58 protein-coding genes and 1 tRNA gene (2 of these 59 running past the window's edge) are annotated in these 57,671 nt (G+C 38.9%); 34 read left to right on the top strand and 25 right to left on the bottom strand.

Translation table 11 applies throughout. From position 1 onward, the window contains the following. From PL9214_RS28600 to PL9214_RS28615, 4 genes are all read left to right on the top strand, one after another. A protein-coding gene (locus PL9214_RS28600) for an Eco57I restriction-modification methylase domain-containing protein (RefSeq protein ID WP_245824390.1) crosses the window boundary here: on the top strand, positions 1 to 2,291 show its 3' portion. It extends 1,699 nt beyond the left edge of the window; only the last 2,291 of its 3,990 coding nucleotides appear in the window; its start codon lies off the left edge, out of view; it ends in the stop codon at positions 2,289 to 2,291. A gap of 190 nt (positions 2,292 to 2,481) precedes the next feature. Next, positions 2,482 to 3,075: a Uma2 family endonuclease gene (locus PL9214_RS28605; RefSeq protein WP_072722700.1), complete on the top strand. Its 594-nt coding sequence runs from the start codon at positions 2,482 to 2,484 to the stop codon at positions 3,073 to 3,075. Positions 3,076 to 3,498: 423 nt separating this feature from the next. After that, positions 3,499 to 4,680 (top strand): HetZ-related protein, encoded by a 1,182-nt coding sequence (locus PL9214_RS28610; RefSeq protein WP_072722701.1) that lies wholly within the window; start codon positions 3,499 to 3,501, stop codon positions 4,678 to 4,680. Between the two features lie 174 nt (positions 4,681 to 4,854). Then, positions 4,855 to 5,622, top strand: a complete 768-nt coding sequence (locus tag PL9214_RS28615) for a PHP domain-containing protein (protein WP_139295195.1) — start codon at positions 4,855 to 4,857, stop codon at positions 5,620 to 5,622. Positions 5,623 to 6,014: 392 nt separating this feature from the next. On the opposite strand, the gene PL9214_RS28620 is transcribed toward PL9214_RS28615, so the two are convergent. The 4 genes from PL9214_RS28620 to PL9214_RS28635 all read right to left on the bottom strand — a co-directional run bounded on the left by PL9214_RS28620 (position 6,015) and on the right by PL9214_RS28635 (position 10,474). Next, the gene (locus PL9214_RS28620) at positions 6,015 to 6,752 is read right to left on the bottom strand and encodes a response regulator transcription factor (protein WP_072722702.1); all 738 of its coding nucleotides are present in this window, start codon (positions 6,750 to 6,752) and stop codon (positions 6,015 to 6,017) included. 183 nt (positions 6,753 to 6,935) lie between these two features. Then, entirely contained in the window at positions 6,936 to 8,330 is a 1,395-nt protein-coding gene (gene argH / locus PL9214_RS28625) for an argininosuccinate lyase (RefSeq protein WP_072722703.1), read from the bottom strand. A gap of 605 nt (positions 8,331 to 8,935) precedes the next feature. After that, the gene (mazG, locus tag PL9214_RS28630) at positions 8,936 to 9,760 is read right to left on the bottom strand and encodes a nucleoside triphosphate pyrophosphohydrolase (RefSeq protein ID WP_072722704.1); all 825 of its coding nucleotides are present in this window, start codon (positions 9,758 to 9,760) and stop codon (positions 8,936 to 8,938) included. A gap of 42 nt (positions 9,761 to 9,802) precedes the next feature. Then, on the bottom strand, positions 9,803 to 10,474 hold the full coding sequence (locus tag PL9214_RS28635) for a metal-binding protein (protein WP_072722705.1): 672 nt from the start codon (positions 10,472 to 10,474) through the stop codon (positions 9,803 to 9,805). 76 nt (positions 10,475 to 10,550) lie between these two features. Here PL9214_RS28635 and PL9214_RS28640 point away from each other — a divergent pair. Continuing rightward, positions 10,551 to 10,622, top strand: a tRNA-Val gene (locus PL9214_RS28640). A 290-nt stretch (positions 10,623 to 10,912) separates the two neighbouring features. Here the strand turns inward: PL9214_RS28640 and PL9214_RS32875 are convergent. The 4 genes from PL9214_RS32875 to PL9214_RS28655 all read right to left on the bottom strand — a co-directional run bounded on the left by PL9214_RS32875 (position 10,913) and on the right by PL9214_RS28655 (position 14,800). Then, a complete protein-coding gene (locus PL9214_RS32875) occupies positions 10,913 to 11,041 on the bottom strand; it encodes a hypothetical protein (protein WP_281250381.1) in 129 nt (42 codons plus the stop codon). A gap of 124 nt (positions 11,042 to 11,165) precedes the next feature. After that, a complete protein-coding gene (locus PL9214_RS28645) occupies positions 11,166 to 12,557 on the bottom strand; it encodes a serine/threonine-protein kinase (RefSeq protein WP_072722706.1) in 1,392 nt (463 codons plus the stop codon). A gap of 122 nt (positions 12,558 to 12,679) precedes the next feature. Then, complete coding sequence (locus tag PL9214_RS28650; protein ID WP_083580242.1) at positions 12,680 to 13,714, bottom strand: LysR family transcriptional regulator; 1,035 nt, start codon at positions 13,712 to 13,714, stop codon at positions 12,680 to 12,682. A 96-nt stretch (positions 13,715 to 13,810) separates the two neighbouring features. Beyond that, a complete protein-coding gene (locus tag PL9214_RS28655) occupies positions 13,811 to 14,800 on the bottom strand; it encodes a LysR family transcriptional regulator (RefSeq protein ID WP_072722707.1) in 990 nt (329 codons plus the stop codon). A 131-nt stretch (positions 14,801 to 14,931) separates the two neighbouring features. Here PL9214_RS28655 and PL9214_RS28660 point away from each other — a divergent pair, with 131 nt between their 5' ends. From PL9214_RS28660 to ndhD1, 4 genes are all read left to right on the top strand, one after another. Continuing rightward, a complete protein-coding gene (locus PL9214_RS28660) occupies positions 14,932 to 15,645 on the top strand; it encodes an NnrU family protein (RefSeq protein WP_072722708.1) in 714 nt (237 codons plus the stop codon). A gap of 48 nt (positions 15,646 to 15,693) precedes the next feature. Beyond that, positions 15,694 to 16,071, top strand: a complete 378-nt coding sequence (locus tag PL9214_RS28665) for a thioredoxin family protein (RefSeq protein WP_072722709.1) — start codon at positions 15,694 to 15,696, stop codon at positions 16,069 to 16,071. A 259-nt stretch (positions 16,072 to 16,330) separates the two neighbouring features. After that, positions 16,331 to 18,385, top strand: a complete 2,055-nt coding sequence (locus tag PL9214_RS28670; RefSeq protein ID WP_072722710.1) for an NAD(P)H-quinone oxidoreductase subunit 5 — start codon at positions 16,331 to 16,333, stop codon at positions 18,383 to 18,385. Between the two features lie 360 nt (positions 18,386 to 18,745). Continuing rightward, a complete protein-coding gene (gene ndhD1 / locus PL9214_RS28675; protein WP_072722757.1) occupies positions 18,746 to 20,332 on the top strand; it encodes a photosynthetic/respiratory NAD(P)H-quinone oxidoreductase subunit D1 in 1,587 nt (528 codons plus the stop codon). Positions 20,333 to 20,403: 71 nt separating this feature from the next. Here the strand turns inward: ndhD1 and PL9214_RS33150 are convergent, their stop codons facing one another. The 3 genes from PL9214_RS33150 to PL9214_RS28685 are packed head-to-tail and all read right to left on the bottom strand — an operon-like array spanning position 20,404 to position 21,308. Next, on the bottom strand, positions 20,404 to 20,502 hold the full coding sequence (locus tag PL9214_RS33150; protein ID WP_222425312.1) for a PIN domain-containing protein: 99 nt from the start codon (positions 20,500 to 20,502) through the stop codon (positions 20,404 to 20,406). Positions 20,503 to 20,510: 8 nt separating this feature from the next. Beyond that, positions 20,511 to 20,900 carry a PIN domain-containing protein gene (locus tag PL9214_RS28680; RefSeq protein ID WP_222425311.1) on the bottom strand — a complete coding sequence of 130 codons (390 nt, stop codon included), beginning with the start codon at positions 20,898 to 20,900 and terminating at the stop codon, positions 20,511 to 20,513. 33 nt (positions 20,901 to 20,933) lie between these two features. After that, positions 20,934 to 21,308, bottom strand: coding sequence for a hypothetical protein (locus PL9214_RS28685; protein WP_072722711.1), 375 nt, complete (start codon positions 21,306 to 21,308; stop codon positions 20,934 to 20,936). A 74-nt stretch (positions 21,309 to 21,382) separates the two neighbouring features. Here PL9214_RS28685 and PL9214_RS28690 point away from each other — a divergent pair, with 74 nt between their 5' ends. The 3 genes from PL9214_RS28690 to PL9214_RS28700 all read left to right on the top strand — a co-directional run bounded on the left by PL9214_RS28690 (position 21,383) and on the right by PL9214_RS28700 (position 22,869). Beyond that, positions 21,383 to 21,649, top strand: coding sequence for a DUF433 domain-containing protein (locus PL9214_RS28690; protein ID WP_072722712.1), 267 nt, complete (start codon positions 21,383 to 21,385; stop codon positions 21,647 to 21,649). 100 nt (positions 21,650 to 21,749) lie between these two features. Beyond that, a complete protein-coding gene (locus PL9214_RS28695) occupies positions 21,750 to 22,220 on the top strand; it encodes a DUF29 domain-containing protein (RefSeq protein WP_072722713.1) in 471 nt (156 codons plus the stop codon). A 265-nt stretch (positions 22,221 to 22,485) separates the two neighbouring features. After that, positions 22,486 to 22,869, top strand: coding sequence for an HPF/RaiA family ribosome-associated protein (locus PL9214_RS28700; RefSeq protein ID WP_072722714.1), 384 nt, complete (start codon positions 22,486 to 22,488; stop codon positions 22,867 to 22,869). 122 nt (positions 22,870 to 22,991) lie between these two features. On the opposite strand, the gene PL9214_RS28705 is transcribed toward PL9214_RS28700, so the two are convergent. Then, complete coding sequence (locus PL9214_RS28705) at positions 22,992 to 24,068, bottom strand: ligand-gated ion channel (RefSeq protein WP_072722715.1); 1,077 nt, start codon at positions 24,066 to 24,068, stop codon at positions 22,992 to 22,994. A gap of 514 nt (positions 24,069 to 24,582) precedes the next feature. Here PL9214_RS28705 and rpsP point away from each other — a divergent pair. The 7 genes from rpsP (at position 24,583) to PL9214_RS28740 (ending at position 29,305) form a co-directional block, all read left to right on the top strand. Then, a complete protein-coding gene (gene rpsP, locus PL9214_RS28710) occupies positions 24,583 to 24,870 on the top strand; it encodes a 30S ribosomal protein S16 (RefSeq protein WP_072722716.1) in 288 nt (95 codons plus the stop codon). 19 nt (positions 24,871 to 24,889) lie between these two features. After that, positions 24,890 to 25,267, top strand: coding sequence for a KH domain-containing protein (locus tag PL9214_RS28715; protein WP_245824391.1), 378 nt, complete (start codon positions 24,890 to 24,892; stop codon positions 25,265 to 25,267). A 313-nt stretch (positions 25,268 to 25,580) separates the two neighbouring features. Further along, the gene (locus PL9214_RS28720) at positions 25,581 to 26,540 is read left to right on the top strand and encodes a PhoH family protein (RefSeq protein ID WP_072722718.1); all 960 of its coding nucleotides are present in this window, start codon (positions 25,581 to 25,583) and stop codon (positions 26,538 to 26,540) included. A 100-nt stretch (positions 26,541 to 26,640) separates the two neighbouring features. Next, a complete protein-coding gene (locus PL9214_RS28725) occupies positions 26,641 to 27,045 on the top strand; it encodes a ChuX/HutX family heme-like substrate-binding protein (RefSeq protein WP_072722719.1) in 405 nt (134 codons plus the stop codon). 100 nt (positions 27,046 to 27,145) lie between these two features. Further along, positions 27,146 to 27,958: a DUF6816 family protein gene (locus tag PL9214_RS28730; RefSeq protein WP_072722720.1), complete on the top strand. Its 813-nt coding sequence runs from the start codon at positions 27,146 to 27,148 to the stop codon at positions 27,956 to 27,958. A gap of 64 nt (positions 27,959 to 28,022) precedes the next feature. Continuing rightward, positions 28,023 to 28,886, top strand: coding sequence for a transglutaminase-like domain-containing protein (locus PL9214_RS28735; RefSeq protein ID WP_072722721.1), 864 nt, complete (start codon positions 28,023 to 28,025; stop codon positions 28,884 to 28,886). Positions 28,887 to 28,921: 35 nt separating this feature from the next. After that, entirely contained in the window at positions 28,922 to 29,305 is a 384-nt protein-coding gene (locus tag PL9214_RS28740) for a Lin0512 family protein (protein ID WP_072722722.1), read from the top strand. Between the two features lie 151 nt (positions 29,306 to 29,456). On the opposite strand, the gene PL9214_RS28745 is transcribed toward PL9214_RS28740, so the two are convergent. Next, positions 29,457 to 29,966 (bottom strand): hypothetical protein, encoded by a 510-nt coding sequence (locus PL9214_RS28745; RefSeq protein ID WP_072722723.1) that lies wholly within the window; start codon positions 29,964 to 29,966, stop codon positions 29,457 to 29,459. Positions 29,967 to 30,622: 656 nt separating this feature from the next. Here PL9214_RS28745 and PL9214_RS28750 point away from each other — a divergent pair. The 5 genes from PL9214_RS28750 to PL9214_RS28770 all read left to right on the top strand — a co-directional run bounded on the left by PL9214_RS28750 (position 30,623) and on the right by PL9214_RS28770 (position 34,768). Beyond that, positions 30,623 to 30,919, top strand: coding sequence for a WGxxGxxG family protein (locus PL9214_RS28750; RefSeq protein WP_072722724.1), 297 nt, complete (start codon positions 30,623 to 30,625; stop codon positions 30,917 to 30,919). A gap of 15 nt (positions 30,920 to 30,934) precedes the next feature. Then, positions 30,935 to 31,216, top strand: a complete 282-nt coding sequence (locus PL9214_RS28755) for a WGxxGxxG family protein (RefSeq protein ID WP_083580243.1) — start codon at positions 30,935 to 30,937, stop codon at positions 31,214 to 31,216. Between the two features lie 180 nt (positions 31,217 to 31,396). Continuing rightward, the gene (locus PL9214_RS28760; protein WP_072722725.1) at positions 31,397 to 32,716 is read left to right on the top strand and encodes a YcjF family protein; all 1,320 of its coding nucleotides are present in this window, start codon (positions 31,397 to 31,399) and stop codon (positions 32,714 to 32,716) included. 10 nt (positions 32,717 to 32,726) lie between these two features. Next, on the top strand, positions 32,727 to 33,158 hold the full coding sequence (locus PL9214_RS28765; protein ID WP_072722726.1) for a DUF29 domain-containing protein: 432 nt from the start codon (positions 32,727 to 32,729) through the stop codon (positions 33,156 to 33,158). Positions 33,159 to 33,295: 137 nt separating this feature from the next. Next, positions 33,296 to 34,768, top strand: coding sequence for an aldehyde dehydrogenase family protein (locus PL9214_RS28770; RefSeq protein ID WP_072722727.1), 1,473 nt, complete (start codon positions 33,296 to 33,298; stop codon positions 34,766 to 34,768). Between the two features lie 176 nt (positions 34,769 to 34,944). On the opposite strand, the gene PL9214_RS28775 is transcribed toward PL9214_RS28770, so the two are convergent. Both PL9214_RS28775 and shc read right to left on the bottom strand, forming a co-directional pair. Next, complete coding sequence (locus tag PL9214_RS28775; RefSeq protein ID WP_072722728.1) at positions 34,945 to 35,388, bottom strand: GUN4 domain-containing protein; 444 nt, start codon at positions 35,386 to 35,388, stop codon at positions 34,945 to 34,947. Between the two features lie 117 nt (positions 35,389 to 35,505). After that, positions 35,506 to 37,467 (bottom strand): squalene--hopene cyclase, encoded by a 1,962-nt coding sequence (shc, locus tag PL9214_RS28780; RefSeq protein WP_072722729.1) that lies wholly within the window; start codon positions 37,465 to 37,467, stop codon positions 35,506 to 35,508. Between the two features lie 177 nt (positions 37,468 to 37,644). Between shc and PL9214_RS28785 the strand changes: the two genes are divergently transcribed. From PL9214_RS28785 to PL9214_RS28795, 3 genes are read left to right on the top strand one after another with little or no spacing between them, the layout of a single operon-like run. After that, on the top strand, positions 37,645 to 37,905 hold the full coding sequence (locus tag PL9214_RS28785; RefSeq protein WP_072722730.1) for a DUF4160 domain-containing protein: 261 nt from the start codon (positions 37,645 to 37,647) through the stop codon (positions 37,903 to 37,905). 3 nt (positions 37,906 to 37,908) lie between these two features. Then, positions 37,909 to 38,184, top strand: a complete 276-nt coding sequence (locus tag PL9214_RS28790; RefSeq protein ID WP_072722731.1) for a DUF2442 domain-containing protein — start codon at positions 37,909 to 37,911, stop codon at positions 38,182 to 38,184. Between the two features lie 7 nt (positions 38,185 to 38,191). Then, positions 38,192 to 39,445 carry a glycosyltransferase gene (locus PL9214_RS28795; RefSeq protein ID WP_072722732.1) on the top strand — a complete coding sequence of 418 codons (1,254 nt, stop codon included), beginning with the start codon at positions 38,192 to 38,194 and terminating at the stop codon, positions 39,443 to 39,445. Positions 39,446 to 39,576: 131 nt separating this feature from the next. On the opposite strand, the gene PL9214_RS28800 is transcribed toward PL9214_RS28795, so the two are convergent. Together PL9214_RS28800 and PL9214_RS28805 are read right to left on the bottom strand one after the other, a co-directional pair. Beyond that, positions 39,577 to 39,846: a DUF2795 domain-containing protein gene (locus PL9214_RS28800; protein ID WP_072722733.1), complete on the bottom strand. Its 270-nt coding sequence runs from the start codon at positions 39,844 to 39,846 to the stop codon at positions 39,577 to 39,579. 257 nt (positions 39,847 to 40,103) lie between these two features. Next, positions 40,104 to 41,186 carry an AI-2E family transporter gene (locus PL9214_RS28805; RefSeq protein WP_072722734.1) on the bottom strand — a complete coding sequence of 361 codons (1,083 nt, stop codon included), beginning with the start codon at positions 41,184 to 41,186 and terminating at the stop codon, positions 40,104 to 40,106. A gap of 138 nt (positions 41,187 to 41,324) precedes the next feature. On the opposite strand from PL9214_RS28805, the gene PL9214_RS28810 reads away from it, so the two are divergent. Next, positions 41,325 to 41,558: a helix-turn-helix domain-containing protein gene (locus PL9214_RS28810; RefSeq protein ID WP_072722735.1), complete on the top strand. Its 234-nt coding sequence runs from the start codon at positions 41,325 to 41,327 to the stop codon at positions 41,556 to 41,558. Between the two features lie 277 nt (positions 41,559 to 41,835). Here PL9214_RS28810 and PL9214_RS28820 read toward each other — a convergent pair whose 3' ends face one another. Beyond that, complete coding sequence (locus tag PL9214_RS28820; RefSeq protein ID WP_072722736.1) at positions 41,836 to 42,657, bottom strand: DNA cytosine methyltransferase; 822 nt, start codon at positions 42,655 to 42,657, stop codon at positions 41,836 to 41,838. Positions 42,658 to 42,758: 101 nt separating this feature from the next. On the opposite strand from PL9214_RS28820, the gene PL9214_RS28825 reads away from it, so the two are divergent. Then, the gene (locus tag PL9214_RS28825; protein WP_072722737.1) at positions 42,759 to 44,681 is read left to right on the top strand and encodes a GTPase family protein; all 1,923 of its coding nucleotides are present in this window, start codon (positions 42,759 to 42,761) and stop codon (positions 44,679 to 44,681) included. Between the two features lie 139 nt (positions 44,682 to 44,820). On the opposite strand, the gene fdxA is transcribed toward PL9214_RS28825, so the two are convergent. Continuing rightward, a complete protein-coding gene (gene fdxA / locus PL9214_RS28830) occupies positions 44,821 to 45,156 on the bottom strand; it encodes a ferredoxin FdxA (RefSeq protein ID WP_072722738.1) in 336 nt (111 codons plus the stop codon). Between the two features lie 249 nt (positions 45,157 to 45,405). Between fdxA and PL9214_RS28835 the strand changes: the two genes are divergently transcribed. Further along, positions 45,406 to 47,136 carry an Rqc2 family fibronectin-binding protein gene (locus tag PL9214_RS28835; protein WP_072722739.1) on the top strand — a complete coding sequence of 577 codons (1,731 nt, stop codon included), beginning with the start codon at positions 45,406 to 45,408 and terminating at the stop codon, positions 47,134 to 47,136. A gap of 288 nt (positions 47,137 to 47,424) precedes the next feature. Here the strand turns inward: PL9214_RS28835 and PL9214_RS28840 are convergent, their stop codons facing one another. Next, positions 47,425 to 48,456 carry a peptidoglycan recognition protein family protein gene (locus tag PL9214_RS28840; protein ID WP_245824393.1) on the bottom strand — a complete coding sequence of 344 codons (1,032 nt, stop codon included), beginning with the start codon at positions 48,454 to 48,456 and terminating at the stop codon, positions 47,425 to 47,427. A gap of 211 nt (positions 48,457 to 48,667) precedes the next feature. Continuing rightward, the gene (aroB, locus tag PL9214_RS28845) at positions 48,668 to 49,777 is read right to left on the bottom strand and encodes a 3-dehydroquinate synthase (protein ID WP_072722740.1); all 1,110 of its coding nucleotides are present in this window, start codon (positions 49,775 to 49,777) and stop codon (positions 48,668 to 48,670) included. A gap of 116 nt (positions 49,778 to 49,893) precedes the next feature. On the opposite strand from aroB, the gene petL reads away from it, so the two are divergent. Together petL and PL9214_RS28850 are read left to right on the top strand one after the other, a co-directional pair. After that, positions 49,894 to 49,998 (top strand): cytochrome b6-f complex subunit PetL, encoded by a 105-nt coding sequence (petL, locus tag PL9214_RS30935; protein ID WP_139295196.1) that lies wholly within the window; start codon positions 49,894 to 49,896, stop codon positions 49,996 to 49,998. Between the two features lie 152 nt (positions 49,999 to 50,150). After that, on the top strand, positions 50,151 to 50,798 hold the full coding sequence (locus tag PL9214_RS28850) for a protein kinase domain-containing protein (RefSeq protein ID WP_072722741.1): 648 nt from the start codon (positions 50,151 to 50,153) through the stop codon (positions 50,796 to 50,798). On the opposite strand, the gene PL9214_RS28855 is transcribed toward PL9214_RS28850, so the two are convergent. Further along, positions 50,754 to 51,965, bottom strand: a complete 1,212-nt coding sequence (locus tag PL9214_RS28855) for an ISAzo13 family transposase (RefSeq protein WP_072721577.1) — start codon at positions 51,963 to 51,965, stop codon at positions 50,754 to 50,756. The two genes, PL9214_RS28850 and PL9214_RS28855, sit on opposite strands and share 45 nt — an antisense overlap. Positions 51,966 to 52,256: 291 nt before the next feature. On the opposite strand from PL9214_RS28855, the gene PL9214_RS32880 reads away from it, so the two are divergent. Then, positions 52,257 to 52,622: a WD40 repeat domain-containing protein gene (locus PL9214_RS32880; RefSeq protein ID WP_281250382.1), complete on the top strand. Its 366-nt coding sequence runs from the start codon at positions 52,257 to 52,259 to the stop codon at positions 52,620 to 52,622. Positions 52,623 to 52,657: 35 nt separating this feature from the next. Here the strand turns inward: PL9214_RS32880 and PL9214_RS28870 are convergent, their stop codons facing one another. Further along, a complete protein-coding gene (locus PL9214_RS28870) occupies positions 52,658 to 54,958 on the bottom strand; it encodes a pentapeptide repeat-containing protein (RefSeq protein WP_072722743.1) in 2,301 nt (766 codons plus the stop codon). 141 nt (positions 54,959 to 55,099) lie between these two features. Next, positions 55,100 to 55,792 (bottom strand): Crp/Fnr family transcriptional regulator, encoded by a 693-nt coding sequence (locus PL9214_RS28875; protein ID WP_072722744.1) that lies wholly within the window; start codon positions 55,790 to 55,792, stop codon positions 55,100 to 55,102. A 168-nt stretch (positions 55,793 to 55,960) separates the two neighbouring features. On the opposite strand from PL9214_RS28875, the gene hcp reads away from it, so the two are divergent. After that, entirely contained in the window at positions 55,961 to 57,586 is a 1,626-nt protein-coding gene (hcp, locus tag PL9214_RS28880; RefSeq protein WP_072722745.1) for a hydroxylamine reductase, read from the top strand. Between the two features lie 54 nt (positions 57,587 to 57,640). On the opposite strand, the gene PL9214_RS28885 is transcribed toward hcp, so the two are convergent. Then, positions 57,641 to 57,671 carry the end of a hypothetical protein gene (locus PL9214_RS28885; RefSeq protein WP_072722746.1) on the bottom strand. Its footprint extends 701 nt past the window's final position, so the window shows 31 of its 732 coding nt (coding positions 702-732); its start codon lies beyond the right edge, outside the window — the gene reads right to left on this strand; its stop codon occupies positions 57,641 to 57,643.

The following is a 57,671-nucleotide window of genomic DNA, read 5'->3' on the forward strand; positions in this document are numbered from 1 at the left end:
AATATCCCGAACAAAATCCAGTTTTAGAAATGCTCGATCAAACCCGTCAAAGCATTTTAAGTAATTTAGAACAACAGGGAATTACCATTAATCCCGATAGACTAGAACCCACTCAATTATTACAACGGGTGGTGATGAAACGTTGTATTTATGGGGTGGATTTAAACCCGATGGCGGTAGAATTAGCCAAGGTTAGTTTATGGCTACATTCCTTTACAATAGGTGCGCCTCTAAGTTTTTTAGACCATCATTTACGTTGTGGAAATTCATTAATTGGGATAACTGCGAGGGAAGCAGAAGCAAAAATGGCAGCCAATGAAACCGGACAGTTAAGTTTACTAACAGGGCCATTTGTGGAATTATTAAAAGCAGCAGAAATTATGCGGGGTGTGAGTGTTTTGAGTGATGCGACCTTTGCTGAAGTTGAACAAAGTGAAAAGTTATTTCGGTCTTTTGATCAAGCTGCAAAACCTTATAAACGGTTATTAGATATTTATGTTTCTCAGTTTTTTGGAATTAAACAAGCTCAGAATTTTTTAGAGAGATTTGGTACTCATGCAATTACAGCTAATCCCAATCAGATGAACAAAGCAGATGCAGCCATTTATGAAGAAGCGCAAAAACTCAGTGATGAAAAACGGTTTTTCCATTGGGATTTGGAATTTCCAGAAGTATTTATTGATTTAGAAAATGCTAATTGGAAAGAAAATTCAGGGTTTGATGCAGTGGTAGGAAATCCACCTTATGATATTTTAGCAGAGAAAGAGAGAAAAGAAAATCTAGGCTATTTCATTAATTACCTAAAATCTAATCCAGTTTTTGCTCCTAGTCTCGGAGGAAAACTAGATTTATTTAGATTATTTATTTGTCGATCAGATTATTTGATCTCTCCAGTTGGATTTGTTGGTCTGATTATTCCAATGTCTCTTTTAGCAGACCAACAAGCTATTTCTCTCAGAAAATTTTTGTTACAAGAAAATAAAATTTGTCAGGTTAATGCTTTTCCTCAGAAAGACGATCCAAATCTAAGAATTTTTAAGGAAGCAAAACTCCCCACTTGTATTATTATTCTAAATAGATCTGTAAGTAACAAACCTATTGAAGTTACAGTCCATCCTGGTAATCTTCTGGAAGAAATTTCAGGAAATTTTTCTTGTAGTCTAACTGAAATTGAGGCATTAGATGATGATAATTTGCCTATTCCTCTACTTTCATCTAATCAAGAAGTTAACGTATTAAAACGATTTAATTCTCCCAATAAAATCCAAAAAATTAACAATATTTTCCTAACTTATCAAGGAGAAATCAATGAAACGACAATGGATCATTTAATCAGTACAAATCTGAATAGTGGCTCTCGAATATTAAGAGGAGGAAATGTACAGCGATATGAATTTATCCCTGAACCTAAACAGGGTATGGCAAAATATCTGAATGTCACTGAATATTATCAGCAAATTGGAGGAGAGCGAACTGCTCATACCCTTCAACCCCGAATTGGCTACCAGAGAAATGCTGCTCTTGATAGTTGGAAACGTCTAATTTTTGCACCTTTGCCAACTCCTTGCTATTGTTTTGATAGCGTTTCCTATTTTTTGGTTGAAAATCATAATTTCTCTTTAGCATTACTCGCATTGCTCAATTCTCGTCTGCTGGAATGGAGATTTAGGTTAACTAGCACCAATAATCATGTCAGTACATCAGAAATTGCTGCTTTACCGATTCCAAAATTCACGTTCACAACTCCAACAGATCGCCGCCAAAAATCCCTAGAAAATGTGATCGCACTTTATAACCAATATCAAACCAATGGCAACTCCGAACCCATTTTATCCCAAATTGATGATCACCTGAACCAACAACCCGAAGAAGCCGATATAATTCACGATTTATTAGCCTATTTAGCCGAACAAATGATTGAACTCAATAAACAAAAACAAGCCGAAATCCAAAGTTTTTTGCAATGGTTAGAATGCTTTCTCGGTTGCCCAATTGACAGTTTAACCAATAAATCTAAAATTCAGAATTATTTAGGAGACTACTACAAAAACGAACCCCATATCAGCTTTGATGAATTAATTTCTGTGTTAAATAAAAACAAAAAGAAAATTAAAATCGATCCGGTTAACCGAAAAGAACAACAAACTTTAAAAAAGGAATATCAAAACAGTTTAAACACCCTATTACCCCTCAAAAACCAGTTAATCAGATGTGATCAACTCATAGATGCGACCGTTTATAAACTCTATGGATTAACAGAAGAAGAAATTGCTATTGTAGAGGGAAGATGAGCCAAATCAATACTTGAATCTCGTCCCTAGACAGGAGCCTCGGAATGCCAAGAAAAGGCTCTGACTTCTATTAATATAAGGACGGTCGGCACAGCCTCTAAAATAGCACTTTTTCCCTGTTCCCTGTTCCCTGTTCCCTGTTCCCTGTTCCCTGTTCCCTGTTCCCTGTTTACTAATGAGGTAAAACTTTATGATCGCTCAAATTGAAAAACAAGACCATAAAACCATTGAACAATACCTAGAATTAGAACTCAATTCTCAAGAACGCCATGAATATATAGATGGAGAAATTGTTAGTATGACAGGTGGAACCCCCAATCATAACAAAATTGCAGGTAATTTTTATGCAGCTTTAAATTTTGCCCTCAAACGTCAACCTTATGAGGTATTTTTTACCGACCAACGCCTCTGGATTCCTCAAAAACAAATTTATACTTATCCAGATGTTATGATCATTCAAGGAGAATTACAATTTCAAGAAGGCAGAAAAGACACTTTAACGAATCCAACATTAATCGCTGAAGTCCTCTCTAAATCTACAGAAGGATATGATCGAGGAGACAAATTTCATGCTTATCGAACTATTCCCACCTTCCAAGAATATCTTTTAATTGATCAATATCATCACCACGTTGAACAATTCACGAAAACGGATAATGGCAAATGGTTACTCTCCGAATATGAAGGCGAAACTGCCACCTTATCCCTCGCCTCAGTTACCTTTGAAATTTCCCTAGCTGATATTTACGATAAAGTCGATTTTACCTTGATAGAGCAACAGTAGGTAGATTTGCCCGATCAGAAAAAATATTAAGACACAGAGACACCAAGAATACTTTGTGTCTTCGGGGTTTTAGACAACCCCAGGAACTCCCTATTACAGTGTCTCTTCATAAGATTCAGGTAGCCAGTTGTCAAACTGGTCTAGGGATAACATCGACAACCCCAACAAAATTAGGTGTGATCGAGAGGAAAAAATAGGGTTGTAATACCGATTAAATAAGAGCTTCAGGGTGATGCACAATTGCTTGATGTAGAGGAATGGACAAAGGCATCTACACAGTTACCTCAGAGAGTGGAACATTCTGATCACTACTTCCAAAGGGCTGCTTCTACTATTCAAAGTGTAGAGAGTTGAATCAGGAAACACCAAACCGCCTTTCACTCTCGCCTTCTGTACACCGTGCTTTACCCCAGGACATCCATCATGTTTGCACAAGAAATTTCTATTCAAGATTCTCAAGTTACCCTCAATTCTATTAATCCTCAAGCCTTAGCTCAAATCTTATTACAAGAATTGCAAACAACGGTCAAAACCCTTCCCGCTAGTGGTCGGGCGGTGACGCTGCGGATGGCCTTAGAAGTCGAACGCATTTGCGAAAAAAGCAACCGCATTCAAACCTCTGGCGAAGTGCAAACCTGGCAACTCAGTTTAGCTCGTCATCGCTTGCAAAAGTGCTTAGAATATTACAAACTCGGTTCTCGTCAAGGTCGGGTAGAACTCCATTCTAATTTAGCCGCGATGGTGTACCGTCACGTTGCTTCCTTTGAGTCTCAGTTAAGCTTTCAAGCTCGTTACAACTTAATTGAAGATTTTCTGCAAGGGTTTTATGTCGAGTGTTTACGGGCTTTCCGTCGGGAACACGTTATGGAAGCCGACTATACTCCTCGCACTCGTTTAGAATTAGCAGAATACATGGCATTTACCGAACAGTATGCCAAACGTCAAATTGGTTTACCCGGTCGCAACCGTCAACGGTTAATTGTATTACGCGCCCAAGGGTTTGCTAAAGGTCAACCTCCTGAAACGTCTATGGATATTGAATTAGCCGTTGAAGGGGGCAAAACCGAAGAAGCGGAAGCTCAAAGTCGGACATCGGCGATGCAGCAAATTCGGGAAAAAATGGTATCTGAAACTCCTGACCCGGCTGAAAGTGTTTTACGCGATCGCGTTATTTCTGAACTGGTTCAATATTTAGAATCTCAAGGACAAAGTGATTGTGTCAAATACTTAACCTTGAAAATGCAAGATCTCCAAGCTTGCGATATTGACAAAGCCATGGGGTTAACGGCCCGTCAACGGGACTATCTGCAACAACGGTTTAAATACCACGTTGAAAAATTCGCCCGGTCTACCAACTGGAAACTCGTCCATGAATGGTTAGGGGCGGATATTAACCAAAAATTGGGGATGAATAGCCAACAATGGGAAACCTTTCAAGCTCAATTATCCGCCGATCAACAAACGTTACTGCAACTCAAAGCAACTCAAGAAAGCGATAAAGCGATCGCATCTGCCCTGAAATGTACTCCCAAACAAGTCCAAAAACGTTGGGCTAAACTCCTCGACATGGCTTTCAACTACCGTAACACCGAGGCCTTAGCATAATGGGAACTTGTGTTAGGAAACAAGGAAACCCTCAACACCTTGTTCCCTGTTCCCTATTTCCTTATATAAGATTTTTAAATTGAAAATTGGTCAATCTTAAGGCTGTCTTGTCGCAACTACCGAGTAAATTCGATACAGTAGATTACAGTAACAGTTTATTAAGATTAAGACGCTATGAGTGTTAATCTAACTTCAGCTTCTGAACTTTTGTCGAGGTGGTTTCACATCCAGACCGGATATGTGGAATCATCGTTATTGATACCTCCTGCCCAAAATAGGTTAGCACTGCAACAGGTCTTTCAAACCTTGAATGCCAGAAGTTGCCCAACGTCCTATAACTTTCACCTCCATACCCGACGTTCAGATGGCCAACTTGAACCGGATGAAGTCATGCAACAGGCGATTGATATTGGGTTAAAAGGACTGGCTATTACAGATCACCATACAACCCAAGGGTACAAAGAATCACAACAGTGGTTAGACAACTGGAAACAAAACCATCCCGAACTTGCGAATACAGCCCCTCAGTTATGGACAGGGGCAGAAATTAATGCTCAGTTATTGGGTGTAGATGTCCATATTTTGGGTTATGCTTTTGATCCTGATGCAGCTTGTCTGCAACCCTATCTGCAAGGTGATGCGGCTTTTTTAAAAACCGATGCCTATTATGCTGAAAACGTGATCGCTGCTATTCAAGGAGCAGGAGGGTTGGCTGTTTTAGCTCATCCAGCCAGGTATCGTCGTCCTTTCACTGAATTGATTGCAGAAGCGGCTCGTTTGGGAATAGATGGCATTGAAGTGTATTATGCCTATCGCCATACGAACCCTTGGTCACTTAATACAGAAATCGTCAACCCAGTTAAACAGTTAACCGATAGCTATGGTTTACTAAACACCTGTGGCACCGACACTCATGGTCGTGATATCTTACTTCGGATTTAAGTAATGATGCCAGTTCCTCAAATGTTGAGACAGGAGAGTTTTCCCTATTCTAAATAGGGTTCGACATTTTTTGGACGAACCCTATGCTTTGAGTTAATAAAAATACAAGAAGTAACTCAGGATTTCTGCTAATCATGCTTCAGTTAATTTTTCCCCCCTATAGAAAGTTAAACTCCACCTTTGAGGATCATCATTCCTAAAATTCCCATGAGAAGAATAAAGAACAGAACACTCATCCCGATGGATTGTTGTTCAGGTTGGGTTGAAGGTTTAGACACTTTCATCATCACTAAAAATGATAAGCTCTACTCCCTTACAGTAACAGATCTATATAACTTTTGAAGCAGAATCCTTATAAATTGTAAGTTTATGTAACCTTTCTTCAATATTCCTTATTCGGTTAAACCATGTTCAAGAGCATAACGCACTAATTCTGTCCGGCTATTCGTTCCCGTTTTGGTAAACAGACGACTGACATATTTCTCAACATTGCGAACACTGGTTTCTAAATTACGGGCTATTTCTTTATTCATTAATCCCTTTGCGACTAAATCTAAAACACTTTGCTCACGCGGCGTTAAATCAATTTTAATCGGGGCGGGGGTTTGATGAATTCCGCTTTTGCCTTTTAACATATTTTCAATGCGAGCAATTTGACCTGCTAATGTAGCAATATCTGGATTTCCATCCCCGGTACTACTCCGCAAAGCAGCTTGTCTTGCTAATAAATTTTTGACAATAACCACTAATTCTTCAGGATCAAAGGGTTTGGATAAATACGCATCACATCCAGCTTGATACCCTTGAATGCGATCACTTTTCATGCCTTTAGCAGTTAGAAAAACAACGGGTAACGCTTTGAAACGAGGGTCTTCCCGCATTTGTTGTAAAAATTGATAGCCATCGACTCCCGGCATCATAATATCAGTAATGACTAAATCAGGAAGATTTTGTTGCAACAATTCCCATCCTTGTTTAGCATTACTCGCCACATCAACGGTAAAGTTACTATCTTCTAAATAAGCTTGTACCGCTTCTCGCAGTCCCGGTTCATCGTCCACTAATAACAATCTAGCGGGAACTTGGGAAACTTCAGCCTCAGATGCAGGAGGATTGATTGAACTCGACATCAGATTAACCTAAATTCAACGTTTTTTTCACTTTAGCGAAAATTTTAATTCAATTATACTGATCCAAAGGACGGTTTTTACTTCCTTAACCGTACTTGATAAAATTATAAGATTATGTAAATGCAAAGAACGATCGCCTATTTTCTGGATCTGCGATCGCTCTTTCTCGTTTACCAAATAATATCAACAATTATTCAACCGTTGACGCGCATTTTCTAACGCTTGTTTTACCTGATTAAACCCAGTTCCGCCATAACTATTTCGAGCCGAAACCACTTGACGAGGTGCGATCGCTTCATAAATATCTGCCTCAAATTGAGGATGTAATTCTTGCCATTCTGCTAAGGTTAAATCCTTGAGTAATTTCCCGGCTTCTAAACAAGTTCTGACCACTTTTCCCACTAAATTATAAGCTTCTCGGAAGGGAATTCCTCGTGCGGCTAAATAATCCGCAACATCCGTTGCATTCGAGAAATCTTCCGCCACTGCTTCTGCTAAACGGTTAGTCCGAAATTCTATTCCTTCTTCCATTAAAATCGTCATGGATTCTAAACTGCCTTTCACCGTTTTAACTGCATCAAATAAAGCTTCTTTATCTTCTTGCAAGTCCTTATTATAGGCTAAGGGTAATCCTTTCATAATCACTAATAACCCTTGTAAATGCCCAAATACCCGCCCGGTTTTTCCCCTTACTAATTCAGGAATATCCGGGTTTTTCTTTTGTGGCATAATACTAGAACCCGTTGAACAGCTATCAGTCAAGGTCACAAAACTAAATTCCTGAGAAGCCCAAAGGGTAATTTCTTCTGCTAAACGGCTCAAATGTACCATAATTAAACTCGCAGCCGATAAAAATTCGATCGCCCAATCTCGATCACTGACTCCATCTAAACTATTAGCATAAACCTGCCCAAACCCTAATAATTCTGCACTATAATGGCGATCAATGGGAAAAGTGGTTCCTGCTAAAGCACCACTTCCCAACGGACAAATATCGACTCGTTTATACACATCTCCTAAGCGTTCCCAATCTCGATTTGCCATTTCCACATAAGCCAATAAATGATGGGCTAAACTGAGTGGTTGGGCGCGTTGGAGATGGGTATAACCAGGAATAAAGGTTTCAACATTTGTTTCTGCTAAATCTAATAACACTCGTTGAAAATCAACTAATTGTTGACGAATTTGTTGGATTTGATCTCGTAAATATAAACGGGTATCGGTTCCCACTTGATCATTCCGAGATCGCGCGGTATGGAGTTTCTTTCCTACATCTCCGACTAATTCCGTTAAACGACGTTCAACTGCAAAATGAACATCCTCCGCATCAACACCAGGGTTAAAGTTTCCGTCCCGATATTCTTGACGAATTTGTTCTAAACCGAAAACCAGTTTTTCGGCTTCTTCAGGGGTAATAATTCCTGTTTTCGCTAACATTTTGGCATGAGCAACTGATCCGGTCAAATCATATTCAATCAGTTGGATATCAAACCCAATACTAGCGTTAAACTCTGCAATGGCAGGATGCAGGGATTTTTCAAACCGTTGGCTCCAGGTTTTCGAGTTTGTTGGGGTCATATTCGGGCTTTTTCTGATTCTTTGTCAACTCTACATCTTGACATTCCCCCTAGCTGAAAGCAAGGGGATTCTTGATGGGAAATACTTTTGTCTCGGTTGCTACAAAATTACTGAAAAATTCACTAAGTTTAACAATACTATTGCTAAATTTTCTATAGTGCTACTTGAAGAGGGAACAGGGAACAGGGAACAGTAAGAAGTGAAAGAGTTTCAAGATTCACTCATTGTCCCAACTCTAAATTGAGTCATCAAGGGTGACACTGCATAAAATCTTGATTTTGTCAAGAGGCTGATTTGAAGCTTCAGGGAAACCTGGAAAAATTCGTGTTCTGTTAAAGCTCAATTGTGTCAGAAAATTATAACTTTTTACGAAAGAATGAGAGTTTTAGCCTCTATTTTGACGTTTAGACATAATAAACCCTTAACGGGTGTTTCCTTAAGTGTACCAGAACCCCCATGATTCCGTCAACTATTTGAGAGTAATTTTCAATAAAATATCAAAATTTCCTGACATTATTTTCAATAATAAAATTTTCTATATAAATAAAAAGTTTTATCTAATCTATAATGGCATCTGGGTGGGGTCTCCCCACCCCTACAACGGATTATTTTTTGGCTAGGATGGCTTTTGCTTGTTGCCAGAGGGCATCAAGTTCTTCTAAACTGTATTCTGAGAAGGGGCGATCGCAAGCTTCCTCAAGTTTTGATAACCGTTGAATAAAGCGATGATTGGTTTCATGTAATCCCATATAGGGATCTAAATCATGCCAACGAGCTAAATTAATTAAGACAAATAAAATATCACCTAATTCCGCCTGTTGATGCTCTTTATCCGTTCCTTGAATGGCTTCTTTAAATTCTCCGACTTCTTCGTCAAATTTATCCCAAACTCCCTCAACATTATCCCATTCAAACCCAATAGCTGCGGCTTTTTTAGAAATTTTCATTCCTGCCATTAGGGGGGGTAATTGTCGCGCATAACGGCTTAATTTAGAACTTAAATTCTGGGTTTCAGGTGTTTCTCCTTGTTCATTGGCTTTGATTTCTTCCCAATTTTGTCGAACTTCTTCCACACTATTAACCTCTACGTCACCAAAAACATGAGGATGACGACGAATTAACTTTTCAGTAATATTATTAGCGACATCTGCTATTGAAAATTGTTGAGTTTCGCTGGCAATTTGAGCTTGTAAAATTACTTGTAATAATAAATCCCCTAATTCATCTACAATGGCCTTTTGATCACCACTGCGAATAGCATCAACCACTTCATACGCTTCTTCAAGAATATAGGGAATTAACGTTTCTGGAGTTTGTTCTAAATCCCAAGGACATCCCCCCTCTGGCGATCGCAATTTAGCAACCACATCGATTAAATTTTGTAAGGCAATTAAGTTAGGAGTTAAAGTCATATTTTCAGCGTTGTTCATTACAAATACCTCTATTGTGATCTAAAACCAGGGTAAAAAACTTTATTTCTTAGAACGACGAGAAGATTTTTTAGAAGTTGTTGAATTTGATTTTGAACGTTGGGGTTTAATGGGGGGAAGTTCCACAGAAGCAGTTTTAGAAACTGAGCGTTTGCGTTTTTTCGGTTGTTCAGGTTCTAGGGTAGGGCGAGAAGTTTCTCCTGTTTTTAGCCATTTTCTAAATTCCTTATAAAACGAGTTCGACCAATCACTAAAAGAATGGCTCATTGCTCCCATTTCTAATCCTAAATAAACCGCAATACATTCTCTGGGATAACGGGAGAGGGAACTTAAACTATTTTGAGCAATTTCTAAAGGATTTGAGGAAATCAGCCCTAAATATTCTGCAATTAGTAATCCCAAAAGCCCAATTAAACCAAGACCACCCCCTAAATAAAGAATCCTCAACGCCGTACCAATAAACGGCCCATGCGATAAAAAGGAGCGATGACGTAAACTATTTTGATAGGGAACCCAGAACCATCGCAACAGTCCCCAGCGTTGAAACTGTCGGGAGTCGATATCTAAATCTGGCCCAAACATTAACCCACTAAACAGGAAACTTCCTGTCACCAGAAAGGTTAAGTGACTGCTGCGAGTTTGGCTCCAGGTCAAACCCGCAATAAACGGTAAGCTCCAAAGGGTAATACGGTCGTGGGTTTGACCAGAGGGCATGGGGGATGAAAATTAAAAATTGCTAATAGGGTTGTGCTTCTAAAAGTTTATGTTATAATAAATTAATGTGTGAATCGGGCGGTTAACTCAGCGGTAGAGTGCTTCCCTTACAAGGAAGAGGCCACAAGTTCGAATCTTGTACCGCCCATTATTGATTATAAACTTGTAAGCCTTTCATTATAAGGGAAGCACTCTACACTGAGTTAACAGCCCTTACTTGTATCCAGTTAGTTATTCTTCAAGGATACAAGATAGATACAAGTTTGACAGTAACCCTTCACATCACCTTTACCCTTACCGGGGCTATCAACTTTCAGATTTACTTCCAGTTGTATGTACTTAGGGAAGTCAGCAGAACTTTTTGCCGGCAGTAAAAATTTTCTCCCCAATCCGTAAGCTCAAAAATGGCTCTCCTGTACCTATGGTGATAAGTAAATCTTATAAAGAAAGACAAGCTAGTAGCTTTTCACGCATCATCTCAAAATTTTTGAAGCCATAGCTTTGACAAAGAATTAATAAGTCTAATTTAAGAACAATAAAACTTTCTTGTTCTTGACAAGTGAACACCGTAATATTCGCTTATGTTGAGCAAACGCTCTAGTTGAAAGTCCATATTCAGTCGGAGTGTAAAACGTAGCTTACGCTACATTTTACACTATTTATTGAGGAGAGCCGTTTTTTCATCCTAGGTTTATAAAATTCGCTGTAGAATCAGATAAACTAACCGAAATAAAGCGGTGACAGCCACAGCGAATATAGCCGTTATTAAAGGAACTATGATTAAAATCAAATAAAATTTGAGTTTTAATAAAATAAAATATAAAATTCCAATCGATATAAAAGGGATAATAATAAAATCAATTCCTCTTTCAATCCAATGGTGATATTGAGCCAATATTAATCCACTCAAACCGACTAAAATTAAAACTAATAGTAGAATAGGGTTAATATTAAAAACCTTAAATAAGGCAAATCCTAAGCAACTGAAAACCCCTAATTCAAACCCGGTAAACGCCGCACCCGATAGCAATTCTAAGGGAGAAGCAAAACGATTACTGACAGCAGGTTGTAGTTGGGTTGTGCGAGGAGAAACCACAGGAGATGGAACTGGGGAAGGTTGAGGAATGGCTAGAATAGAAGGGGGATTTAAAGCACTTAAAACTTGGGGAGCGGAACCAAAGCGATCGCTCGGTGTCGGTAATAACATTTTATCTAAAATTGCAGCTAATTCATCGGAAACCGAAACAAATTGTTTCCATCGCCATTGATCACTATAACTATCAAATAACTCTTGGGGTTCTTTTCCGGTTAATAATACCAGACAAGTTGCCGCCAACGCATATAAATCTGTTGAAGGAAAGACCGTATATCCTCGCATTTGTTCAGGGGGAGCGAACCCTAATGAATAAATTCCCGTCGAGGTTCCCCCCGGACTTTGGGTGACTTGTTTAACCGCCCCAAAATCTAATAAATGTAAACGACCTTGATAATCCCGCATAATATTAGAGGGTTTAATATCTCGATGAATCACATCATGATCATGAACAAATTCCAGAATTTTGAGAATTTCTTCTAACACTTCTTGAACTTCTGCTTCTGAAAATTGTCCTTTTGCAGCGAGTTCCGTTTCTAAGTTTTCGCCATTAATATATTCTTGAACAATATAAAAAAATTGTTGGGGTTTCGAGGAATGCCATCCCGGTGCTTCTAAGGGAAAATAGGCAAATAAATCGGGAATTTGGGGATGTGTATTGCCCAACTGTTCCAACACATGAGCTTCTCGTTCAAATAGCATTTGTGCTGTTGCTAATTGTTGAGAATTGAAATCTGAGGAGGGTTGAAATTGCTTAACAACACAATATTTAAGGGTGGGAGATCGACGATCTTTGGCTAGAAATGCCGTCCCAAATCCCCCTTTTCCTAATAATCTTTCTGGGAGATACCGACCATCTAAAATTAACGGCATTCCACAGGTTGTACAAAATTTTTGCTGCACCGTTTTGAGGGTCATTTGATCCTCTAAATCTATAAAATTATTGCGATCAGCACCCAAACAACCTGGACGAGTACAGTAAATTTTCATAGGATTTTGCAGAAATAGGGAACAGGAAATCGTTATTATTTTTCCATTTTTTGATAAAAATAATGATCATTCAGGATGCTTTTTTAAAAGGAGATTTCGGAAAACCCTAGCAATTTTCAGAATTAAAGTTCTGGTTCCTGGGGATCGTTTAAATCGGAAGGGGGAATAAAGGTGTCAAACGCTGTCGATTTTTTAGCTGCATTTTGAGAAACCTCTTGAGTGTTTAACATCCAATCTTCGGGGGTAAATAAAGGTAAAATATCCCGACTAAAGGCTTCAGCCGCCTTGGATTGATAGCGATTAGGATTAACAATAACTGAAAGCATTCGTTTGACCACAACATCTTCAATCATAACTCGGTGTAAAACGTTCATTTGTAGTTCTTTTTCAATCGCCGAAGTCGAAACAAATGCAGCCCCTAATCCCGCTTGTACCGTATTTTTAATCGCTTCAATAGAATTTAACTCCATTTCCACTTTCAGACAACGGGGGTCAATTTCACATCGGGTTAAAACTTGATCAATGACTTTGCGAATGGTTGACTGAGAATCCAAAGCAATAAATTGTAGTTGATACAAATCTTCTTTTTGAATTGTATTTAATTGGGCGAAGGGATGGGACGGAGGAATAATTAAGGCTAATTCATCTTCAACATAAGGTTGAATCGTTAACGCATCTTGTAATTCCGGTGGAACTTCTCCCCCAATAATCGCTAAATCAATTTGTCCATTCGATACACTCCAAGCCGTTCTTCGAGTTGAATGAACGTGTAACTGTACCGCCACATCAGGATATTTTTCGCGAAATAATCCAATCATGCGTGGGAGTAAATAGGTTCCGGTGGTTTGGGATGCACCCACAATTAATGTTCCGCCTTGAAGATTTTGTAAATCCTCGATCGCGCGGCAGGTTTCCTGACATAAACTCAGGATTTTTTCGCCATAATTCAAAAGTAGATGTCCGGCTTCTGTTAATTTTGCTCTTCGTCCTCCCCGATCAAATAAAGGAACACTTAACTGTCGTTCTAAATTTTGCACTTGTAAACTAATGGCGGGTTGAGACACATATAAACTATCCGCGGCTCGCTTAAAACTTCCCTCAGCCGCGATCGCTTTGAGAATGCGTAATTGATCTAAGGTAAAAGGAACATCTGTCATTGTTGGAAAGGGTAAAAAATTTAGGTTAAAATCCTGTAGAGAATTAGAGCATTACCTCAGCACTAAATCTCACCAGTTAGAAAAAATGGGATAAAATTAATCCGATAAAGGCAATGCCGTATAGTCCAGAGGATGCTGGATATCAATAGAATGTTGGTTAAAGTTAGGGCTGGCAAATTTAGGTAAAATTTCATTGGTAAACGCTTCAGCCGCCTTTGATCGATAGCGATTGGGATTATAAATCACAGATAAAGTTCGTTTAACAATGACTTGATCAATTTTAACGCTTTGGATCACTCCCATTTGCAATTCTTTTTCAATGGCAGAGGTAGACACGAACGCGACCCCTAATCCCGACTGAACGGCATTTTTAATCGCTTCAATAGAACTCAGTTCCATTTCTAATTTAAGCTGGGTGGTATCAATTCCACACCGCGTTAAAACTTGATCAATGACTTTACGAATGGTGGATTGAGAATCCAAAGTAATGAATTTTAACTGATATAAATCCTCTTTGAGAATGGTTTCTTGTTGGGCAAATTCATGGGAAGTTGGAACAATCAACGCCAGTTCATCCTCAGCATAGGGAACAATTTCCAACGCCTGAGCCAGTTCCGGGGCAATTTCACCCCCCACTATCGCTAGGTCAATTTGTCCATTCACCACACTCCAAGCGGTGCGTCGTGTCGAATGAACGTGTAACTGTACCGAAACATCGGGGTATTTTTCCCGAAATAAACCGATCATCCGGGGGAGCAAATAGGTTCCGGTGGTTTGAGACGCCCCAATGATCAAAGTTCCCCCTCGCAGATTTTGTAAATCGTCAATGGCGCGACAGGTTTCTTGACACAGGGACAAGACTTTTTCACCATAACTGAGGAGCAGATGACCTGCTTCGGTCAGTTGAGCGCGACGTCCCCCGCGATCAAATAAGGGTACATTTAACTGTCGTTCCAGATTTTGTACCTGGAGACTGACAGCCGGTTGGGAGACGTACAAGCTATCAGCAGCGCGTTTAAAGCTGCCTTCAGCCGCAATGGCTTTGAGAATGCGTAACTGATCTAAAGTGAATGGAAGGTCAGACATATTCCTCAACCTCGGTAAAATCAGGAAGCGTGATGGCTATTAGGTTTGGGGATCAAGTTCTTTCAGCATACTGCGGGATGATCTGTATTGAAATTAACTTTATTATCTAACTAAATCGAGAAGAGGTAAAAATGTCCGAGAATTGGCTGACTCCGAGCCATTTTGTCATGGTTGGGTTACTGTTGGGATTTGCGATCGCCCATAGTGGGTTAGCAGCATTACGGCCTTGGGGAGAAGCGAAAATTGGCCCGCGATTCTATCGAATTTTATTTGCGTTAGTGAGTATCCCCTTTGCCACCGTCCTGATTATCTACTTTTTTAATCACCGTTATGATGGATTACAGTTGTGGTCTGTGCAGGATGTTCCCGTTGTTAAACCCATTGTTTGGGTGTTATCAGCGATTTCCTTTATTTTTCTGTATCCGGCCACCTTTAATTTGTTAGAAATTGCCGCCATTGCTAAACCGGAAGTTCATCTGTATGAAACGGGAATTATCAGGATTACCAGACATCCGCAAATGGTGGGTCAAGTGATTTGGTGTATCGGTCATACCTTGTGGATGGGAACCAGTTTCACCTTGTTAACCTCCCTAGGGTTAGTTTTGCATCATTTATTTGCAGTTTGGCATGGCGATCGCCGTTTGTTCGCTCGTTATGGACAATCCTTTGAAACCGTGAAATCTCGGACTTCTGTGATTCCCTTCTTAGCCATTGTCCAAGGTCGTCAAACCTTTGAATGGAAGGAGTTTTTTCGCTGGGCTTATTTAGGAGTCGGTCTTTTTATTCTCCTACTCTGGCAAGCTCATCCACTATTAATTCGTGCCACAGGTAACGTAGACTGGTAGCATGATCCCAGGGATATAAAAACATTCATTAATAAAATTCGAGGGATCATGCTATTGTCCGTCAGTGAGCAGATGTTTACGCAAGAAGTTCTCGAAGCTTCTACTCCCGTGCTTGTGCATTTTTGGGCGCCTTGGTGTGGACTGTGTAAGCTGATTATGCCTCAACTGCGTCAATTCCAAGAGGACTGGCGGGGCAAAGTCAAGCTGGTTGCTGTTAATGCAGATCAAAGTTTAAAATTAGCCACCACCTATCGCCTACAAACGTTGCCAACTTTGATTGTTTTTGATCGAGGCCAAGTGTTATATCGACTCGACCATTTCCAAGGACGAGAAGATTTACGTCGTAGTCTGGATTCGTTTATGGTGAGTTATCAAAGTTGTCAACAAACTCGCCAAACCCAAGAAGTTTTACCCTTGGAAGCTTGAATCAGTTATCAGTTATCAGTTATCAAGTATCCGCATCATCAGTTATCAGTTATCAATTATTAAGGCAATTAACCTTAGATACCTAACTCCCACCTCCTGTAAACCCTAGTCTATTGTTTGGTGAAGTCTGCCCTACACATCCTGAGTTAAGACTTCCTCAGAAAGATTTCAGGAATTTTTACCCATAAGGTTCATACTCTATGTCAAAATTATCAACAGTTTTGGCAAGTTCATTAAGAACTATAAAGTTGACATTGTTATGGAACCTCTCTATCAATATGCCTGGTTAATTCCCGTGTTGCCCCTATTAGGTGCAGCGCTGGTTGGAATTGGGCTAATTTCCTTCAACACCGCCACTAATAATTTGAGACAAGTTTGTTCAACCTTTCTCGTCTCGCTGTTAGGGGCATCAACGGTACTCGCTTTCGCCCTATTGTGGAGTCAACTCCAAGGTCATGCGCCCTACACCCATATCATTGAGTGGGCAGCAGCAGGGGACTTTAGACTGACGATGGGTTATACCATTGACCATCTAGCGGCGGTAATGCTGGCGATTGTAACGACGGTAGCATTTCTCGTCATGATCTATACCGATGGTTACATGGCCCATGACCCCGGTTATGTACGATTTTATGCCTATCTGAGTTTATTTAGTTCTTCCATGTTGGGGCTAGTGATTTGCCCGAACTTAATTCAGGTTTATATTTTCTGGGAACTGGTGGGGATGTGTTCCTACCTGTTAATTGGGTTCTGGTACGACCGCAAACCTGCCGCTGATGCTTGTCAGAAGGCATTTGTCACCAACCGGGTTGGTGACTTTGGCTTACTGTTAGGAATGTTAGGAATTTATTGGGCCACCAATACCTTTGATTTTGGCTTAATGGGAGAACGTCTCGAACACGCCGTCGAAACGGGTTCCCTCAGCATGGGTTTAGCAACCTTCTTGGGAGTATTAGTCTTTCTTGGCCCCGTTGCTAAGTCGGCTCAATTTCCCCTGCACGTTTGGCTTCCCGATGCCATGGAAGGCCCGACCCCGATTTCGGCATTAATTCACGCCGCCACGATGGTCGCCGCCGGAGTGTTTTTAGTCGCCCGGATGTATCCCGTTTTTGAAGGGTTCCCAACGGTGATGAATATCATCGCCTTTACAGGTTGCTTTACGGCCTTTTTGGGGGCAACTATTGCTTTAACCCAAAATGACATTAAGAAAGGGTTAGCGTATTCGACGATTTCCCAACTGGGTTACATGGTAATGGCCATGGGAGTAGGAGCTTACAGTGCTGGACTCTTCCACCTGATGACCCATGCTTATTTTAAAGCTATGTTATTCCTGTGTTCCGGTTCAGTGATTCACGGGATGGAGGCTGTTGTTGGACATGACCCGATTTTAGCCCAGGATATGCGTCTGATGGGCGGGTTACGCAAATATATGCCCGTCACCTCCGCTTGTTTCTTAATTGGAACCTTAGCGATATGTGGAATTCCCCCCTTTGCGGGTTTTTGGTCTAAGGATGAAATTCTCAGTAATGCCTTTGCTGCGAACCCGATGTTGTGGTTAGTCGGTTGGTTAACGGCTGGGATGACTGCCTTCTATATGTTCCGAATGTATTTCATGACCTTTGAAGGCAAATTCCGAGGCAATGATAACACGATTCAAAACAGTTTATTAGCGGAAGCCAACGGCTCCCAATTTGCCTTTGGCCCTGGGGCGATGAACCCGGAAGAGTTAAACCAAGGTCATGATCACGGTCATAGCCATGATCCCCATGAGTCCCCCATTACGATGACCTTACCGTTAATGTTGTTAGCGGTTCCTTCAATATTAATTGGGTTTGTGGGAACGCCCTTTAACAATATATTTGAGTTGTTTGTTCATGCTCCTGGGGAAAGCCTCAAACAGGTTCAGGAACATCTGGCGGAATTTGACTTAACGGAATTTTTGATTATGGCCGGAAGTTCCGTTGGTATTGCCTTAGTGGGGATTACGATTGCCTATTTAATGTATTTGGCAGGTAAAATTGATCCGGCTGCGATCGCTAAACAATACCAATCCCTCTACAATTTCTCGAAAAACAAATGGTATCTCGACGATATCAACGAGGTGCTATTTGTTCAAGGTAGCCGTCGGTTAGCCCGACAAGTGATGGAAGTAGACTATCGTGTTGTGGATGGGGCTGTTAACCTGACCGGGTTAGTCACTCTGGTTACGGGAGAAGGCTTAAAATACCTGGAAAATGGTCGTGCCCAATTCTACGCTCTGATTGTATTCGTCGCCGTCCTCGGCTTTGTTGTGTTCTCAGGAATTACCGGATAAATCCTCTTCTGAGCGGGGTTTCTCCTCCCCTGACGGTTAAGGGTCAATAGTTAACAATCAAGCTGAAATTAAGAAAGGTTAAATTTCTGTTCTAAATATTGATTCTTGTTTAACAATAGAAATCATGAATTTAGAAAGGAAAATTTTTAACCTTTCTCTGAACTTTATTAGAGGGAAGGTAAATTTAAAGTTTTCCTTTTTAGGGATAACAATAAATTGATCTTCCCTTTAATAATCTAACTTCTGAATTCTACAAATAGGGACTTCATTGACAGCATAACACGGCGCAAATCTTTATTAAGAATTAAGACTATTTTGACTTAATTCTTAATTCTAAGTTCTTTATTCATGACCGAAACTATGGAAAATTTTCCTTGGCTAACAACGATTATCTTATTTCCGATTGTAGCCTCCCTACTCATCCCGATTATTCCCGATAAAGATGGAAAAACCGTGAGATGGTACGCCTTAATTGTGGGGCTAATCGATTTTGCCTTTATTGTTTATGCCTTTAATACGGGATACGATCTGCATACACCCGGTTTACAATTAGCTGAAAAATATGCTTGGGTTCCCCAAATTGACTTAAATTGGTCTGTAGGGGCAGATGGTTTATCCATGCCCTTAATTATTTTAACCGGATTTATCACCACTTTAGCAATTTTAGCAGCTTGGCCGGTTACGTTTAAACCCAAATTATTCTATTTCTTGATGTTGGCAATGTATGGCGGACAAATTGCCGTTTTTGCCGTTCAAGATATGTTGCTTTTCTTCCTGGTTTGGGAGTTAGAATTAGTTCCGGTTTATCTAATTTTATCGATTTGGGGTGGGAAAAAACGTCTCTACGCTGCAACCAAATTTATTCTCTATACAGCAGGAGGTTCCCTCTTCATTTTAGTCGGTTCCTTAGCCATGGCATTCTATGGGGATACTGTTACCTTTGATATGCAGGCGATCGCGGCTAAACATTATCCACTGAATTTACAACTGTTATTATATGGTGGGTTCCTAATAGCTTATGGCGTAAAATTACCGATTTTTCCCCTGCATACTTGGCTACCGGATGCTCACGGAGAAGCGACCGCTCCCGCCCATATGTTACTAGCAGGAATTCTATTAAAAATGGGGGGGTATGGGTTATTAAGAATGAATGCCGAAATGTTACCCGATGCCCATGCAACTTTCGCCCCTATTTTAGTTATTTTGGGTGTGGTTAATATTGTCTATGCGGCGTTAACATCTTTTGCTCAACGAAACCTGAAACGGAAAATCGCTTATTCGTCAATTTCCCACATGGGGTTTGTATTAATTGGGATAGCCTCTTTTACCGATATTGGGGTAAGTGGGGCAATGTTACAAATGGTTTCTCACGGGTTAATTGGAGCAAGTTTATTCTTCTTAGTCGGCTGTACCTACGACCGCACCCATACATTAATGTTGGATGAAATGGGTGGGGTTGGTGTCAAGATGAAGAAGGTCTTCGCCATGTGGACAGCGTGCAGTATGGCATCCTTAGCCTTACCGGGGATGAGTGGATTTGTTGCCGAATTAATGGTGTTTATCGGGTTTGCAACTAGCGACGCTTATAACTCCACCTTTAAAGTCATTGTGATTCTATTAGCAGCCGTTGGGGTAATTTTAACGCCCATTTATCTGCTGTCGATGTTGCGTGAAATTCTCTACGGCCCCGAAAATAAAGAGTTAGTAGAACATGAAGAACTGGTAGATGCAGAACCCCGTGAAGTGTTCATTATTGCCAGCTTATTAGTGCCCATTATTGGCATTGGGTTATATCCCAAAATATTAACCCAAATCTATGATTCCACAACCACACAGTTAACGGCTTTATTACGTCATTCTGTTCCGACGTTAGCGCAAAAAGCCCCAGAAGTTAAACCGAATAAATGGAAATTCTTCTCTTTGAGTGCGCCTAAAATTGGCAATTAGTTAGTCATCAAATAGTGATTTCATAAACCTGATTTCTTGAAGAAATCGGGTTTCTTTTTATTGGCAATCATTTACCCTACTGTAAGTTGAGTAAGTAATGTTTCTGTTGTCCATGTTGGACAACCACAACCTAAAAAATCGCAATCTAGCGTCCAAATTGCTGCATTCAGGGCTAATGCTAAAGCAACCGTTGACCAATCCTGGGGAGGGGATCTTTAGGAATACGATTTCTGGCTTCTGTTTCCAGGTGAATATAAACTGATTCTTCAATAATAGTAATTTTAGTATTAATCACATTTTGTGCAGCTTCTAGTAACTTTTCTCCCAGTTCTTCAGATGCACCTTTTTTATGAATAATAGCATTAATCCGTTTCCTTAATTCATGAGAAGTTTCTGATAAAACAGATTCGGTCACATACAAAATTAAACCAGGATGTTGAATTAACTCCTTTCCTCTTTGTCTTAATAGCTCAGAAACTAAAATATTAGCATCAACAACTAACTGCATCATTTTAAGTAGGTAGTCATAAATAAACGGTAAAACCGAAAAAGTGAATTCCTTACACACAGAGATTTACAGCGTTTGGGATTTTACGCTTAATTACGCCCATTTACTTAAGGGTTGACTTAAATCTAAAGCTTCAGCTAATTCTTCCTTTGTTATGTCTGTTTCCTCTAAAAATTGCTTAACCGCTTGGTCAAATTCATCTAGTGCTTGTAGAGCTTGCTGTTGAGATGGTTTTTTAAGAGTTACGTTAAGTTTTAATGATGTTTCAGTTTCTCGGTGAAAATTTGAAAGAGCTACTGCTTGAAGCAGATTTTCAAGGACAACATCTTCGACCACTTCAGCAACTAAATTAGAAATCATTGCTTGATCTTCTTGAATAAGTTCTCGAATCGCCTGTTTTAGAGCTTCTCGAATCACCTGTTTTAGAGCCCCTTTGAGCTTATTATCATCTAGGATAATGGAAGTCATAGCCAGTTGAGAGGATAAAGTTAGTTTAATTATAAGCGATACTTAAACAATTAATCTAATTTGAGGCTAAAATCATGCCTGAGAATTCATCGATAATTAGTATATCTACTGAAATCATGGGGGGAACTCCAGTATTTCTAGGGACGAGAGTTCCCATACAAACCCTATTTGACTATTTAGAGGCGGGAGAGTCTATTGATGATTTTTTAGAGGGATTTCCAACTGTTAGTAGAGAACAAATTATTGCGCTGTTGGAAGAAGCTAAAAAACAACTGTTCAGCAGAATTGCTATACTAATCTTTGCGGTAATGGTAACTCCATTTTTATTTCAACAAAGATAATAAAATAGGATCAGGGTTAGTTTTATTATAAGCGATCACTTCTCATCCAACAAAAACAGTTAGACTATACAAGACATGAGTGTTGAGAGGTAATTTTTTTATGAATCCTCAGTTATCTCAAAGAGAGTCAAGCGATTTAACCCTTTATGATCAGGATTATTATTTATGGATTGAGAAAACCTTAGAACAATTGCGACAAAACCAATTTCAAGAGATTGATCTTCAAAATTTAATTGCAGAGTTAGACAGTATGGGCAGAAGTGAGAAACGATCTGTTCAAAGTAATTTAACAGTTTTGTTAATGCACTTACTTAAATATAAATATCAACCGAATAAACGATCTCAAAGTTGGAGGAGTACAATTGTTGAGCATCGACGACGTTTATTAATTTTGTTTAAAGATAGCCCCAGTTTAAAGGGATATGGTCAAGAAATATTTGCAGAATGTTATCAAGATGCGCGTCAGGATGCAGCAACGGAAACGCAATTAAAAGTTAGTGTTTTCCCTGATGAATGTCCGTTTAATTTAGAATTAGTTTTGAAGGTTGATTATTTAGCTGATGAAGACTAAGCGATCGCATTTTAACTCAACGGATTTAGAAATAGGACAGATAACAGGATAAAAATGATAAAATATCCTTAACTGTGCTGTATTATATTAATATGACCTTAACGGAATTCCAAACTCAACTTTTGTCTCTGACTCTAAAAGAACAAGAAGAAGAAATAAAGTTGAGAATGATTGGGTAAAGGTAAAGACAATTTCCAACTTCTGATAGAGGAATTAAGGGAAAATAAGTCTTTATATTGAATGGAAATTAATAGGAGAAATATTCATGAAAGTTCCTGTTGAAATTACTTATCGAGATGTGGAAAAGACCGATTATCTGGATGAGCTAATCAACAAAAAAGTGGCTAAGTTAGAGCGATATTGTAATTATATGAGTAGTTGCCGAGTTGTAGTTGAAAAAATCCATGATCGTCCTAAAAGTGGTTCTCCCTATCGAGTTCGTTTAGATATTACTGTACCCCCAGGACATGAGTTAGCTGCTTCTGAGAACCCTCAAGAAGGAGTTCAATATGAATCGTTAAAAGCTGTGATTCGAGATGTGTTTGAAGCCGCACGTCGTCAATTAGTGGAATTAGTTCAACGTCAACGGGATGAAGTCAAAACCCATACGGCTGAGGAAGTTGATTCTTATTCTGTACCCCAAATTTAGGGGATTTTACTAAGAATTGGGTTTTGAATCGCTCATAAAAAAACCGGGTTTCTTTGCAGAATTGAATAATTTAAAGTAAATTAAAAACAACAGAAACCGGGTTTTTCTGAATTTAATCTGATTTACAAGAGTAAGATTAGTGTGACTCCTCCGGCTAAGATAACGATATTTGTAGCCAAGAACAATTGATCAAGCTTTTTGACTCGGAGAATGGATTCAGGATGTTCGCTTTTTGCCCAATCTGCCGTAATAATGGTTTCTAAAATTCCTGCAATAATCAAAACGTAAACTAAAGCATAGATTTTATCTACTAAAACCAAATAGCCTACGTCGGGTAAAGCATCGGAATAGGATTGTTGTAGAAAAACAATCGTTAATAAAGCGGTAACGGGAAGAATAATCCGAGAATCAACATAGATAGGATAGAGTAATAAGGAACCCCAACTGGAGAATAAAACGACAAATAACGGAAGTAATAATTTCCAGGTAAAGAAACTTAAGGGACGGGAAATGTTCATTTCAAACCGCACGGTCGAATAAATCCAGTTATTTTTTCCTTCGTCTAAATCCCCAAAATTAGAGGGATATTGATGGAATAAGGTTTTAATCTCAGAATTTCTAATTTTCCACCCAGGAACTGTTAAATCCGCAGCATAGCCAGATTCTTTTGTATCCGCTATATAGACTAATTCAGTTAAGGGATAAACGGCATTTTCAATCGTGACGCCTAAACGTTGTTCATCCAGGGGATAGCGGGAAAATTCAAACGGTTCTCGAAACCGACTTTCGACCCGCATAATTTGATAGAAACTGCCATCTTTGAGTTTTTTCGGTTCTTCATAGGCGGGTTCGATAATTCTTCCCCAGTCTTCAACACCGTTCATAAATTCTAAATTAGTAACGGGGTCAATTTTGCCTTTCCAACGTAACCATAAATAGAAATCCAAGTAATAGGTATTACTGGACGCATTCAGTTCATAAATATTTTGAGCATAAACTCCAACGGTAACTTTTTGGGCTGTGGCGGGAATTTCAGTGAGCGGTTGATAAATCGGTGAATTTTTTTCAGGGGTTGGAGTGCGAAAACTGTTCCCAAACTGTAAACTTAAAATTAGGATCAAAATACCCAAGGCAGGGATCACAAGTTTACGACTATTTTTTTTCAGGTTAATCCAATCGGATAATCGGGATAAGGACATGGGTAGATGTTGGCTGGTTTAGGCTAAGGGGTGAGTCAGGGTAGGGGGGTCAATCGCCCATCCAGCCATTGTTGGCTAAAGTTTCCCTAAACAAATGACTCGGCTGTTGAAAAATAGCTTACCGAAAATTCTGGGTTTAAAGCCTCTAAGTTCCACTTAGGCTTTTTATTGAGTATTGTGGTAGGATGATGTTGGTATGAAAAGACCCACCCAACTTTGCAGTCGATATACCACTGATAGCGGTGTGAAACCGAGCCTGAAGGAGACCGGGGAAGCAGATGTAAGGCAATGGAAATCCAACCTTGAATGCACTTTAAATCTCAATAAATTTTAGTCGCCGGAGGGCATTCGGAGACTTTAATCGGACGCGGAGATTGTATAAGACCTAAATACTTAGGCATTGATCGATGAAACGTCAACCCCATTCAACGACCCTTGTGGCGTGGCGAAGAATCCACTCGCTTTTAGGCAGTGGAGGATGTCAAAATTCATAGAGGAGTATTTTGAATCAATAATGATCAAACTGCGTTTAAAGAGATTCGGAAAAAAGCGGGAAGCTAGTTACCGCATTGTGGCGATGAATAGCGTTTCTCGCCGAGATGGTCGTCCCCTAGAAGAACTGGGCTTCTACAATCCCAGAACCGATGAAGTCCGATTGGATGTCCCTGGCATTGTCCGCCGCTTACAGCAAGGGGCTCAACCGACTGAGACCGTGCGTAGCATCCTGAGAAAAGCCAATGTTTTTGAACAACTCAAGTCTGGAGTCCAACCCGAAGCCACGACCGCAGAATCCGCAGTCTAATCCCAATTATGACCAACTGGTGCGGTTTTTAATCGAGCCGTTTCTGGATTCCCCAGACACCTTGCGGGTCGATTGTGAGCATTTTGCGAGTCTGCGTAAAACTTGGATTCGGTTGGCGGTGGAAGCCGAAGACAAGGGGCGGGTTTATGGTCGTGGCGGACGCAATATTCAAGCCATTCGGATGGTTTTAATCGCACTAGCCGCAGCGTCCGGTGAAACGATTTATTTGGATATCTATAACGATAGTGAATCCGATGAGTCTCATCGGGAACGGGAACCTAGAGAGTCGTTTAGTCATCGCTCTCCAGGGCGATATGCAGGGGGAGAAGGGCGTACTCGTCCACCCACACGTTCATCCCCTTCTAAGCCTCGTTTGAACCGAAGATATGAAGAATAACGTTACCCAAATCTGTCCTAAGCAGTAAAACCAACGGCTCAGGATAGATTAAAGGTTAGACGAATTTTTTAACGTTGGGCAGAATTGGGGGTAAATTGACCCCAATAGTTTTGCCCAACCTCTTCTCAGTATTTTTTAGAAGGGAATGGGGAATTACGAATTACGAATTACGAATTACGAATAGGGAATAGGATATAAAGAAAAAGAGGGGTGTACGGTTTAGATTTGCTGGATTAGTCTTTGTTAATTTCTGTTAGTTGTGACGGTTATATATTGGCATTGAATCATTGATTGAGAAAAAGTTGATATTATCATGACTGAGCGATTTACCCTTCAGTTACCGAGTATTGAAAGTGCAATGGCGCTTTCGGGCTATCAAGAAGATAATCTAAAAGTTCTATCTCAACAAACAGGTGCTCAACTGGTGATGCGAGGACAGGAATTGCTCGTGAGTGGAACCGCCAGTCAAATTCAATTGTGTGAAAAATTAGTTGAATCGTTAAAAGAATTTTGGAAAGACGGAAAACCAATTACTTCTGTAGATATTCTCACGGCGCGTCATGCCATTAATACCCATCAAGAGGATGCTTTTCAAGAAATCCAGCGTGATGTTTTAGCAAAAACACGGCGAGGACTAGAAATTCGGGCTAAGACCTTTCGCCAACGTCAATATATTCAGGCGATGCGGACTCAAGATTTAGTCTTTTGTATTGGCCCTGCGGGAACGGGGAAAACCTATTTAGCGGCAATTTTAGCGTTACAAGCGTTATTATCTGATCAATATGAACGATTAATTTTAACTCGTCCGGCGGTGGAAGCGGGGGAAAAATTAGGGTTTTTACCTGGAGATTTACAACAAAAAGTTAATCCCTATTTACGACCGTTATATGATGCCCTTTATGAATTAATTGACCCGGAAAAAGCGGCGAATTTAATGGAACGAGGGGTGATTGAAGTGGCTCCCCTGGCTTATATGCGGGGTCGGACGTTAAACAATTCTTTTATTATTTTAGATGAAGCCCAAAATACTACCCCGGCTCAAATGAAAATGGTATTAACTCGTTTAGGATTTCGCTCTCGAATGGTGGTGACGGGAGATATTACCCAAACGGATTTATTACCCAATCAAACATCGGGATTAACAACAGCGTTAAAAATCTTAAAAAATGTGGAAGGAATTGCTTTTTGTGAATTTTCACAAGCGGATGTGGTGCGCCATTCCCTTGTCCAACGCATTGTTGCTGCTTACGAAAAACATGAGAAAATCAACTAAATCAAGGGTTTAACCTCTAGGTTAGAAAAAATCCAGCCAAAGGTTACAGAATTCTAGTAAAATTTAGAATTAAAAAGAATTTATAACTGGATTTTAGACCATGAGTAATCTCAAAGAATTTTTAGAAGCGTGTGAAAATTTAGGAACATTACGGTTAATTGTTACCAGCAGTGCAGCCGTATTAGAAGCCAGGGGAAAAATTGAAAAGCTATTTTATGCAGAATTACCCAAAGGCAAATATGCAAATATGCACACCGAGGGATTTGAATTTCATCTGAATATGGATCATGTTAAACAGGTGAAATTTGAAACGGGAGAAGCCAAACGGGGGAATTTTACAACCTATGCCATTCGCTTTCTGAGTGAACAGCAGGAAGTTGTATTAAGTGCGTTTTTACAATGGGGAAAACCGGGAGAATATGAACCCGGACAAGTGGAAAATTGGGAAGCGTTAAAAGCAAAATATGGAGAAGTTTGGGAACCTATTCCCTTAGAAAGTTTATAGGGGAAAGGGAACAGGGAACAGGGAACAGTAAGTTGTGAAAGGGTTTAATAATTTAGACTGTCCTAACTGTAATGGGTAACACTATACAACTTGAAAAAAAATGAAAAAATTGATTTTAATTGTGGGTTTAATTCTAGGTTTAATTCTAGGGGAAACAGACGCGCAAGCGGGAGAATTAGCCGAGCGTTTATCCGAATTTCCAAACTGGACTCACAAACCGATGGTTAAAGTCGCAGAGGGAGATTTGTTTTATCCTGAGTGGATGGAAGGAGAGTGGGACGTTACCAGTACATTAGTGGATAAAGTGGCTCCTCTAGCTCCGCAAATTAGCACTCCTGGGTTTGAAAAAAATTCAACCTTTATGAATCAACCCATTGAGTTTAAGGTTAGATTTAAAACAGTTCAATTGTTACCTAAGCTACAGATTTTTCCCTTAACTTTATTTTTTACCCAAGAAGGTTCTGAGCAGCACGCCGATGGAAAAATCTATCCTAAGATAGTGAGCGATCGCGCTTTTAATGGGTTTAATATGGGTAGAGCCATCTTAGGAGAAAATGGGATTTTATCCGTTAAGGTTGATCCAACAAATCCCAATCGCCTGATCACTGCTTTACCCGGAAATTTAGAACTCGTTTCAACGGTAACAGGTCGGAGTCGTGAAATTCCCAGTGAGGATCAATTTATTGCCAGCGAAATTAGTCAGCAAGTCTTTGAAAGTTCATCTCAAATTTATTTTAATGAAGTAGAAACAACAACGGCTTACAAGGCAGAATTGGATGCTCCGGTAAAATCAATTGTAGGAGATCAAGTGACGGCGGTTTATTTATCTCCTCAAGATCCGAATTTCTTCACAGCTAGTGGTCATCCTGTGGCGTTATATCGATATAAATTAAAGTTAGTCCAGAAGCAGTGACCCATAAATCGGGTTTTGAGGGGGCGATCAATGGCAACAACGACTGATTAAAAGGGGGGTCATTATGAAATTTAAAGTCGGTTGTGAATTAGATTATCAGGTGAGTGCCAATAGTACGTTTATTTTCAATGTTAATGTTGCTAAAACCCCAAATCAAAACATCCTAGAAGAATATCTCTGTTTAGAACCCGATCTAAATCATGAGGAATATATTGCTCCAGTTTTAGATAATCGTTATATTCGGATTAATGTCCCGTCGGGAAATTTACACTTATCCTATCAAGCTTTTGTTGATGTCATTTATGAGGAAACAAATCCCACAACGATTAATGAAGTTCCGATTGCTCAACTTCCCTTAGAATTATTACAATATATTTATCCAAGTCGCTATTGTCAATCTGACCGATTAATGCGTTTTGCTCAATCAGAATTTGGCGATTTATTGCCCGATTATTCCAGAGTAACGGCAATTTGTAATTGGATTTATGATAACGTCACTTACTTATCGGGGAGCAGTGATCAACATACCTCTGCCTTTGATACGGTAACAGAACGGGCGGGAGTTTGTCGAGATTTTGCCCATTTAGGAATTGCCTTTTGTCGATCTTTAAATATTCCGGCTCGGTTTGCATCGGGTTATGCTTATAAACTGCAACCCCCGGATTTTCATGCTTATTTTGAGGCGTATTTAGGCGATCGCTGGTACTTATTTGATGCCACTCGCCTTGCGCCCCGCAATGGATTAATTAGAATTGGAACGGGACGAGATGCGGCGGATATTGCCTTTGCCACTATTTTTGGAATGGCAGAAATGAACCAAATGAAAGTGGAAGTTGAATGTTTAGAAACTCATTCAGATTCTGACTGTCCCGAATATACTTATCAAGCCATTAGTCATCAAGTTTCTGAGAACAATTCGCCCGTGTAGTAGAATTAATTCAGTAAAAAAAAAGCTTGAGAATTATGGCTAAAAAACGGTTTGTAATTGAAATGGGGATGGGCGTTGATCAACATGGACAGGAACCTACGGTTGCCGCGGCTAGGGCACTTAGAAATGCAATTGCCCATAATGCGTTACCCGGAATTTGGGAAGTGGCGGGATTAAATCATCCCAATGAAATGATTGTAGAAGTGCAAATTGCCGTTCCCTATCCTGAACAAGTCAGAACCGAAGAAGTATTAGCCGTTTTACCTTTTGGACAGAAAAAGATTACCGTTGAAACCGGAGGAATGGTGGTACAAGGACGGGCAATTGAAGAATTTCAAGACAAAAATGATGAAATGTTAATTGCTGTTGCGGCGGTAACAGTTTGGGTCGAAAAGGAAGATGAATCTTCAAGGGATTAGAATGATCTTTTGCTTATCCCGCTCTCTAGTTCCTTGATAAATCAGGGAATGATTGCTTTTAGAGATTAAAAATAGAATTTAATAGCCTTCCAGAGCGAGCATAAGCGATAGATTCAGGGTAGGAAAAGGGTGCAATTAGAGTGTAATTAGTTTAAACCGGATAGTACAAACCATCGCCCCGTCTGTGCCAACCAATACCACTGGGATCTTTTTGTTGACTCCAATAGCTAAAATGTTCTGCACCTTTGGCAAATTCTTTGGCAACACTTCCTGTATTCACTCCTAAGCGACGAGTTAATTCTTCTTCTGTTTTGGGTGTCAACCTCAATAAATTTCTAGGATGATTATTATTAGTAGAATTAGCTCCACGACGAGTCGTTTCAGCCGTGACAGTTTTGTCTAATAACTGCTGCATCAAGGCGATTTGTCCTTTTAAAAGGTCAATATCTCCTTTTAAAAGTTTTACTTGGTCTTGTACAATTTCTTCGACCTCCGTTCGCAGTTCAGAATTGAGTTGAGGCTGTTCCCCATCAAAGAACTGTTTAATCATTTGGACTAACGCTGCACTTTCCGTTAAGTTGTGCCGTTTCATGTACTGACGCAGTTTTTTATGATAGTCCGGGGGAACGTAAGTAACGGCTCTGATATTCTTTGTTACCATGAGTATGTTAAATTATGCTACCTCAACACTAACACGACTTGCAAACAAGTAAGCTACTATTAGCATACTATTCAGCTTAAACTCAGTTGATGTATCATTGAGAATCAACAATGGTGATCTCTCAATTTTGCCAATATCAACCGAGATTCAAGGTTCTTGATTTAGCCATATTAGCTTAAATTTTGGCATTTGCACCGTCGCTCATCGATTTAGGGCTTGAAGGTTGCTTGATGAAGCTGACCTCTAACTCTCAGGCTTTTATAATCTGACAAAAACTGGTTTAAGAAAGAATTTCTTATTAGGTAGAAATATTTTATATTCCATCCTTAAATATTTGCTATCAATAATTGATCGGATACCTAATAACTTTTTCCTATCCCCTCTATTACCTATTCCCTATTTTCTTTTCCCCCTGTTCCCTGTTCCCTGTTTCCTGTTCTCTGTTCCCTGTTCCCTGTTCCCTGTTCCCTGTTCCCTGTTCCCTAGCTATCTCTTTAGTGTTAACTGTACTTGACTTTATGTTATGGCTAAAGAGGGAGGAAATAGGCAGACAAATCCCCTACATTTAAAACATCGCTTACATTGTTGAAGCACGATTTTAATTCTAAATCGTTGATTCACATCTTAACCGAGCGAATATCCAAGGAGATTAATTCATGAAACTGAATTCTTTACCCAAATTAGTTAGTGCTACTGCCTTAGCTTTAAGTTTAGCAGTTCTGCCATCTACACTGTCTGCTTCTGCTCAAACCACACCCACAGATACAGGCACAACAGGCACAACAGGCACAGATAACACCAATACAACCTACAGCCAAACAGCAGGAGATCGAGATTTTGATTGGGGTTGGTTAGGTTTGCTCGGTTTAATTGGTTTAGCTGGTTTAGCTCGTAAAAATGAAGATCCAGCCCCCCGTTATCGCACCACAGATGAAGCCGCAAACCGCTACTAAAATAGAGGATTACTCATGAGAATTAAACCGTCTGTGCAACAGCTTTTGGGTACAGGAATGATTGCTTTAAGTTTAGCTGTATTTCCTGCATCCTTACCCGCTCACGCTCAAACTAATCCTAATAGTCCCACCGTTGATACGACTCCATTTCAAGAAACAAGAGATGATAATAATAACTGGGGTTGGTTAGGACTTCTGGGGTTAATTGGTTTAGCAAACTTATTTCGTCAACCCAAAACCCATCACGAAACCTATCGTGATCCCAACGTTACCACTCGTCCCGGCTATCGAGAATAAAATCATCAAATATTGGTTAAATAAGAGATTGTAGGGTTAAAAAGCTGGGGTAGGTGATACCTACCCTGATTTTATTTTAGGGGTCTGAATTCAGGGGGAAACAAGGGAGGATAACCGAAACCGAGGAATAGGATTTTAACCTTAAACTAGAATCAAAGTAGAGAATATCAAACCTGACTTATGACTGAAACCCCGGATTCTCAAATCTCCTCCCCGGTGTCTGAAACGCCCCATCAATCAACCTCTGTTAATTCCTCTTGGATGGATGGAATTGCAACTGGTTGGAGTTGGACAACCCAACAACTTAAAGGACTTTTCCCGACTGACCAAATAGCTCAAACCGTTGTGCAATGGTTTAGTGTTAATGAAACTCAAATTGCTGAGATTTTAGAAAAGGTTCGCGCCGAACTTCCTACTACAGAAGCGTTATTAATTGGCAAACCGCAAGCGGGAAAAAGCTCAATTGTTCGAGGATTAACGGGGGTTTCAGCCGAAATTGTGGGTCAAGGTTTTCGTCCCCATACTCAACACACCGAACGCTATGCCTACCCCTCTAATGACTTACCCTTACTGATTTTTAAAGATACCGTTGGTTTAGGAGATATTAATCAAAATACTGAGCTAATTATTCAAGAATTAATTGGGGATTTACAACAAGAAAGCCAAGGAGCAAGGGTTTTAATTCTAACGGTTAAAATCAACGATTTTGCAACGGATACATTACGAACAATTGCTCAAAGCTTACGGAAAAAATATCCTAATATTCCTTGTTTATTGGTCGTTACTTGTCTCCATGAACTTTATCCTTCCCAAATTGATAACCATCCGATTTATCCTCCTGATTTTGAAGATATTAATCGAGCCTTTGCAGAATTAAAATTAGCCTTTAAAGGGTTATATGATCAGGCTGTTTTAATTGATTTTACCTTAGAAGAAGATGGCTATACCCCTGTATATTATGGCTTAGAAGCTTTGCGGGATACCTTAGCCGATTTGCTTCCTGAAGCCGAAGCAAGAACCATTCATCAATTATTAAATGGAGAAGTTAACAATCAACTGGGAAATATCTATCGAGATGTGGGAAGACGGTATATTTTAGCCTTTAGTATTATGGCTGCGACCGTTGCAGCTGTTCCGATTCCCTTTGCTACGATGCCTGTCTTAACCACCCTGCAAGTTTCTCTGGTGGTATTATTAGGAAATCTTTATGGAAAAACTTTAAATCTATCTCAAGCAGGGGGCTTAGTCAGTGCGATCGCGGGAGGATTTTTAGCCCAAATGATCGGTCGAGAATTAATTAAATTTATTCCCGGTTTTGGCAGTGTAATTGCTGCGTCTTGGGCTGCTGCTTATACTTGGGCATTAGGGGAAGGAGCTTGTGTTTATTTTGGGGATTTAATGGGAGGAAAAAAACCAGATCCGCAAAAAATTCAAGTTGTTATGGAAGAAGCATTCAAAACAGCAAAAGAACGGTTTAAAGGAATTAATGAATCCAAATAGAGGATAAACGATGACTCATTTATATGAAAGCGATTTTCAGGGTTGGATAGAAGATCAAGTAAATCTTCTGAAAACTCAACAATGGCAACAGTTAGATACACTGAATTTAATTGAAGAAATCGAAGCCTTGGGACGAAAAGAACGACAAGAACTGAGAAATCGATTAGGCATTCTCTTAGGACATTTGTTAAAATGGCAATTTCAACTAGATAAACGAACGAATAGTGGGTTGGGAACCATTCGAGAACAACGCATTCAAATTAAATTTTTATTACAAGATAGTCCGAGTTTAAAGCCTTATTTGAATCAAATTTTACCTGATGCTTATGAATTAGGATTGGCTTTAGCCATTAGAGAAACAAAACTCGGTGAACAAATCTTTCCTGAAGTCTGTCCCTATACCTTAGAACAAACCTTAGATCCTCAATTTTTACCCATTTAATCTGCTTATATCCGCATAAATACTGACCTTTTATTGATTAAACATCATGAAATTTGTATTAAGATTTGCCAAGAAGGGGTTTCAATTAACGAAAATTATATGAGATCAAAACTTCAATTTTAATAAAGGAATAAATCATGGTGACATCGATCAGACCCGATCAAAAAGTGAAAATTGGGCCAACTCAATTACTGATCAATAATGAATGGGTGAATAGCGTTTCGGGTCGTTGCTTTCAGACCATTAACCCCACGACAGGAGAGATTATCTGTGATGTAGCTGAGGCTGACGCTGCTGATGTTGATCAAGCTGTTAAAGCGGCACGAACGGCATTTACTCGTGGCAATTGGCCACAAATGTCAGCGACGAAACGGGGCGAACTGCTGTACAAATTAGCAGATTTAATTGAACAAAATATTGTAGAATTAGCACAGTTAGAATCCTTGGATAATGGTAAACCTGTGACGGATTCACTGAATATTGATTTGCCCTTGGTGATTGCTTGCTATCGTTATTATGCTGGGTGGGCTGATAAAATTCAAGGCAAAACCATTCCGATTAACGGTTCTTATTTCTGTTATACCCGCCATGAACCCATCGGTGTAGTCGGTCAGATTATCCCCTGGAATTTCCCTCTGTTAATGCAGGCTTGGAAGTTAGCGCCAGCCTTAGCAACCGGGAATACCGTTGTACTTAAAACCGCCGAACAAACTCCTTTATCAGCGTTAAGGATCGGTTCCCTTATCGTTGAAGCGGGTTTTCCTCCCGGTGTCGTTAACATTTTATCGGGCTACGGGCCAACAGCCGGGGCAGCAATTTCTCACCATAATGACATTGATAAGGTGGCTTTTACGGGATCAACGGAAGTCGGACATTTAATTATGGAAGCTGCCGCCAAAAGCAATCTCAAGCGTGTCACATTGGAATTAGGCGGTAAGAGTCCTAATATTATTTTTGCCGATGCCAATATGGATGCGGCCATCGAAGGAACTCACTTTGGTCTATTCTTTAACCAAGGACAATGCTGCTGTGCGGGGTCGCGGGTGTTCGTGGAAGAAAAATGCTATGACGAGTTTGTCGCCAAAACCGTTGAACGTGCTAAACAACGAGTCGTCGGCGATCCTTTTGACCCTAAAACTCAGCAAGGGCCGCAGGTGGATCAAGAGCAATTTAATAAGGTGATGGGCTACATTGAATCGGGTGTACGCGAAAATGCCCAGATGTTATGCGGGGGTCATCGTGTGGGCGATCGCGGTTTCTTTATCGAGCCTACTATTTTCGCAAATGTTCGGGATGAGATGAAGATTGCTCAAGAAGAAATCTTTGGGCCGGTGATGAGTATTATCAAGTTTAAAGATATCAACGAAGTGATTGAACGAGCTAATAATACCATCTATGGTCTGGCTGCGGCGGTTTGGACGCAAGATATTACTAAAGCTCATACCATTGCTAACAGTCTCCGGGCGGGTACAGTTTGGGTCAATTGTTATGATGTTTTCGATGCGGCGGCACCCTTTGGCGGATTCAAACAATCGGGAATTGGGCGCGAATTAGGCGAATACGGTTTGCAACAATACACCGAAATTAAGACGGTGACAATCAAGCTTTAATCAAGAAACCGGGTTTTTCAACAAAACTCAATTTGTGAAGTCAAGCTAACTGCAAAAACCCGGTTTCTATAGGTTAGGGATACAGAGAATGTACATTTTCATTTTTAAACACCAAACTATTCCCCTCATCTATTTTAAACTTTATTTGTTACAAAACTTAAGCAAGCTCAAATATCCTACTGACTCAGAGCAGTAGAATTTATATTTTCTTCTATTTTACAACTATTAGACCGAGAATTAATAGCAGGAATCAAGTTTTGTTGACCATTTTGCCAACTCATAATTTTATTTCTAAAATGAATTGTTCCATGAGTATAACCATGCCAAATTTTTTCCAGTTCTCTTAAATCTTCACAAGGAAATTTAGCAATATCCTGTTGATTTAACTCAATGGGATCAGAATATTTCGTATCTTTTCCTAAAGCTAATAACATCATTCTATAGGTTTGACGTTCAGCTTTAGTAAATTGTTTTGCTGCTAATAAGTTAGCTAATCTTTGATAGTCTGGTTTCACCCTGATTTTTTCAGATATTGTTGCTGTTCTTGCCATTCCAATCACCAAAGATGTAATCGATGCCATCACACCCAATGCAACAATTATCTTTTCTCGATTACCCATTTTTCCTTCACATTAGCTCTTTGTTGGGCTTTCACCCTAATCCCAAAAATTATAAACCCTTAATCCCTTCCTGACAAATATTAAGGTTTGGATGGGTCAAACCCACCCCATATTAAGTTAAAGTTGCTGTAATTTTTGATAACGACCTAATGCCAACAACGGGAAATAATGTTGATAATAATGATATTTGATGTAAAAATGACCGGGAAAACCAGTTCCCGTAAATTCCGACTCATCCCATCGACCATCGGAAAGTTGCGTTGAAATTAAATAGTTAATTCCCCGTTCAATCACCTGCATTTCATACTGTCCTGTTGCTTGCCCCGTTGCCATTAAGCCAATTAATGCCCAAGCGGTTTGAGAGGCTGTACTAACTCCTTTTCCTTTCAATTGTGGATCATTATAACTGCGGCAAGTTTCCCCCCAACCGCCATCGGAATTTTGACAACTTACTAACCAGTTTTCCCCCCGCTTCATCAGAGGTTTAAGAGAACCATGAACCCAATTTTTATAAACAGGATGAATGACCGCTAATGCTGATAATACCCCACTGGTTCCATAAATATAATTAACCCCCCAACGTCCGAACCAACTACCATCAATTTCTTGTTCTTGTTTTAAATAGGAAATTGCCCGTTCAATTGAAGGTTTCAGCGATTGAATTTTAAATTGAAATTCTGAGCAATTTGGGTCTAATTCTCCTAACATTTCAATAACTCTTGCTGTAACATCTGCCGTATTAGGATCAATCATGGCTTTTAAATCCCCATAGGGAACGGCATTAATCCAATCTTGATCATTATCAATATCAAAAGCTGCCCATCCTCCGGCTTTACATTGCATTGAGATCATCCAATCAATCCCGCGAATGATGGTTGCTGTTTTTAAGGATTCATCAGGAATTTTAGCTTGATTTAAAGCCATTACCACAACAGCAGAATCATCTAAATCAGGATAAAAACGATTCGTAAATTCAAATGCCCATCCGCCAGGTTTTCCTTGTTTATTTTTAACAATCCAATCTCCATAATCTAAAATTTGTTGGCGAATTAACCAGTCTGAACTTTTAACAATAGCAGCATGGTTTGGATCAATGCCTGACTCAATTAAAGCTCGAATTACCCAAGCTGTATCCCAAACTGGAGATACACAAGCTTGCATCCGATAAGTTTCTTCTGTTTCAATAGCGAAATTATCAATGGCTTCTAAACCCCGTTGAACGATGGGATCAGACACAGAATAATTTAAGCATTTTAAGGCCAATAAAGAATTTAACATCGCAGGGATAATTCCCGCCCAGTCTCCCGTTATTTCTTGTCGTTCTAAAATCCATTGTTCCGCCGCTTTTAACCCTTGTTCTCGTAAGGGGACAACATTAAAGAGTTCTGCAAATTTAAAAATTTGATCTAACCCTAAGAATATATCCGTCCAATCGTTATTTTTAGGCAGTTTAAAAATAGTATTTTGTCTTCCTTCTACATATAATTCATCTAAATTTAGGCTAGGATCAAACCGAAAAATTGGCTTTTTATCAAAAACAATTAATAAAGGAACGGTACTACTTCTCGCCCAACTAGACATTTCATAAATAGTAAAAGGTGAACCTTCGGGTAACAACATAATCCAAGGGGGAATTGAGGGAATTCCTCGCCAGTCATAACACCCAATTAAAGCTAAATGTAGTTTTGTAAAAATCCGAGTTTTTGTAATTCCACCCCGTTCTAAAATAAATTTTTTGGCTTTAATTAAGGCGGGATCAATTTCTGATACCCCTAATATTTTTAACGCCATATACGCTTCAAGGGTTGTACTGAGTTCGCCTCCATCTCCGTAGAATAATTCCCAACCGCCATGATCTCGTTGTTGAGAACGCAAGTAGGTTTCAGCTTTAGATAAAGGGCGATTTTTATCAGTTCCCCAAATTTTATGTAATAGGATAATTTCTGATATAATCGTTACATTAGATTCCAATTCTCCCCACCAATAACCTTCGGGATATTGTTGAGATAAAAGAAAGTTTTGGCTGGCTGCGATCGCCTCTTTTAACGTTGTTAAAGAAACTGGATTTTGTGCTTCCATTGTTAACTGTCCAACTCCTGCTAATGTTTTTGAGGATATCCTCTGTTTGATAAGTATGAGGCATTATATCGTATTTCTTCTTGAATTGATCAAGATTGTATTGTATAATAAACTATAAAACTAATTTTATTATTTTATCCTTACTGCTGTTTTAATCTTGTTACCGACAAGGACTTTATGCCAGAAATTAGCCGATTTTTTGGAGCTATAATTACTATGTACTATAACGATCATCCTCCTCCTCATTTTCATGTTCGCTATGGTAAGCAGAAGGCATTAATCAGCATTTCAACTGGAGAAGTATTAGAAGGAAACCTTTCCCCTAGACTGCTAAAATTAATTCAAGAATGGACAGCATTATACCAGAACGAACTACTCACGAATTGGGAATTAGCCAGACAAAATCTAATTTTGAATAAAATTGAACCCCTGGAGTAAATCATGCTTAAAGATATTGTTGAAGTTCATCCCTTAACAAATTACCAGCTAAAACTTCGTTTTGAAGATGGAGTAGAAGGGATCATTGATGTATCTAAACTCGTTCAGTTTACTGGAGTATTTGAACCTTTAAAAAACCTTGATTACTTTAATCAAGTTAAACTTTCTAGCGAGTGGGGAACTGTTTATTGGGATAGCGGTGCTGACTTAGATCCTGATGTATTGTATTCCTATTTGTCTAAGCAACCGATACAGTTAAAAACCGCGAGTATTTCTTGATTTTAAAATGGAAAATTCAATTTTAATTTTAACACTATTATCATTAATAATATGGATTGTATTATTAATGTTTCGAGGACAATTTTGGCAAGCAGATCAACGACTTCTGGAAGTTCAAAAACCGTTATTAAATTATCCCTCTGTTGCTATAATTGTGCCAGCCAGAAATGAAGCAGAGTTAATTAAAATTAGTTTGCGATCGCTTTTAAAACAAAACTATCCCGGTTCATTTTCTATTATTTTAGTCGATGATCAAAGCCATGATGGAACAGCCAATATTGCCGAAAAAACTGCTCAAATCTTAAATAAAACAGACCAATTAAAGATTATCCCTTCTCAACCGTTACCTGGGGGATGGACAGGGAAACTTTGGGCGATGGAACAGGGAGTTAAATATACTCAACAATTAATAAACCCTCCCGATTATATTTTATTTACCGATGCTGATATTGAACATTCTCCTAATAACTTAAAGCAATTAGTGGAAAAAGCCGAAACGGAACAATTACAATTAGTGTCGCTAATGGTATTATTAAGATGTCAAAGTTTCTGGGAAAAATTATTAATCCCCCCTTTTGTATTTTTCTTCCAAAAATTATATCCGTTTCGGTGGGTTAATCATCCTCAAAGTCAACTCGCAGCCGCAGCAGGAGGGTGTATTTTAATTTGTCGGGAAGCTTTAACACGAATTGGCGGTTTACAAATATTAAAACAAGCGTTAATTGATGATTGTTCTTTAGCACAAGCCGTGAAATTAATCCCCCTAACCCATCTTGACGAGGAAAACTTTTCTCCTCTTAATCAGGAATTTTCAATCAAGAGTTTTATCTTTCCTTTTACCTCTAAAGCCTATTATCCGATTTGGTTAGGGTTAACAGAAACAACTCAGAGTTTAAGACCCTATCCAAGTTTATCAAGTATTTGGGATATGGTTGCTAGAACAGCTTTTAGCCAACTAAATTTTTCGATAATTTTATTAGGATTAACCTTAATTGGAATGATTCTAATTTATTTAATGTTTCCTGTGGGTTTGATTGGGGGAATTCTGCATGAAAACGGTTTAATTATTCTAGTAGCAACGTTAACCGGGTTATTGATGGAAATTGCTTATTATCCCACCTTAAAACTCTATCGTCTTTCTCCCGTTTGGGGGTTAACTTTACCGTTTATAGGCTTTTTATATGCGTTAATGACTTTAGATTCAGCCTTAAAATATTGGCGAGGAAAAGGGGGAAGCTGGAAAGGTAGAACTTATCCCTAAAATTTGAGAAAAGGGTCTTCCGTACTGACAATATCGTGACATACAAAATACGGAAGAATTAAAATGCAACAGATCATCAATATTGCCACTAGGTTGCCTTATCTGTCACAACCCTTTTCATTTAATTCAGTCTACTTTTTGACGCTTTGGCTGATAGCTTCAACTAACTCTGGCATACTATCAAATTGATCTTGACCCGCTTGCTCTAATATCGATCTTAAATCTACGGTCTGCTCTTTTGTCCACTGAATTTCTTCGTGACCTTGTGCTTGCTGAAGGACGTCTTCTTTACTAGCAGGAAAATCTATTCCTGACAGTGCTTGAGTGACGGCGGCTACTCCATAAGCTTCACCTTTGTCCGGGCCGCGATGTCCGCTCCCTTCTCCAGATTGATTAGCCATAAAATTCTCCTAATAAAATGCTGTATTTAAGTCATAACTTAAAGTTCATATTGGCGATAAACCTCTATCTTTAGAGTAGTTTTATGTAATTATTTTAGGTGATTAATTTAACCTTAAAAGAACCCATCATTAAATCGATAAAAATATTAATTCTTTAATAAAAGTTAATGTGAAATCAAGCTTAAAGAACCTAATCCGGTTTCTTCTGTTCCCTCTTAAAATTGGCGAAGGTATTGTTGAAAAAACCGGGTTTGGGTTTAGGCTTTTGTTTCAAGAGAATCTTTACTTCCTTCTTTTGATTGCATTTCTTCAATATCTAATAAATTCACAATTACCCCTGCAATGGGAACTGAGAGAAATACTCCTAAAATTCCCGCAATTTTTGCCCCAACCAGTAAAGCAAAAAACAAAACCACAGGGTTAATATTAACTGCGCTTTGCATAATGCGAGGGGCAATAAAATTGTCCTGAATTTGTTGTAAAATTATACTGACAACCAATACTTGTGCTGTCAAAAACCAGCCACTTTGAATTAAAACAATTAAACTGATCATTAAAATCCCTAGAGTTGCTCCTATCCCTGGAATAAAATCAAAAAAGCTAACAATAATCGCCAGGGATAAAGAAAAAGGAATTTTTAAGGTGCTATAAACCAAAAAACTAGCGATTCCCAAGAAAAATGAGAGTAAAAGTTGACCTCGAAAAAAACCTAAAAAGCTTTTTTGAAGGGCGGCTGAAAATTGGCTACGATGGGGATAAGGAATGAGTTTTAACAGTAAAAACCAAAGCCTTTCTCCATCAACCAACATAAAAAAGGCAATAACAAAAATGATAATAAATGAAAGCAACGCATTCGGTAATGAAGAAAAAGTTCCTACCAGGATGCTCACCATCGAACCCAAAGATTTATTAAATTCGGTTTCTATAGGAGCAATATTAATATTGATTTTCCGATGGGTTAAAAACGCTTGTAAACGGTCAAATGGATTATCGGCTGATGTTAAATTTTCAACAACAAGGGAGAGAAGCTGTTGAAATTGATTAAAAAACATTGTTCCTAAAGCTAATCCTGTAGCCACAACCAGAAATAGGCTCAGAAAAATAACAATTCCTAATGCTAATCCTCGACCTAAATATCGCTCTAAATAGCGCACGGGATAGTTGAGAAGAAAAGCTAAAATTGCAGCTAATACAAATGTAAAAAAGATGTTTTCAAAGTAGTCAAAAATTAAAATTAATGCCCAGCCAGAGGCAAAAAACAATAAAAATCGCACTAAGCTATTGGTGCTAATGCGATTCCACAAGGCATTATCCTGGGAATCTGGGGGTAAATTATCCATTGGGATGACTCAATTTTTGCCAACGTTGACATTTTAGCGGATTTGTAATGGGTTATGAATGTAATTTTGCGATGGATCAGAGCTATTTGAATACTTTAGTCTCTGTAACTTTTGTATTCAAAGTTTTACTATTGTTTTATGAGTAAATTAGACAAAATTTTAGGGTTAGAGCTCCAACGTCGTCGTACAGACAAAGGTTGGTCTCAAGAATACCTGGCAGAAATGACAGGTTTGCACAGGACTTATATCAGTCAGTTAGAACGAGGGCTAAAAAGCCCGTCCATTAGAGTTTTGAATCATATTACTAAGGCTCTAAATATAACAATGAGTGAATTTTTATTGTCTGTAGAGGAGTCTCTTCGTACTGAATGATCAGGAAATTGAACGGCTCAGGCAAGCAATTCTTGCTACTGTTGCTTCTCCGATTATTGGTTCAATTGAAGATTATACTTGGGAAGCTATTTTTCATTATATTAAAAATATTCCTGTATCTGATCCTGCACTAGGACGAACTAAACTTCTCTATGATGCTGTTAATTTTACAACAAAAACAGGTTAGTCACTAAAATCGCTGCAAATTAACAATATGAGACGGGGAAATACGTTTTGGTTTGTTATTCAAAGAGCAGATATTATTAAAAAAGCTGTTCTATTGTGAATATCCATTATATCCTCTCGATCCTACTGCTTTTACTTGGGCATGGACATTTGTACTTTCATGACGTATGATGGTTTGATAGAGATTTTGGGGAGAATCAGGATAATTTTGATGGGTATATTCTTCTCCATCTTTTAAAGAGGGTAAGTCTCCAATAGCATCTTTAATTGTTACAATAGGAGACAGGTTAGATTCAAAAATATTCAATTGCCTAGAAGATAAACTAGAGCGATAATCGCTTCTAATATCTCCTTGATGGGTAGGTTTGGGAATGTCAAGCTTTCGGTTGAGACTTGCTAGAAAAAAAGCTCTAGACCGAGTTTGAGGAATACCATAGTAAGCTGCATTTAAAATGGATGAGGTGACTTTGTAACCAAAAGATTCAAGTTTTTCAGTGATCTCATTTTTGATAATGCCTTCATAAGCATTTAGAATTTCAGGAACATTTTCCATAACCACATAAACAGGCCTAAACTCCTGTACAAATGTCAAAAAAGTTTGATACAGTTGATTACGAGAATCGTTAAAATAGCGATCACTGGCTGGAATATTTCGGGAAAAACCTTGGCAAGGTGGCCCTCCTACTAATACAGTTAATTTTTCCTGGGTTAAACCTAAAGCTAAACGAAGGTCAGAGGGGTTAACTTCCCGGATATCTTGTTGGAGAATTTTAGTGCTTGGATAGTTATATTTATAGGTAGCGATGGCTTTTTTATCGATTTCAATTGCACAGAGAGATTGAAATCCTGCCAGGTGAAATCCTGTTGTCAAGCCACCTGCACCAGCAAACAGATCAATGATTGTATATGTCATAATCTAAGATACTATAGTATTCAATTGTGATTGTCAAGTGCATGACGTTGAATAGAGTTAAGGATTTTTACTAAACGTTTATCTAAACTCATGAGAAAACTATGATTAGACTCAAACAATGGCAATGGATTGTATTAATCACGCCGATCACAATCATGGTAATTTTTTTGCTGGTGGCGGCGGGAGTCACCATTCATGACTGGGGAATTAATTGGATTTGGGCGGTATTTACCTTGATATTTTTGGGTTGGCGTTGGTTGTTAGTGAAATGGACTCAACCCTTGGTTAAACAGATGGAAACCGTCGTTGCTGAAGTCAATCAGGAACTAGAATCCTCCTTTGATCAACCCATATCTCAATCGACTGCAAATCAGGCAATTAATCAAGTAGAAACAGCCCTACAGGACATTTTAAAAGCCTCCCAAAATGATCCGCCAATTTGGGAAGATAGTTTAATCTTTTGGAAACGCTGTCAAGATGTGGTGACAACTGTTGCTAATATTTATCATCCTGAAGTTAAATATCCTCTCCTCAGCATTTATATTCCTCAAGCGTATCAATTAATGCGAGGAACTGTGGATGATTTAGATCAATGGATGGAAAAATTATCTCCAGTTTTAAATCAAGTTACCGTTGGACAAGGCTATGAAGCTTATCAAGTTTATCAGAAATTAGAACCCTCCGCCCGTAAACTTTGGCGGGTGTGGAATTGGGCACAATGGCTATTAAATCCAACAGTTGCTTTAGCGCGAGTTACGACTCAAAAATCTACCAATCAAGCAACACAACAATTATTAGTTAATTTAGGTCAATCCTTACGCGAATCAGCCTTAAGAAATTTGTGTCGTCAAGCGGTTATTCTCTACAGTGGAACTACCTTACCTGTAACAGAATTTGCGGTTACAACTCCCTCCCTTCCTCAAGCTAAAACACAAACTTTACGAGAAATTTTAACCCAAACTGAATCCGTTGAAACCTTAAAACAAAAACCTGTTAATTTACTGTTGGTGGGACGTACAGGCGCAGGGAAAAGTAGTTTAATTAATAGCCTCTTTCAAGCTGATAATGCAGCAGTGGATGTCTTACCCAGTACCGATAAAATTCAAAATTATCAGTGGCAAATAGAAACCGGAGAAAGCCTCAATTTATGGGATACTCCGGGCTATGAACAGGTGAATCGTCCTGAGTTGCGAGAACAAGTTTTAGACTATGCTGCCAACGCAGATTTATTATTATTAGTAACTCCAGCCCTTGATCCCGCTTTACAAATGGATGGGGATTTTTTGAAGGAGATTAAACAGCAGGGGTTAGAGTTACCCATTATTATCATTGTTACTCAAGTTGATCGCTTACGTCCGATGCGAGAATGGCAACCGCCCTATGATTGGAAATCGGGAAATCGCCCCAAGGAAAAAGCCATTCGAGAAGCTACACAATATCGAATTGAACAATTAGGAGAATATTGCGATCGCGTTTTACCAATTGTCACCCAAGATCGTCAAACTCAGCGCCAACCATGGGGAATTGATGTGTTATCAATTGCCCTTTTAGATACGATTAATCCCGCTAAACAACTGCGTTTAGCCCGGTTTTTGAAAAATCGAGAAGCCCGGATTTTAGCAACGGCTAAAATTATTGATCATTATACCTTTCAAATGGCAACAACCCAAGGATTAACGGCGTTATTAAAAAGCCCCATTCTCAGATTTATTTCAACATTAACAACAGGTTCTCCCACCTTGGCTTTATTGCTTGCAGAACAAATTCCCGTCGAACAATTACCCGTTGTGATTGGTAAATTGCAAATGGCCTATGATTTGTTTATGTTATTAAATTCAGGAGAATCTGATCCAGTGAATTTTGATTTATTGGCTCTCTGGCCGTTACTGTTAGAAAATCCTAATCCCCCGGAAAAAAATGCTTGGGCTTTTGGTCATGCGTTAGTAGAATATTGGACACAAAAGCTTACAATTGGACAAATGCAGCAGCGATTTCAATTTTATTTAAAGTCTCAAAGTGCTTAATATGAAATCTTGAAAGAATTAGCCCCTCCTCTCCACCTCTCCCTGCTCTTTCCTACAAGAAGAGTGTTTTTATTTGAGAGGGAAGAGGATGTATTAGGTTTAATTTGCGTTCAGCAAACTGTTAATATTCCCTAAAAAATTACGATTCACCTGGATTAGGACTAAAATATTTATTGAACTTATCGGCTTCGCCTTTATATTGCTCTGCGTCTGGGGGAGCGGGTTTCTTGCGAGTAAGATTCGGCCACTTTTCAGCATACTCCCTGTTAATTTCTAACCAGCGTTCTGCACCTTGATATGTATCAGGGATGATGGCTTCAGCCGGACATTCAGCTTCACACACTCCACAATCAATACACTCATCAGGATTGATAACGAGCATATTTTCACCTTCATAAAAACAGTCCACAGGGCAAACGTCAACACAATCTGTGTACTTACATTTAACACAAGCTTCTGTAATAACGTAAGGCATCGCTGTTCTCCTTTAAGAACATTAATTTTTAAATTCTAAAGCCATCTCATAATCAACTAAAAAAAATTAATCAAAACTTAACATTATTTCGTTAAATAACTTAAAAAAAGGCTTTATAGGCAATTTCACTAATTAGCAAAATATTCAAACCCAGTATAATTTAAAAAAACGTTATCCTTAAAATTAGGTGGGGTATGAGCAAAAAATAATGAGACAATAGTACATGGGTAAAGTGATCAGGCAAATATTATGCAATCTGTTGATTTAACGACATTAATCGCAAGCTGTTGTGAACTGCGGAAAGACTGGCTTCCAGCGCGGTTAGAACAGGTGTATCAACGCGATCGCTTTACGATTTCTTTGGGGTTACGCACCCTCAAGCGTCGAGGCTGGTTAGATATTTCTTGGCATCCCCAAGCGGCTAGAATTTGTATTGGTGATCCTCCTCCCCGTATTCCTGATACCTTTACTTTTAGTGATCAACTGCGGCATCAATTAGGGGGATTAGCATTAGTTGAAATTCAGCAAATTGATCCTTGGGAACGAATTTTAGATCTACAATTTTCCCAGCGTCCAGGGGATAGTCCCCTCTGGCATTTGTATGTGGAAATTATGGGAAAATATAGTAATGTAATTTTAACCGGATCGGACAATAGTATTGTTACGGCAGCCCATCAGGTGAATATACAACAATCGAGTGTGCGACCAATTTTAACAGGTCAACCCTATGAACTGCCTCCTAAATTAACCGAACCCATTCCCAGTTTAAATGAGCCTCAATCTCGTTGGCAAGAGCGTGTCAGTTTAATTCCCAGTGCTTTAAAACAACAACTCTTAAAAAACTATCGAGGCTTAAGTTCGGGGTTAGTGTTATCGATGATTCAAGCTGCTAATTTAGATCCCACTCAACCCACACATACTTTAAGGACAGAAGACTGGAATCGGTTATTTAAAAGTTGGCAAACTTGGTTAAAAACTTTAGAAAATTATAATTTTTTTCCTTATTATACTTCAAAAGGTTATGAGGTTATTCCTTGGACTTCAGAAACGGTTTCTGACGTTAAATCTATTCAAATTTTACTCAATACTTATTATACTAATCAATTAAATCATCAAGAATTTCAGCAACTCCGGCATCAAATTAATCAAAAAATCAATAATGTTTTAACGAAATTGCAATTTAAAGCCGAACAATTTATTCAACGGTTACAACAATCTGATGAAGCCGATGAGTATCGGGCAAAAGCCGATCTATTAATGGCATTTCTGCACGAATGGAAACCGGGCATGAAGGAGATTTTGTTACCGGATTTTGAGACGGGAGAACCGGTTAAAATTCCCCTCAATCCAGAGAATAATGCCGTCTGGAATGCTCAAAATTTATATAAACGACATCAAAAGTTAAAACGAGCCAGAATTGCCGTTGAACCCCTGTTAAATGAAGTTAAAACCGAGATTAACTATTTAGAACAAGTTGAATCAGCAATTAGTTTAATTGAAACCTATAAAACTGCCGAAGATTTACAAACCTTAGCTGAAATTCGAGAAGAGTTAATTCAACAAGGTTATATTAATGTTCCTGATAATCGCAGTTCTAATTCTCCCTCATCCATAGAATTCTATCGCTATCAAACTCCCAATAATTTTGAGGTTTTAATCGGCAGAAATAATCGTCAAAATGATCAATTAACCTTTAAAGTTGCAACGGATTATGATTTATGGTTTCATACTCAAGAAATCCCCGGTAGTCATGTATTGTTGCGGTTAAGTGCGGGACAGGTTGCTGATGATATGGATTTACAATTTACAGCTAATTTAACCGCCTATTATAGTCGCGCCAGACAAAGTGAACAAGTTCCAGTTATTTATACTAAACCCAAGCACGTTTATAAACCCAAAGGGTCTAAACCAGGGATGGTGATTTATAAACAAGAAACCGTGATTTGGGGGAATCCTCATCAAGCTAAAATTGCATTGTGATATTAATAGAAATTAGTGTCAAATTAAAGCCCTGAACTAAAGTTCGGGCTAAAAGCTTAAGTCATCTAAAGATGACTAATAATTAGGAATGAAAAATAAATAACTTGCACAACTAAACCCTGGAAACCTTGATCCACTGTAAACTATTTCTCAATTAGTCACCTTATTGGTTTTTCATTCCTAAGATCATTCTTCATTAACCAGTTTTAACGGGTTTTAGCTTTGAGCCTGAAATTTATTTCAAGGCTTTTCTTGTGTCAATATTAGCTGTTCCCTACTCTAACTATTCTAATTCAGATAAGCCGATTGACAACTAATCATAATTTCTTGAGTTCGGGGATAGGATTGTAAATATTGAAGAAACAGTTGAGCATCAAAACTTCTGGGATCTCGCCTTTCTCCTGAACGATCAACTGCCGCATGAGTCGTAATTCGATAATCAGGAACCCCAGTTTTTGCCACTAACCATGCTAAAGATTGATATTGTGCAGCCGTATAACCACTATGAGAATCAGCATTATTGCGACCATCCGCAGGCGTTTCTAAAGAAACATGATAAGCAAAATTATTCACAGAAGGAGGACGTTGAGGATGGGTTTTTACAGTTTCCGTTCCCGTTGAAGTAGCAAATACAGAATCTCCCGCACCAAATGCTCTTAAATCAGGGGGAACAATATAAACAATATCCCCCGTTAACATAATTAAAGTATGATAACTCGCTTGATTATCCTCGGAATTTTGGGCAGTTTGGAAAAAATTGACCGCACTATAAACATCCGATACAGTTTCATGAATCACTACAATTGGGGCATTATTTACAGGTTGCCCATTAATATCATAAAGAAATCGTTGTCCATAATTTGTCGGATTTGCTAAGGCTTGATATTCATTGGGAGCATAACTCATCCCGCCTTGAAGATTGGCTGTTTGTACATCCGTTGGTCGCCGAAACCGATATAACGTGACGGGATTCACAGGTGGCCCAACTCTCCCACTCGCGGTCGGGTTAGGATCAGGTTGTAATGCACAGGTTCCAGGGACAGGAACATTATTCACATTCGCCACCGTTTTTGGTTGCGCGTGAGTCGCCTCTGGCTGTTCTGGAAGTTCCTCAGCCACCACCAGTTTGATGTCTGGAGATGGGGAGAGAGAGGGAGAGACTGTTTCAGCAATAACCCGCTCAAATTTTGGCGGAGAAGGCATTTGGCTCCATAATGACATCCCTTGGGCTACAAGCCAATCTTTATTTTTGAGTCCAACCGTTACTCCAATCCCTAGTAAATACAGGGTTAACAACAGAATAGGCGTCCATTTTCTCATGGGTGAGTTAGCCAATATTAAGTGCAACGTTTTCCAGTTTACTATGACAAAAATCAAGCGAAAAAAAAACCACTGGTAATCAGCCAGTGGGTGAGGAACGAAACGTGATTTTGGTGTGAGGAGGAGTTAACTTGCTTATGATTTACAGATTATCGTCACGATATTGAGTTATTGTGTCAATTTGATGACAAAGCTATGAATTTTTCCAGCATTAAGCCAAACAACGAACGGGAAAGTTTTCTAATACTTGACGAATCACATCAGACGTGACTTGATCTGTAACGATCGCTTCTCCGATGCGAGTTGGTAAGACAAATCGCACTTTTCCAGCCTTGACTTTTTTATCGGTTTGTAGACTATCCAAAATATCATCCAGATTTAATCCGGGGGGGAGTTGGGTCGGTAATCCCGCCTTTTCAATTAACGCGAATTGTCGTTGATCACTGTCTTGATCCCATAATCCTAATTTAACTGCAATTTGACTCGCAGCTACCATCCCAATTCCGACGGCTTCCCCATGAATTACAACGGTATATCCGGTTAAACTTTCCACCGCATGACCAATGGTATGACCATAATTTAAAATCGCTCTTAACCCCGATTCTTTTTCATCTTGACTAACAACATCCGCTTTACTTTGACAAGAACGAGTTAAAATTTCTTGTAATAATCCAGAGTCTAAAGATTGGATTTGATCTAAACCTGGGGATTGTTCGAGTTTAACAAATAATTCCTCATCCCAAATTACACCATATTTAATCACTTCTGCCATTCCGGCTCTAAATTCTCGTTCAGGAAGGGTTGGCAAAACATCAGGATCAATTAACACTAATTTCGGTTGATGAAACGCCCCAATTAAGTTTTTTCCATGGGGATGATTAACGCCTGTTTTCCCTCCAATAGACGCATCCACCATTGCTAATAAAGAAGTCGGAACCTGAACGACATTAATCCCTCGTAACCAAGTCGCCGCCGCAAACCCGGTCATATCTCCAATAATTCCACCCCCTAATGCCACCATTGTAGAGGAACGTTCTAATCGGTGTTTTAATGCAGCATCATAAATCATTTGTAGGGTTTCGGGGGTTTTGTATTCTTCACCTGCTGGAAGGGTACAAATCGCCACATCAAACCCCGCTTGTTCTAAGGAAATGCGGGCACGTTCTCCATAATAATTAAAGATTTCTGGGTTAGAAACTAATAATATTTTTTTGCCTAAATTTAATGGGGTGATCAATTCCCCTAATCGATCTAAGTGTCCTGCACCGATGGCAATATTATAGGATAATGACCCTAAATTAACCCGAATCATCGACTCCATATTCTTCCCCTCATTAACTCACCCTTAAAAATTGTATTCTATTTTTTACCCCTTAAGGATGATCACGGACGGATCACTCATGATTCAATGGAGAGTAATGTTTATGGAGTTGTGTAATGCTTACAGTGGATGGCGCGATCGCTTACGTTATCATCTATGCGGGAGCTTTAGTTGCAGCAGCCGGAATTATGTTTACCCTGCGTGCGGTTAAACTGATCTAATCCTACCGTAGAGACGCGCCACGGCGCGTCTAAATCCATTGTTGTGTTTGAGCAGTGTTAGAAGAGAGTCCTGAAGGACTGACTACGGGTTAATTTTTTTCTGAGATTAATATCTGATATGATTAATAGAATAGATGCGATCGCATTTTTCTATGACTTATTGTTTAAATTCTAATTGTCCTAAACCCTATAATTCTGATCAAAGTCAATTTTGTTTAAGTTGTGGAACTCCACTGCGATTAAAAGACCGATATCGAGCGATTGATATTATCGGACAAGGAGGATTTGGTAAAACGTTTTTAGCGATTGATGAGGATAAACCTTCTAAACCGCGTTGCGTGATCAAGCAATTTTTTCCCCAGTCTCAAGATGCTGAAGCAATACAAAAAGCATCGGAATTATTTGAACAAGAAGCAATTCGTTTAGATGAATTAGGGAAACATCCTCATATTCCTGAACTTTTGGCTTATATTCCCATTGAACAACAACAATATTTAATCCAAGAATTTATAGACGGGGAAAATTTAGCTAAAATTCTCACTCAGGAAGGAGCTTTTCAGGAAATTCAGATTCAATCTTTGTTAATCTGTTTACTTCCAATATTAGAGTTTATTCATACTAAAAATGTGATTCACCGAGATATAGCAATCCTAAATAGGTTGTGGCAAAATCCCGTACATAAAAAGCTTGGGAAAATCAAAAATTTGCCCCTGAGCAAAAAACNGATACTAAGGAATGAAAAATCAATAAATGGATTAATGAGTGAGTTGAGGTACGGCTCGATAGTTCCATTTGGGTAAATATTCATCAAAAACAATTTTCAGAGTTTTTTTGAAATGATCAGTTACCTTCCGACCCGTTTGATAGACCTGATCAACGACATTAACAACGACAGATAGCCCTGTATTAGTACGAGTTTTTTCCATGAGAGTTTTGACCAAACCAAGACTGGTAAAAATCACTCCTTGACAAGCTCGAGTTAGATGAGGAAAAAGTCGATGTTCAATGGGATTATATTTAGATGTATAGGGAGGGTAATGAGCAATTCTGATCTCAATTCCAATTTCATCCACTAACTTTTGTAAATCTTGTTTAAAAATATAATGATTAGCATTATTACTGCCACCCCCATCACACTTAGCTAAAATCGAATTGGCATGAGGATAGAGAGCTTTTCCATAATGATTCCACCAATGTTTAAGAGCATTACAAGCAAATTCACTGGTATCTTTACTGTTACCTAATGTTACATATCCTCGGTTTTTTTGAGTATCGTAAATGCCATGGGGAATGACTTTTCCATGACCTAAGCTCCAAAAATCATGATCCCAAGTAGTAACAGGCTCAGTTGTATACAGAGTACCTGGACGATATAAATTCCCTAAAACTTCTTTCTTTTTAGTGTCAAAACTAATAATAGGATTACCGGCTTCTCTATACAGGGTATCGAGTCTAGCAATATTTTCAAATTGAGCATTTCGGTCTTTATTAATTCCTGTAGTTTGCTTTTTTTGTGCTTTTCGCTTGACATACCCATGCTTTTTTAAGAGTTTCTTTACGGTGGGAGGACTGATATTAAATCCGGCTTCCTTAAGTCCCAAAGCAATTTCTTTGTGGGTTAAATTAGTCCATTTAATTGACTCGTTCATAGGATCTCCGGCTGTGCGGGACTTTAACACTTCTAAAAAGGCTTCATCTATTCCAATTTGGGTGGAAAAAATACTTTTTCTTCCTCCTCCTTTTTTTCTAATTCTTACATCATTAATAGTCTGTTCATCCAGTTCTTTTAACTCTTTTATTCCTCGGACGATTGTGTTTCGAGTACAACCCAACAGTTTGATGATATAACTAATTCCTCCCCATCCCAGTTTTTGAGCCTCTATCGCTGCATATCTTCTTTTATCCTTTTCTGATAAAGAGTTATAAAACTTTTTCATTTCTTCCTCAATTGAACTAGAATAAAACATAGGTTTTAAGTTAAGTTGTGTAGTTTAATCGAAAAATCCGTTGCCCGGTTCTCTCAATTTTTGTAAAATCTGCCATCAGTGCCTATACTTCATTATACCTGAAGCCCATCAAGTTATTACTTTTTCATTCCTAATCGATCTATACTGACTCCACAACATAATAATCCAACCGGAGTAAAAATTAATGCAATAACTTTTGCCTCTGGTAGTCCTTGCTTTGCTTATGAACATCCGAAAGGCAGTATTATTATTGCTCATATAAATACTGGTCAAACCATTCGTGAGCTTGAAATTCCGGAAAGTTCTTATCGTTTTTTATCTCTTGCTTTTAGTCCCGATACTCAAATATTAGCCAGTGGAAGTGAAGATAATACGATTAAAATTTGGCAACCGGGAACAGGAAATATTATCAGAACATTAGAAGGGCATTCAGGCAGTGTACATTCTGTTGCAATTACTTCAGATAATAAAATATTAGTGAGTGGAAGTGAAGACCAAACGATTAAATTGTGGGAAATAGAAACGGGGGAAGAAATTTGTACATTAACCGGACATACGGGGATTGTTTATTCTGTTGCTATTAGTCCCGATAATCAAACTATTGTTAGTGGGAGTCAAGATGGAACGATTAAAATCTGGCGTCCGGTGTTGGGATGAGTTGCAAAAAGAGAGTCCTGAAGGACTCACTACTTTTAATTAATTTCTTCACCATCTAAGAAAATTCGAGTTTGATCTGATAACCCCGAATTATTGCCTAATTTAATCCCTGAAATTTGAGCTTCAGCAATGCCACTGCGGAATAAATTGGCACCCCGTAAATCGGTATATAATAAAATCGCATCTTTCAAATTGGTATGACGGACAATGGCATTTTCTAAAGAGGCATAACTAAAATCAACTTGCTTCAAATTAGCGCGGGTTAAATCGACTCCTGTTAAGTCCGCATGACGGAGAATGCTTTGAGATAAATTCGTATCTCGCAGTTGGGCATGAATCAAAATAGCTTGACTTAAATCGGCTTGAGTGAGAGTTGCACCCGTGAGATTAGTATCCACTAAATTTGCTGATTTTAAGTTAGCTTGGGTGAAGACAGCCCGTTCTAAAATAGCACCTCGCAAATTAACATTTTCTAAATTAGCGGCGGTTAAATTAGCCCCGCGTAAGTCAGCACCTTGGAGATTTGCGCCTTGAAGATTGGCTCGACTTAAATTCACATTGGTTAGATTCGTATAACTTAAATTTGCCCCGGTTAAATTCGCTGCATTTAAGTTAGCAAGTTGTAGATTAGACTCAGATAAATTGGCTTCGGTTAAATCGGCATTTCCCAAATCAGCTTCTTGTAAATTAGCCTGGGTAATGATGGCTCCTGTTAAATCAGCGCGATTCAAATTCGCTAGTTTTAAATTCGTACAGGTTAAGTTAGCGTGTTTTAATTCGGCTCGACGAAAATCGGTTTGGGTTAAAGTGGCATCCATCAGGTTAGTATAATTTAGGTTAGAAATAAAAAATTTGGTTTCTGTAAAGATTCCCTGACTTAAATCTGCACGGCTCAGTTTAGCAAGGCTTAAATCCACTTGAATCAGTTCAATAGATTTTAAATCCACATCGCGTAAATCCGCCCCGCGTAAATCCTTTCCTTTTAACTGCAATTCTTTAACATTAGTATTGCGTAAATCGGGGCCTTTATATTGACAAAATAGGCGATAGGTGTTTAATTCCGTTTCGGATTGAGTTCCGGGTAGCCCCGCTTTTGTTTTTACTAAAAAATATTGTACATTTTCAGTAAATAAAGTAAACACTAAATTAAAAATTTCTAGGAACTGAATGACTCCTTGACATCTGACTTCTGCATGGTCTTGGTAGAATTGAATTAAATGAGCAATACAAATGTCTAAATAGTTGCGGGAAGAATTGCCAATCAGCACTAATTTTAGCAATAAAATCACTAAGGTCAGTTGACCTCCTTGCCGAATCATTAAATTAAATAAAAAGGAGGGTGGTTTTCCTTTTTCAATTAATAAATATTCAATGAGACGATTACAAGTTCTACTAATTAACGGTTTACTAACAATATCATCATCATGAATAGAGTACAAAGATTCCAATTTTTCTTCTATTTTATCCCTGATAATATTGGCAGGATATTGTTGATTGATGTGAAACATCAAATATTGAGGTAAACACTGTTTAAATTTCTCATAACTCAAATTTTGAGTATTATTTAAAAATAAATTGGCTTGAGTTCCATAATTAAACACGCGCTGGGTAGAAATCGTTTGTTTAATTAAACTCACGACTTCATCCCCTAATTGAGTGGGGTTTTTAGGCTGACGATTTCGACCCGTTGGAGATTCCAACCGAGCAATATACATCGCTAAATCAAATTTATATTGATCTTTAAGCTGTTTAATTAAAGTCCGGGCGACTTCTTTTTGTTCCCTAGAATTATGGGGGTTAAGGTATTGAGAAACTAATAAATAAGATTGATAACGACTACTCCAATCACTCCGCTCTAAGTTGGCGCATCGCAGCAACTCTTGATAATCTTCACTAGCTAAAAAAGTTTTCAGCCATAACAGGAGGCGGCTTTCTTGAATTGATAAGCAGGTTTGATTACAATCTGGGGATTCTGAGAGTGTATTAATCAGTTTTCTAATAAAACTGTGTTGGCGCTTCAGCAACCAATTATTAATCAGGATATAGCAACAGCGCTTGATAATTCCTTGAAAATGGGGTTCTCCTTCCTCATGACTTAAAATTTCCTCTAAGGCGACTTTAATCTCCGGTTTTTGGGGACACAGGAGGTAAAAAAATAATTGTTCAAAGGAATCTAAAACGGCTCCTGGGCTATCCGTTTGTACCCGATTTAAAAAGAATTCGTAAATTAGGTCTGCACTCATTTTTAAACGAGTATAAAGAGGATACTCTGTAGAAGATAAGGACAAAGATTGATTAGAATTACTAATCAATTTATCTTTAACGAGGTTAGCCATCAATTGTACTGGGTGCTTATACTGTTCAGTCTAGCATAGCAGCGAAAGATAGAAAGATAGACAGTATCTGATGATAGCTTTACATTCTTTTCATAATTCAAGAAAAAAAGTCACCTTTATTTAAAGATTTTATAATTCTGGTTAGGGTTTTTCATCAAAAAATGAAATTTTGGCTCGGCGGATCAATTCATTGCGATCTAAAATAGTAATGGATGAGCCGTTAATGACAATTAAACCCTCTTGAGTTAATCGAGCAAACACTCTGGATAATGTTTCTGGGATTGTTCCCAGTAAAGCAGCCAATTGAGTTTTCGTCAAGTCTAATTCTAAGGTGTCGAAATTTCCTGTCCTTTGGCTCAGATATAATAAATAAGTTGCTAATCGTTCAGGAACATCCTTTAAAGACAAATTTTCGATAATTTGAGCGAAACGACGTAAATGACGCGAACAAACGGCTAATAAATTCACCGCTAAAGAAGGATGATGATGGAGAAGGTTTAAAAAAGCAGTTCTCGGAAAAAATAATAATTCTGTGGGTTCTAAGGCTTCTGCAGAAGCCGGAAAACATTGACCGTCAAAGGCGGGAACTTCCGCAAAATGTTCTCCGGGGTTAAAAATATGTAAAATTTGTTCTTTTCCTTCAAAGGATAGTTTAAATACTTTGACCCGTCCAGTCACAACTATAAAAAATCCATTTCCTTCATCTCCCTCTTCAAAAATTAACTCTCCTTTGGGATACCGTTTCAAAACACTAATCTCCCCTAACGCCTCAATTTGGTCATCGGGGAGATTTAAGAAAAATTGAGTTTGTCGCAAAAATTCAGGTAGATTCATTACTCAGGAGTTCGGTGTTGTTTGTTGTTTGTTGTCTATTAACCATTAACGCTCAACCGTTATATTCCCTGTTCCCTCTTCTAACAATTGACTTAAGTCAAGGTCAGTTTAAAACCTGCGTCCTACAGTGGAAATAGAGAAAAAGAAAGTGACTTAGGAGAAACGGTTATGTTTTGCAGTCAGTGTGAACAAACAGCTAGTGAACAAGGATGTTTAAAATGGGGTGCTTGTGGTAAAAGTCCCGACGTAGATGCGTTACAAGATTTGTTGTTACATTGTCTGCGGGGATTGGGGGAAGTTGCGACCATTGCTCGTCAGTATGGAATCCTTTCCTTTGAAGCCAATACTTTTACCTGTGAAGCTTTATTTTCGACTTTAACGAATGTTAACTTTGATGCCGAGGATTTCATTCATTATATCCATAAAACCGTTCAATTGCGGGATAATCTCCGAGCATTACTTCCTCAGCCAATAACCGGTTCTCCCCTGTGTTGGCTGTCAGTTGGAGAAACAAAGGAAGAGTTAATTCAACAAGGTAAAAATAGCGAATTTGACTTTATTAGTCAATCGGCCAGTAATGTTGATATTTTCTCCTTAAAACTAACCGTAATTTACGGACTCAAGGGAATTGCTGCCTATGGATATCATGCTCAAGAATTAGGACATCATGATGAGCGAGTTTATGCGTTTTGTCATGAAGCCTTAGCGGCCTTATCTAATGCCGATTTAACTTTAGACGATTGGGTGAATATTGCCTTAAAATTAGGAGAAGTTAACCTACGAGTTATGGAACTTTTGGATGCTGCTAATACAGAAACCTACGGTCATCCCGTTCCAACCACCGTTGCCTTAAATCCTCATGCAGGTAAAGCAATTTTAGTGTCCGGTCATGATTTGAAAGACTTAGAAGAACTCCTCAAACAAACAGAAAATACCGGAATTTATGTCTATACTCATGGGGAACTTTTACCCGCTCATGGTTATCCCAAACTGAAACAAAAATATCCTCATTTGTACGGACATTATGGCACAGCATGGCAAAATCAAACCCGTGAATTTGCTGATTTTCCGGGGCCAATTGTGATGACGACCAATTGTTTAATGCCTCCCCATCAAACCTATAAAAACCGCGTGTTTACCTGTGGCCCTGTAGGCTGGCCGGATGTGACTCATTTATCCAGTCGAGACTTTACGGCGGTGATTAAAATGGCATTAGAATTACCGAGATTTACAGAAACTCAAGAACCCCGTCAAGTGATGACTGGATTTGCGCGCAATGCTGTTTTAAATGTGGCAGATGAAGTGATTAATGCGGTTAAAACCGGAAAAATTCGTCATTTCTTTTTAGTGGGAGGGTGTGATGGTGCTAAACCTGGACGCAGTTATTATAGTGAATTTGTGGAAAAAGTTCCTCAAGATTGTGTTGTTTTAACTTTAGCTTGTGGCAAATTCCGCTTCTTTGATCAAGAATTAGGAGAGATTAATGGCATTCCGCGATTAATGGATGTGGGACAATGTAATGATGCTTATTCTGCGATTCAAATTGCCTTAGCCTTAGCTAATGCTTTTAATGTAGATGTTAATGAATTACCGTTATCCATGATTTTATCTTGGTATGAACAAAAAGCGGTTTCTATTTTATTAACATTGCTTTATTTAGGCATCAAAGATATTCGCCTCGGCCCTACATTACCTGCCTTTATTTCTCCCAATGTTTTCCAACTGTTACAACGTCAATATAACCTGCAACCTATCACCACTCCCGATGCTGATTTAGCCGCTTGTTTAGCTTAGGTTAATAGGTACTGTAGAGACGTTGTATACAACGTCTCTACATGGGTCTTGACTTCAATAATCACCTCCCGCACCGCCTCCTCCA

Source organism: Planktothrix tepida PCC 9214 (genome assembly GCF_900009145.1).
Taxonomy (GTDB): domain Bacteria; phylum Cyanobacteriota; class Cyanobacteriia; order Cyanobacteriales; family Microcoleaceae; genus Planktothrix; species Planktothrix tepida.

Coding starts and splice junctions, on each gene's coding strand:
- mazG (WP_072722704.1), bottom strand. CDS start 9,760: ATGAACAACGCTGAAAATATGACTTTAACTCCTAACTTAATTGCCTTA.
- PL9214_RS28870 (WP_072722743.1), bottom strand. CDS start 54,958: ATGGCTAACCTCGTTAAAGATAAATTGATTAGTAATTCTAATCAATCT.
- PL9214_RS28695 (WP_072722713.1), top strand. CDS start 21,750: ATGAATCCTCAGTTATCTCAAAGAGAGTCAAGCGATTTAACCCTTTAT.
- PL9214_RS28755 (WP_083580243.1), top strand. CDS start 30,935: ATGAGAATTAAACCGTCTGTGCAACAGCTTTTGGGTACAGGAATGATT.
- PL9214_RS28775 (WP_072722728.1), bottom strand. CDS start 35,388: ATGGGTAATCGAGAAAAGATAATTGTTGCATTGGGTGTGATGGCATCG.
- PL9214_RS28645 (WP_072722706.1), bottom strand. CDS start 12,557: ATGAAAATTTACTGTACTCGTCCAGGTTGTTTGGGTGCTGATCGCAAT.
- PL9214_RS28620 (WP_072722702.1), bottom strand. CDS start 6,752: ATGTCGAGTTCAATCAATCCTCCTGCATCTGAGGCTGAAGTTTCCCAA.
- PL9214_RS28795 (WP_072722732.1), top strand. CDS start 38,192: ATGGAAAATTCAATTTTAATTTTAACACTATTATCATTAATAATATGG.
- PL9214_RS28665 (WP_072722709.1), top strand. CDS start 15,694: ATGCTATTGTCCGTCAGTGAGCAGATGTTTACGCAAGAAGTTCTCGAA.
- PL9214_RS28735 (WP_072722721.1), top strand. CDS start 28,023: ATGAAATTTAAAGTCGGTTGTGAATTAGATTATCAGGTGAGTGCCAAT.
- PL9214_RS28690 (WP_072722712.1), top strand. CDS start 21,383: ATGCCTGAGAATTCATCGATAATTAGTATATCTACTGAAATCATGGGG.
- PL9214_RS28840 (WP_245824393.1), bottom strand. CDS start 48,456: ATGAGAAAATGGACGCCTATTCTGTTGTTAACCCTGTATTTACTAGGG.
- PL9214_RS28670 (WP_072722710.1), top strand. CDS start 16,331: ATGGAACCTCTCTATCAATATGCCTGGTTAATTCCCGTGTTGCCCCTA.
- PL9214_RS28820 (WP_072722736.1), bottom strand. CDS start 42,657: ATGACATATACAATCATTGATCTGTTTGCTGGTGCAGGTGGCTTGACA.
- PL9214_RS28650 (WP_083580242.1), bottom strand. CDS start 13,714: ATGACAGATGTTCCTTTTACCTTAGATCAATTACGCATTCTCAAAGCG.
- PL9214_RS28810 (WP_072722735.1), top strand. CDS start 41,325: ATGAGTAAATTAGACAAAATTTTAGGGTTAGAGCTCCAACGTCGTCGT.
- PL9214_RS28745 (WP_072722723.1), bottom strand. CDS start 29,966: ATGGTAACAAAGAATATCAGAGCCGTTACTTACGTTCCCCCGGACTAT.
- fdxA (WP_072722738.1), bottom strand. CDS start 45,156: ATGCCTTACGTTATTACAGAAGCTTGTGTTAAATGTAAGTACACAGAT.
- PL9214_RS28725 (WP_072722719.1), top strand. CDS start 26,641: ATGAGTAATCTCAAAGAATTTTTAGAAGCGTGTGAAAATTTAGGAACA.
- PL9214_RS28790 (WP_072722731.1), top strand. CDS start 37,909: ATGCTTAAAGATATTGTTGAAGTTCATCCCTTAACAAATTACCAGCTA.
- PL9214_RS28700 (WP_072722714.1), top strand. CDS start 22,486: ATGAAAGTTCCTGTTGAAATTACTTATCGAGATGTGGAAAAGACCGAT.
- PL9214_RS28760 (WP_072722725.1), top strand. CDS start 31,397: ATGACTGAAACCCCGGATTCTCAAATCTCCTCCCCGGTGTCTGAAACG.
- PL9214_RS28615 (WP_139295195.1), top strand. CDS start 4,855: ATGAGTGTTAATCTAACTTCAGCTTCTGAACTTTTGTCGAGGTGGTTT.
- PL9214_RS28770 (WP_072722727.1), top strand. CDS start 33,296: ATGGTGACATCGATCAGACCCGATCAAAAAGTGAAAATTGGGCCAACT.
- PL9214_RS28685 (WP_072722711.1), bottom strand. CDS start 21,308: ATGACTTCCATTATCCTAGATGATAATAAGCTCAAAGGGGCTCTAAAA.
- PL9214_RS28875 (WP_072722744.1), bottom strand. CDS start 55,792: ATGAATCTACCTGAATTTTTGCGACAAACTCAATTTTTCTTAAATCTC.
- PL9214_RS28655 (WP_072722707.1), bottom strand. CDS start 14,800: ATGTCTGACCTTCCATTCACTTTAGATCAGTTACGCATTCTCAAAGCC.
- PL9214_RS28785 (WP_072722730.1), top strand. CDS start 37,645: ATGCCAGAAATTAGCCGATTTTTTGGAGCTATAATTACTATGTACTAT.
- PL9214_RS28660 (WP_072722708.1), top strand. CDS start 14,932: ATGTCCGAGAATTGGCTGACTCCGAGCCATTTTGTCATGGTTGGGTTA.
- PL9214_RS28750 (WP_072722724.1), top strand. CDS start 30,623: ATGAAACTGAATTCTTTACCCAAATTAGTTAGTGCTACTGCCTTAGCT.
- PL9214_RS28765 (WP_072722726.1), top strand. CDS start 32,727: ATGACTCATTTATATGAAAGCGATTTTCAGGGTTGGATAGAAGATCAA.
- PL9214_RS28610 (WP_072722701.1), top strand. CDS start 3,499: ATGTTTGCACAAGAAATTTCTATTCAAGATTCTCAAGTTACCCTCAAT.
- petL (WP_139295196.1), top strand. CDS start 49,894: ATGCTTACAGTGGATGGCGCGATCGCTTACGTTATCATCTATGCGGGA.
- PL9214_RS28730 (WP_072722720.1), top strand. CDS start 27,146: ATGAAAAAATTGATTTTAATTGTGGGTTTAATTCTAGGTTTAATTCTA.
- aroB (WP_072722740.1), bottom strand. CDS start 49,777: ATGGAGTCGATGATTCGGGTTAATTTAGGGTCATTATCCTATAATATT.
- PL9214_RS28855 (WP_072721577.1), bottom strand. CDS start 51,965: ATGTTTTATTCTAGTTCAATTGAGGAAGAAATGAAAAAGTTTTATAAC.
- hcp (WP_072722745.1), top strand. CDS start 55,961: ATGTTTTGCAGTCAGTGTGAACAAACAGCTAGTGAACAAGGATGTTTA.
- PL9214_RS28825 (WP_072722737.1), top strand. CDS start 42,759: ATGATTAGACTCAAACAATGGCAATGGATTGTATTAATCACGCCGATC.
- PL9214_RS28720 (WP_072722718.1), top strand. CDS start 25,581: ATGACTGAGCGATTTACCCTTCAGTTACCGAGTATTGAAAGTGCAATG.
- PL9214_RS28805 (WP_072722734.1), bottom strand. CDS start 41,186: ATGGATAATTTACCCCCAGATTCCCAGGATAATGCCTTGTGGAATCGC.
- shc (WP_072722729.1), bottom strand. CDS start 37,467: ATGGAAGCACAAAATCCAGTTTCTTTAACAACGTTAAAAGAGGCGATC.
- PL9214_RS28835 (WP_072722739.1), top strand. CDS start 45,406: ATGCAATCTGTTGATTTAACGACATTAATCGCAAGCTGTTGTGAACTG.
- PL9214_RS28800 (WP_072722733.1), bottom strand. CDS start 39,846: ATGGCTAATCAATCTGGAGAAGGGAGCGGACATCGCGGCCCGGACAAA.
- PL9214_RS28605 (WP_072722700.1), top strand. CDS start 2,482: ATGATCGCTCAAATTGAAAAACAAGACCATAAAACCATTGAACAATAC.
- rpsP (WP_072722716.1), top strand. CDS start 24,583: ATGATCAAACTGCGTTTAAAGAGATTCGGAAAAAAGCGGGAAGCTAGT.
- argH (WP_072722703.1), bottom strand. CDS start 8,330: ATGACCCCAACAAACTCGAAAACCTGGAGCCAACGGTTTGAAAAATCC.
- PL9214_RS28740 (WP_072722722.1), top strand. CDS start 28,922: ATGGCTAAAAAACGGTTTGTAATTGAAATGGGGATGGGCGTTGATCAA.
- PL9214_RS28705 (WP_072722715.1), bottom strand. CDS start 24,068: ATGTCCTTATCCCGATTATCCGATTGGATTAACCTGAAAAAAAATAGT.
- ndhD1 (WP_072722757.1), top strand. CDS start 18,746: ATGGAAAATTTTCCTTGGCTAACAACGATTATCTTATTTCCGATTGTA.
- PL9214_RS28635 (WP_072722705.1), bottom strand. CDS start 10,474: ATGCCCTCTGGTCAAACCCACGACCGTATTACCCTTTGGAGCTTACCG.